The organism is Sphaerotilus sp., assembly GCF_034519685.1.
Taxonomy (GTDB): domain Bacteria; phylum Pseudomonadota; class Gammaproteobacteria; order Burkholderiales; family Burkholderiaceae_C; genus Sphaerotilus.
Window position 1 is genome coordinate 1 of sequence record NZ_JAXHOF010000003.1, and the last position, 55,758, is coordinate 55,758.

Sequence of the window (55,758 nt, forward strand, 5' to 3'; positions counted from 1 at the left end):
ACACCTCAGCTGTCACACCAGGAAGCAGCCCAGAGAGTGGGCATTCCGAAGGGCTCGCTGAGCAACTGGGTGGCGAGCAGCCAGCGCCGGGGAGCGCAGGCGCTGAAGGAGGCCGAGCCTTCGGTGGCGGAACTGAAGGCCGAGGTCAGCCGGCTGCGCCGGGAACTGGCGCGGGTGGAGATGGAGCGCGAAATCGTAAAAAAAGCGGCCGCGTACTTTGCGAGGGAGTCGCTGCAAGGTACGCGGTCATGAAGGAGCTGCAGGCTCGACACGACTATCCGGTGGCGGTGCTGTGCTCGGCGCTGGGGGTCTCGCGCAGCGGGTACTACGCCTGGTGCGAGAGGCCAGCCTCGGCCCGTCAGCGCGACGACGAGCGGCTGAAGGTGGCCATCCGAGGGGTGCATGCGGCCAGCCGCCAGACCTACGGCACGCGCCGGGTGCTGGCGGAGTTGCGGGCGCAGGGCTTCGAGGCCGGGCGGGACCGTGTGGACCGACTGCGCCGCACGATGGCGCTGCGTTGCCGGCAGAAGCGCTGCTTTCGCGTCACCACGGACTCCGAGCACCTGCTGCCCGTGGCCGATAACCTGCTGCTGCAGGACTTCACCGCCAGCGCCCCTGATCGGATCTGGCTCACCGACATCACCTACATCCGCACCGACGAGGGCTGGCTCTACCTGGCCGGACTCAAGGACATGTGTACCCGAGAGATCGTCGGCTATGCGATGGACGAGCGCATGACCCAGCAGCTCTGCCTGCGCGCGCTGGGCCACGCCCATGCCCGGCGCCGACCCCCGCCCGGGCTGATCCACCACTCCGATCGGGGCAGCCAGTATTGCGCTCGCGACTACCGTCACGCACTCGATGCACTGGGCATGCGAGCGTCGATGTCACGTCGCGGCAACTGCTATGACAACGCCCCGATGGAGAGCTTCTGGGGCAGCTTGAAGAACGAACTCGTCCACCACCGGCGCTTTGCCACCCGCGCTCAGGCCATTGCCGAAATCACCGAGTGGATCGAGGTCTTCTACAACCGCCAGCGTCGCCACAGCGCCATCGGCAACCTCCCGCCTGCCGTCTTTGCTCGGCAGTTCTATCAACAACTGCGCTCTGCGCATTAACTTCGACTGTCCACGGTTGACAGGACACCTCAGACACGTCCGACGATCACGGCGGGAATGAAGGAGTTGGGTGACGCCAGACGACTTGTGCCGATAGCGCCGAAGAATCGCGTTCGGCGCGTGGGCGCCGGAAGGCCACGGGCAACGGATAGTGACGCGGGGCTGCGCCCAGCATTGGAGCAACTGGTGGAACCGGCAACACGCGGTCATCCGATGTCGCCGTTGCGTTGGACTTGCAAGAGCGTGCGCACGTTGGCCACCGAGTTGACTCGGCAGGGCCACCCGGTCAGCCATCAGACTGTGAGCGAGGTACTGCAGCGTTCGGGCTACAACCTGCAGGTCAATCGCAAGACGCGCGAAGGGGCTGCACATCCGGACCGCAATGCGCAGTTCGAACACATTGCGCGGCGCGCCAATGAATTTCAACAGCGTGGTCAACCGGTGATCTCGGTGGACACCAAGAAGAAGGAATTGGTATGGGACTTTAAGAATGCGGGGCAAGAGTGGCATCCCTGCGGCCAACCGCCCGCAGTTCGAGTGCACGACTTCAAGGATGACGAACTGGGCAAGGCCATTCCGTATGGCGTCTACGACCTCGGCGCCAATGCCGGGTGGGTCAGTGTCGGGACCGATCACGACACACCTGAGTTTGCGGTCGAATCGATCTATTGCTGGTGGCGCCAGATGGGGCGCAAAACCTATCCCGAAGCCAGCGAGTTGCTCATCACCGCGGATGGCGGGGGCAGCAACGGTTCGCGCACTCGACTGTGGAAACTGGCTCTGCAGCGCCTAGCCGATACCACGGGGCTGAAGATCGTTGTGTGCCACTTCCCGCCCGGCACCAGCAAATGGAACAAGATCGAGCATCGAATGTTTTGCCACATCACCCGCAACTGGCGTGGGCGGCCACTGGAGAGCCTGGAGGTGGTGGTCAACTTGATTGCAAGCACCACCACAACGAAGGGCCTGCGCATACGTGCGGCACTCGATACCGATGCGTACCCGACCGGCATCAAAGTCGACGACGCGGCAATGGCCAACCTGCACCTGACTGCGGACAAATTCCATGGCGATTGGAACTACGCGATCGCGCCCGCCGACCCAGGAGTGATGAGAACTCGGCCTCGCAGGATGCCTAGCAAGTTGACAAAGTAATTTCTTGACGGCTCCTTACTGGCATCCCTTTCAAGGTGAGTCCCCCCAGAGTCGGTAAGCTGCAGGAAGGAAAGGCCAACAGGAGACTGAGATCTGGGAAGCGGTGATTGAGCGGTTCGAGCAGCAGACGCCGGCGAGCGTGATGGCGCGCATGGTTCTGGAGGAGGCGCTGCCGGCGCAGTGGATCGACGAGGTGTTCGAGGCGCACCGCGGGCAGCAGTACGCCAGGACGCTGATGTTCTCGACGGTGGTGGAGTTGATGACACTGGTGACGCTGGGGCTGAGGCCGTCGCTGCACGCGGCGGCCATGCAGAGCCGAAGTTTGCCGGTGTCGCTGGCGGCGCTGTACGGGAAGGTCAGCGGGACGAGGCCGGAGTTGCTCAGGGCGCTGGTGCAGGGCAGCGCGCAGCGGCTGGGGCCGGTGATGGGCAGCCTGGACAGGCCGAGGAGTTTGCCGGGGTGGAGGCTGAGGGTGGTGGACGGCAACCACCTGGGGCGCAGCGAGAAGAGGCTGGGGGTGTTGCGTGGTCGGCGTGGCGCGGCGCTGCCGGGGCACGCGCTGGTGGTGTACGACCCGGACGAGGCGCTGGTGCGGGATCTGGTGGCGTGCGAAGACGCGTACGAGAGCGAGCGGGTGGGGGTGATGCCGCTGGTGGCGGGGGCCGAGCCCGGGGATCTGTGGGTGGCCGACAGCCACTTCTGCACGCGCGCACTGCTGCAGGGCTGGCAGGACGCGGCGGCGAGCTTCATCGTGCGTGAGCATGGGCGCCACCCGAGGGTGGGCGAACGCGGGGCGTGGAGCGAGGCGGTGCGCATGGACACGGGCTGTGTGCGGGAGTGCGCCATCACGCTGCGGGCCGTGCGCGGGCAGGCACAGCCCTGCACGCCGTGGCGCTGCATCGAGATCGAGCTGGACGAGCCCACCGAGTCGGGCCGCACGACACTGAGGCTGTGGAGCAATCTGCCCGCGACGGTGGAGGCGACCACGATCGCTGCGCTGTACCGCAAGCGCTGGCGCATCGAGGGCCTGTTCGGGCGGCTGGAGTCGGTGCTCGACAGCGAGATCAAGACCCTGGGGCACCCGCGCGCGGCGCTGCTCGGGTTCACCGTGGCGGTGCTGGCCTACAACGTCCTGGCGCTGCTGCAGGCGGTGATCGAGCAGGCGCACCGGCCCGCCCTGCCCGAGCTGGAGGTCTCCACCTTCCATCTGGCGCAGCACGTCAAGCAGGGCTTCGAGGGCCTGCTCGTGGCGGTGCCGGCCCAGTGCTGGTCCGATCGGGCCGAGCCTTCGCCCGAACGCCTGGCGCGGCGCCTGCTGGAGCTGGCCATGCACCTGCCGGCCAAGAAGCTCGCCACGGCCAAGCGCGGGCCCAAGGTGGCCGCCTCCAAGGGTTGGGTCGATGGCCGAACTGCCCGATCTCATTTCTCCACCGCTCGACTTCTCAAGGCTTCCGGGCGATCACCTTGAAAGGGATGGGTGTGAGGGCCTGGTCGAGTCGTGTGCATTGAAAGTACAGCGGGCGCGCCTTGCCGGTGATGGCTGCCTCGGCCCGCAGCGCGGACTCACGGCGCACATCGCCACTGGTGTCAAGGTAGTCGCGAACTTCGAGACGTGCGATCTCCAACGGCCGGGCGCCGGTTGAAAACAACACGTAGAACAGCGACAGGTCGTGCCACGGCCGCTGGCTCCGACCCTTGATACGCAGGGCGGCCTGGGCGATTTCTTCGCCCGACACCACCCGCGTTTCACGTGGCCCGAATGGCGCCGGTGGCTCGAATCCTGCCAGCGCCGTGAGGATGGCGTCTCGGTGTTGCCGCAGGCGGCGCACAAAGGCTGCACCTCCCTCGTTCAGGCCCTTGATGCTGCCCGCCTTGCTCAAGTGGATGGCCAGCGTCTTGATCCGCCGCTCGACGGCTGTGCGCGTGACACCGAACTGGGCGGCGACCGTTTCGTAGGTGGCGCCGTCGATGACCGCCTTGAGCATCTCCACGGAATGCGCCGCAGAGTCGGTGCCATGCTCTGGTTCTGGTTCCTCTGCCATGACGCAGTTCCCCTTCCGCAGCGAAGACCGTGGTACGCCTCTATGGTCAAGCTCCCGGCCTCAAGTCGCCAGGCAAAACCGGAGGCAAAGGCGCGGGGTTTCGGCATTGGCCTGACAGCCCACTGGGGCGGTACGCATCGCAGTGCCGGCAACCTGCCATGGGCACCGAAGGCGCGCCCGGGCATCTCATCGGTCGATCCCCTCTGGGTTGCACCAGCAGCACCCATCGGGGAACGTCACGACCGATTCATGCGCGCAGTCCGTTGGGGGCCGGCATTCCCAGTCCCGGGTGGCTGGCGCCACCCCAAGACTCTTGCTGCCGACTCACCGCGCAGGCTTGTGGCATTTCCGTCGTGCCTCGCAGTGTTCGAGGCCAGCCGGAACAGACCAAACCCGGACGCCGAATGCCGCATCGATGCCGGCACTCGTCAAAACCATATCTGTCTCGTCATTCTGGCGCGGCGGGAGCGGCGTCGACGTGACACCTCGTAAGCGTCTGCTTCATGGGCATCCGACGGGACCGTGCCGCACCCACGCACACAGCAGTCCCACCATCACGACGACAGCGTCTGTCGTGCGATCCAGCTTCGGATGTCCTCGGCTCTCCAAACGGTGACCCGCGCGGAAAGCTTCAGCGGCTGCGGGAAGGTCCGCGCCTCGATGCGTCGCCACAAGGTGGACTTCGAGAACGGCACGAATACGAGCACCTGTGGTTGTCGCAAGAAGCCGGTGTCAGGAAGTACAGGGGCCGGAAGTGATGGCGGACAGGCCGCCGCGGTGACGGCGAAAGTGGATGTCGATTTGGGCATGATCTGGCCTTGCGGCGGCTGGCGCCAGTGAAGGACATGACCTGCTCTTTCGCGGCTGCGTGGGTCAGGGAAACGCGGGCCGCCAGGAACGCCGAACAGAACAACACCACCGTGGGCGTTCCGGGCGCACGGTGTCAGGAGAGGCAAGCGGGTGGGCCAGACCGCAAGGCGGCTTTAGTCCACATCCGGGGATCAAAGGGAAGTGTTCAGCTCCAGCCCGCAGATCAGCACAAGGGTGCGTGGTTGGCAGGGACGGGGCGATGCAAGGCAGGTATCGACTGCGACGCCGTCGCTGGGCGACAGGCTTGCGTGCGGGGCGCACAGATCGCAAGCCATGCGACCCGCTGATACCTTACCGGGCGGCCTGGGCTCTCTCAAGTCCTTCTGAACAGATCGCGTCAAAAGCACCCGGCGCCGTATGCTGTTGTTGGTGGCATCCACCGAGGTGCGGTCCGAGCGAGTTCGCGCGTGCCGCGCAGCCGACTCTTGGTTCGCCTTCGACACGAGTCCCTGTCCTAGTCCTAGTCCTCGGGGGGTGAGTCACCAGACTCGCAAAGCGGCAATACGGTCATCGCGGCGGGCCTTGTGAGCCACGTCTCCTCGGCCGCGACGCGACCATGCTTAGAGCGGCTAACAAAACCAAACACCCGTCACGTCAGATCCGAGCGATGCTGAGGGGATGAAACAGCAAGAAATCAGTGCGGAGTTGTGGGAACACATCCGCCCGCTGCTGCCAGAGCCCAAGCCCGCCAGTCCTCGCGGAGGGCGCCCCCGTATTGCCGACGAACTCGCGCTCAACGGCATCGTGTACGTCCTGCGAACGGGCATCCCATGGGAAGAGCTGCCTCAAGCGCTGGGCTGGGGCAGCGGCATGACGTGCTGGCGACGACTCCAGCAGTGGCACGAGGCGGGTGTGTGGCACGGGCTGCACATGCTGCTGCTGGAGCATCTCAGGCGCAACGACGCGCTCGACTACAGCCGCATGTGCATCGATGGCTCCAGCGTGGCCAGCCCCCGGGGGGCCGCACACTGGGCCGAACCCGACCGACAGGGGCAAACTCGGCTCCAAGCGCCATGTGCTGACTGACGCCAACGGCACGCCGGTGATGTTCTGCGTCACGGGCGCGAACCGGCATGACTCGGTGGTGTTCGAGGAGATGATCGATGCGCTGCCAGCGATCAAGGGCAAGCCCGGCAGGCCCCGGCGCTGGCCCGACAAGCTCCATGCGGACAAGGCCTACGACTGCAAACGCTGTCGCCAGCATCTCAGGCGGCGGGGCATCCGGGTGCGCATCGCCCGCAAGGGCATCGAGAGCAAGGAGCGTCTGGGCCGTCACCGCTGGGTGGTCGAGCGCACGCATGCGTGGCTGGCGGCCTTCGGCAAGCTCCGGGTGCGCTTCGAGCGCAGCATCACCACCCATGTGGCTCTTTTGTCCCTGGCCTGTTCCATCATCTGTCTGCGGACTCTGCGCAGGTTGTGTTAGCCGCTCTTAGTGTTCAGCGTCCAGGCCCAGACGCCGGGGTGAAGACGGCGGTAGGCGTAGAAGTGCTTGCGCGAGAGCTTGCCGGTGCCGTTGTCCTGACCCCAACGGTGGCCGGTGATGTAGCGTTCGGTCAAGGCTTCGCGCAGGTCGCGGTAGTTGCCGCCGGGCGGTATGCCGAGCAGCCGTAGCTTGGTATCAGGATTGAGGCGCGGCACCTGCACGTTGGCGAGGGCGTTGCCCGCTCCCTCTCGCATGAGGCGCTGATACGCGCTCTTCGCGGCAGGAAGGTCAGCATAGGCAATCACGTCGTCGCGGTTGCCGACCGGCAACTCAAGCAGGTCGCCAAGGGCGTCCGCCGCAGTGACAACCGATGCATCGTCGGCATTGGCGAGGGCCTCGCCGGTGCGCAGGCTGCGAATATGCTCCTGGACCACAATCTGATAACGCGGCCGGCGAGGCCCTTTGAAGCGAGCGAGCGTGACGGCCTGGGTCGCATCGGTGCCCAAGAGTTCGAAGGGGCGCAGGCCGCTGTTGCGGCGGACACCGATGAACAGAAGCCGCTTGCGCGTCTGCGGTACGCCGAAATCGGCGGCATCCGCTACCTGCGGCAGCACGTCGTATTCGCCGTCGAGGGAGAGGTCGGCAGCGATCTGCTCGCGAACGCCCATCTGATCCATGCCCGTCACGTTCTCGACTACGAAAGCCGGAGGCAGGGTCTGCCTGAGAACATCCAGGAATTCGCGGTAGAGCGCGTTTCGCGGGTCTTCGGCCAAGCGCGTGTGGTTGCGGACCTGCGAGAAGGCCTGGCATGGCGGACCGCCTATCAGCACGCTGGCGCTGCGCGAGCATTCGAGAATCCGCTCCTTGATGGCCGGGGAGCGGATGTCGCCGGTGATGGCCTTCGCGCCAGGGAAGTTGGTGGCATAGGTCGCCATGGCGTCGGGATCGTTGTCGGAGCCCGCCGCGATGACAAAGCCCGCCTGACGGAACCCCTCCGACAGGCCGCCCGCACCGCAAAAGAGATCGACCACGGTCAGAGGCGTAGACGCAATGGCTTTAAGCTTGGATGTCCTCCTGGTCGTGCCTTTGCCGGTCTGGGTATCCAGCAGCTCTCTTCTTTGTGCCATGTCGGCCCCTCAGGTCGGCGACGCGTGAAGGCCGGTCGGTGGACGGGCTTCTTCCTCGCGGCGCTCTGAAAACAAGTCACCTTGGCCGCCCTGATACCGGGCGACATAGGCCTGCATGAAGTCACGCAGCACGTCGGAAGCCTGCTTGTTCTCCGCCTGACATGCGGCAGCAAACGCAGAGCGCAGGTTTTTTTCGACACGTATGCGGATGCCAGCGTCCTTCACAGCAGGGAGTGTACCCCGTGGATACACGCCGTGTATCCACGCACGCCGTGCATCGACGACTTTGCCTGCGACCTACGCCGGTATGGCAGGGGCGCGAAGTGCGAAGTGCCTGCTGCGCAGTGTCGTGCGCAGGTAGCTCGCCAGGTGAGCTAGCTACTTTGCGGCGCAGAATTCACTGGACGAGTTGAGCGGCTAACGCACGACGCGCGGGTCAAAATCGCGTCGCGTCGCGAGGATCACGTCGGGCGCCTTGCTCAGTTTGCGGCGGTCATTTCCGCGTCGGCGGTGTTCATGGCCTGCCCGATGTTGATCAGGTTGTCGGCGATCACCCCCAGCCCGACCCAGCGCCTCATGCCGTCCTCGCCCTTGTATCGACAGCGGTTGAGCCCGTGCCGACGCTTGAGCAGGCTGATCCGTCCTTCGCAACCGGTGCGCCAGCGCTGAGCTTCGCGGAACCACCGTTTGCGCTCGAGCAGTCGACGCTGCGGACTCTTGCTGCTGCGGTTGGGCATCGAGATGCGCTTGACGCCGAGTTCGCGTGCAGCTGCCTCGTTGGCGGCCGAGAAGAAACCCGCGTCGGTCGTTATCAGCTTGGGCGCGTAGCCGAACTGCTGCTTGTGAAGCTCGAGCGCCGGGACCACCAGATCGGAGTCGGCCGGACGCCGGTCGTAAACCTCGTAGTGGGTCACGATCTGCTGCTCGACCTCCTGGATCTTGACCATCTTGCCGAACTCGGTGGGCTTGCCGGCTTTGCCTTTGCGGATGATCTCGGTATGCGGCTCGAACAGGCTGACGATCTTGCCCGGCGAGTGGGTGTTGCCGTGGTTGATGCGCAGGCGCGTCTGGCGCATCACCTGCTGCACCAGCGGCAGCATCGTCTCGATGTAGGCGCGATGACCCTCCAGCGTCATCTGTTGCAGCAGATCGACCGAGCGCTTACAGCCCGAGGCCACTTCCTGGGAGAAGCGCTTGGCTTGTCCGGCGACTCGGCCGCTGATTGCCAATAGCCTGCGGTAGCACTGCTGCAGACGCTGCTTGCCCTGGTCGCTGCGACTGCGTGCGGCCCGTCCGATCTGGATCAGGCATCGCTGGGTGCTGCGCGAGCGGTCGCGCAGCACGGCGCCCACGGCGCCGGCGAGTTTGGTGATCTTCTTCATCGTGCGCGTCAACACGCGCACGCCGTCGCCCAGCAACGAAGCATCGGTCGGGTAGTGGATGTTGGTCTCGACCACGGTCGTGTCGACTCTCATGCGACGGCCCTCCACGATCCCGCACTCGCGGCTGATGGTCACCACCCGTTGGTGCAGCCGCTCGACCACCGCTGGCCCCAGTGCCAGGCCGATCCTGCCCAGCGTCTTTGCATCGGGCACCTTGCCGGCGCCCACGTGCGTGAACTGCCGATAGACCAGGTTGGCACGCACCTCGCGCTCGAGCGCGCCGTAACTCCAGTTGCGCACATGCTTGAGCACCAGCAGCCGCAGCACCACATCAGCAGGTGTGCCGCGCCGCCCGCGGGTGCGACTGTGCGTCCAGCGTCGCGCCAGCGCATCGAACACCAACTCGACAAGCTGCTCGTCGGCCAGCAGTTCATCGACATGCCGCATCCAGCCTTCCCAGAGCGCGGCGACATCTTCGGCGATCGGGCCGCCACCCGATGGGAAGGGGCAGCGGCTGCGTTCGATCACCGGGTGCTCTTGGCTCGCGCTTTGGCGCGGCGAGCCTTGGCCCGCTGCTTATCGCGGTCGAGCGAACGCAGGAAGCGCTCGCGGTTGGCACTGGCCAACTCGGTGCCGATCTGCTGGAAGCGCACCCACGCCTGATGCAAATCGCGCAGCGCCGGTGCGTGATCGGGCGGGACGTAGACCGAATGCGCCTTGCCTTCGGCGCTGAACTTCAGGTACAGGTGTGGACCGTGGCGGCGCTGCGGATCCCAGGCACAGGCGCAGCTCGGGTCGCCGCACTGGCGCGTGACCTCCGACAGCGAGCCCTGGATCATCGTCAGCGCTGCCTCCCCAAGCTCGGCAAGTAATTCATCCTTACCCATTGCAAAGGTTAAGGTACTCCTGTGCCATCGGATTGTCAAGTGGATCAGCTACAAGATGGGAGGCAAACGAAGAGTCGTGGCCGGGGTCACGAGCCGGTACGTTCGCGCAGCAAACCGCTCAGCGCGAGGAGCCCCGCGAGGCGAGGATCGCCGATTTTTGCGCCGTAAAGTAGCTAGGCGATCACTCGGCGACGTTCAAAAGGTTTTCACACGGCCTCGGCCGTCAGGAGGTCGCCACGGCCGTCCGCTGTCCGGCGAACCGATGTAGTTGCAACTGGCGGCGACGCATCTAGCAACCAGTGGCCGCGGCTGAAGCCGTGAGTGATTCGGAAAACACGATCACCGCAGGGGTTCTTTAAGAGCGGCTAACACAACCTGCGCAGAGTCCGCAGACAGATGATGGAACAGGCCAGGGACAAAAGAGCCACATGGGTGGTGATGCTGCGCTCGAAGCGCACCCGGAGCTTGCCGAAGGCCGCCAGCCACGCATGCGTGCGCTCGACCACCCAGCGGTGACGGCCCAGACGCTCCTTGCTCTCGATGCCCTTGCGGGCGATGCGCACCCGGATGCCCCGCCGCCTGAGATGCTGGCGACAGCGTTTGCAGTCGTAGGCCTTGTCCGCATGGAGCTTGTCGGGCCAGCGCCGGGGCCTGCCGGGCTTGCCCTTGATCGCTGGCAGCGCATCGATCATCTCCTCGAACACCACCGAGTCATGCCGGTTCGCGCCCGTGACGCAGAACATCACCGGCGTGCCGTTGGCGTCAGTCAGCACATGGCGCTTGGAGCCGAGTTTGCCCCTGTCGGTCGGGTTCGGCCCAGTGTGCGGCCCCCCCGGGGGCTGGCCACGCTGGAGCCATCGATGCACATGCGGCTGTAGTCGAGCGCGTCGTTGCGCCTGAGATGCTCCAGCAGCAGCATGTGCAGCCCGTGCCACACACCCGCCTCGTGCCACTGCTGGAGTCGTCGCCAGCACGTCATGCCGCTGCCCCAGCCCAGCGCTTGAGGCAGCTCTTCCCATGGGATGCCCGTTCGCAGGACGTACACGATGCCGTTGAGCGCGAGTTCGTCGGCAATACGGGGGCGCCCTCCGCGAGGACTGGCGGGCTTGGGCTCTGGCAGCAGCGGGCGGATGTGTTCCCACAACTCCGCACTGATTTCTTGCTGTTTCATCCCCTCAGCATCGCTCGGATCTGACGTGACGGGTGTTTGGTTTTGTTAGCCGCTCTAAAGCCGATTCCGTCTACCACTACGCCGTGCCGCGCGCCCTGTCGGTCCGCGAATTTGCCCGGCTGCAATCGTTCCCCGACCGCTTCGTTTTCACGACGGACCCAACACGGGGAATGATCGATGGTCGCCACGATGGAGGCCCTGCGCATTCGCGCTACCGCCAAGTCGGCAATGCCGTTCCCCCTCTGCTCGCTCGAGCCCTGGCCATCGATTTGATGGCGCAGTTGCGCGCCGTCCGGCAAGCCCAAGAACAGCGCTACGCTTGAGGATCGGCGAAGGGCGACGAGTGACCGTAGAAAAGACCACCAACGACGAAGCGGCTGCAGTCAAATCGGCCTTCGGGGCGGAAAACCGGGCCCAGCTCATCGACGAGTATTTCACGCAGCAGAACGAAGACGAGATCGTTCCTCCGCGCGCATGGGCGCATGTCTACCGCCTCCTGCTTTGGGCCGATCAGACGACGGGCCTCGGCCATTGCTACGAGAGCGACAAGAGCCAGCCCGGCAAACGCTGGTATGCCCGTTCCCTGGCCTTCCATGACTGGCTATCGACTGCGCTCGGCACCACACCCGCCGATCTCGCAAAGCACATCGACTGGCTGTTCTTGCGCGCCGCTGAAGACCTGGCGGCCTATGTTCTGCGCCAGGCCAAGCAGGTCGCGGCCAAGGCCGAAGCGCAGCGCGGCCCCTACGCTGGACGCGGCTTCCCCCGGCCCGGTGAAGATCCCGAACTCGTTGCCATCTTCAAGGACGAATTGAGCCCGCATCTCGGCTCGGAACCCTCGCAGGAAGGATGGGACCGTCTTGTGCAGCGCGTTCGGCAATACCTCGCCCTCGACAACAAGCGCAAAAACCTCGTCGGCGAAGGCTTCGAGGATGTCATCGCGCAGGTGCTGAAACGCACTTGCCGCCGCGATGACATCCAAATCCATACGCGCCGGGCGCTTCATGATCTGCCCGGCTTCAACCGTGCGCGGGCCGGCGACAAGCCCAACAAGGTCGATGTCGCCGTCATCCGGCCCGAAGCGCGCACCCTCGTCACCGCGAAGTGGAGCGTCCGGGCCGATCGCGAAAAGCAGTTCATTACCGACTTCACCGACTACGTCAACGCCGAGTCAGATCGCAAGCCGTTCGAGTACGTCTTCGTGACGAACGAATTTGACCCGGCACGGCTCATGCGCGCCTGCGAACAACTGGTCGGCAACGGCCTGATGTTCAAGCACGTCGTTCACATCAGCACGGACGCCATCAAGGCGACCTACGCCCGCGCAGCGGACGGAAAGGACGATTCCGCATCGATCCGCCGCGTCTTGCAGCATATCGACGAAGGCCGGCTGATCGGCATCGACAAGTGGATCGCCGGCATCAGCGCAAGCGCGTAGGCAGCCGTCGTAGCTATCGGAAAACCCAGCACACTACCTCCTGCGTTTATTGATCGCGTCGATCCAGCCTTCGAGTTGCTCGATGTCCGCTTTCAGCACGTCCGGCCTAGGCACCGGCGCTCTCGCCGCCGCTGCCTCGTCGTGCCCCGGCAGCCAGCGCGAGCACTTGGTCATCGCTGAGTCGAGCGTCCGACAATCCTCTTCCGCAATATCCGCGAGCATCAGCACTTGCTGCGTCTGAACGCCGGGCCGGTAGCGCTCGACAACCTTTCCAAGCAGCACCTCTTCCAGCGCCCGCTCCCAGCCTTCCCGCAGCAAGCCGTACAGGTATTGCGCATCTTTTTCGTAGAGAGTCTGGTGGCCCTCACGGTGCAGCTTGTCGGCGGATTGCCACTGGCTTTTCAGATACCCAAGCTTCTTTTTGACCGGCATCGCGACCCAGGGCAGTTCCTCGGCAATCACGCCGGCACCGGCCCCAAGCTGTCGGACGTGCTGATCCAGAGGCTCAAGCTGCGCGTCCTTGGCGTATTGCTTGAGCAGCAGCAGAAACACGACGTCATGCGTGAAGACGATGACCTGCCGCTGCTTCGCTTCTTCCACGAGCCGGCGCGCAACGCTCTCGCGCCACTTGTAGTCGAGTGACGAAACCGGATCGTCGAACACGATGCCGGATCGCTCGTCGGCCGTGCTGAGTTCCGCAAAAAAAGCGGCGATCGACAAACAACGCTGCTCGCCTTCGCTGACGACCTTCGGCAGGTCCACGCCGGGGGGGCGCGCGAGGACGAGCTTGTGATACAGGATGCCCTCGGCGCCGCCGACTTCTTTCAGCTCCACCTCGACATGGCGAAACTCAAGCGCTCGGAGTTCCTCCTGGAAGCTGGCCTTCAGCCGCTGCGTAACAACCGCCTTCGTGACGGCGCTGCTCTTCTGCGTAATCGCCGTCGTCTTCGTGTCGTTCAGACAAAGCTCATACGCCGCGACCCGCTTCTTGCGCTCAATTTCCTTGAGCACCTGCGCCTGCTTCGCCGCGAGGAGTTTTCGCGCGCGCAACTCCTGCGCTTCCGCAAGTAACGTCTTCTTCTTTTCCCCGCCCGTATCGCCGGAGAGCGTCTTGTGTCGTGGTCCAATTTAAACGGACACCTCGATAGGGGATTTTTGACCCGAAGAGGAAAACATGACAGACATGAGCAAACAACCGCGAAGAAAGTTCGACCCGGCCTTCAAGCTGCAGGTGGTGCGGATGATTCGAGAACAGAACGTGAGCCTGAGCCAGGTGTGCCGGGACATGGACCTGGTGGACAGCGCGGTGCGACGCTGGGTAGAACAGTACGACGCGGAGCAGGCGGGTGGGCCAGGGCAGGGCAAGCCGTTGACGTGCGACCAGCAGCGCATACGCGAGTTGGAGGCCGAGAACCGTCGCCTCAAGGAGGACGTCACGCTGTTAAAAAAAGCGTCTGCCTTCTTTGCCCGGGAACTGCGGTGACCTACGAGGTGATCAAGCAGGCGGCGAAGAAGGCCGAGGTGAGCAGGCTGTGCGCACTGCTGGAGGTCAGCCGCTCGGGGTTCTACGCCTGGCGGGTGCGTACCGGTCGAGCCGAGGCCGTGTGCGCCACCGGTGTGCGGCTGAAGGCGGCGTTCGAGGCCAGCGGGCGCTGCTATGGCAGCCGCCGGCTCACGGCCGCGCTGCGTTCGCAGGGTGTCGAGGTCGGCCGCCACCGGGTGCGCACGCTCATGAGGCGCCACGCCCTGCAGGCCCGCTGGCGGCGCAAGTTCGTCCACACCACTGACAGTCGGCACGATCTGGCCGTGGCCGACAACGTGCTCGACCGGCAGTTCCAGCCCACCGCCCCCGACCGGGCCTGGGTGTGCGACATCACCTACATCCGCACCCGCAGCGGCTGGCTTTACCTGGCCGCCGTGCTCGACCTGTACTCGCGCAAGATCGTCGGCTGGGCCTGCGCGCCGAGCATGCCTGCCGAGTTGGTCTGCTCGGCCCTGCACATGGCCCTGAGCGTGCGCCGGCCTCCGCCCGGGCTCATCGTCCACTCTGACCGCGGCAGCCAGTACGCCAGCCTCGTCCACCGGGCCATGCTCCAGCAACACGGCATCGTTTGCAGCATGAGTCGCCGGGCAAACTGCTGGGACAACGCCGTCATGGAGCGCTTCTTCCTCAGCCTCAAGACCGAACGTGTCTGGCAGCGTGACTATGCCAACCACGCCGAGGCGGCCTCCGACATCGCCGACTACATCGTGCGCTTCTACAACCCTGTGCGCCTGCACTCCACCCTGGGCTATCTCTCCCCGGCTGACTTCGAGCGCCAGTCCGCCTGAACCCGCTTTTTACCTATCGGACTGTCCGAAAAAACTTGACCACGACATTGATCCGTTCGTCCATCTGGACTGCCGCTGCCGTCACCTGCGCCTGGATCGTCACGAAGGCTTGTAAATCGCCCGGCAAGGGCGCTCCCCGCTCCAGCGCAGCGGCGATTGCCTTACGTCGCGCCTCCAGAGACACGGTTGCGGCATCCACCGCCCCCGCCAGGTCGTCGTGCTCGATCCGCAACTCCTTGATGAATTCCGTTGTTGCGTCGGTGATCACCTGAAGCTCTAGAAGCTCACGGCGCTTGCCATCAAACACCGACGAACGTTCGGCCAGTTCCTTTTCCGTCGTCGACACGACAAACGCCTCGAACTGAGTCAGGCGATGGCCAGCGTCGTGGTCGATGCCCTGCTGACACAACAGGCAGCGCGCTCCCTCGTCCACCGCAGGGAACGGCTGACCCGGATAGGCCTGTCCCTCCGAGAGCGTGCGGGCAGCGCGCCACATCGCCTTCCATGCGTCCGATCCGGTGCCCGCAAGCAAGGTGTCGGGAATCGTTGCGCCGCGCAGGCGTTCCGCTTCCTCTTGCTTGCGCAGCCATTCCGTTCTGGCGGCGAAGACTTCATCCACCCCCACATCGGACAGCAATGCTTCGACGCTGCCCAGGTGCTGCGCCAGTGATCGCGTTCGAGTGGCCTGCAGCCGCAACTGGCGCAGCAGCTTCTCGGGATCGTTTGCTTGCAGATCAAGCAGAGACCTCTCTACCAGCTCGAGCCGGGCGCCTTCCTCCTCGGAAAGCGTCGCCAACTTGCTGACCGACTCGTGCTTGGTGAGCGATGTCAGTCCCTTGAGTAGCCGGGCGACCGCCGTCGTCTCCGGCACCTCTTGGGGCAGGGTGCCAAGCAGGCTTGCAGCAAGCGCGCGCTGCTCGGCTTCCAGTCGTACGCGAATCGACTTGCTGGCCTGCACGAGTTTGTCGAACAGGTCGAGGCCGAACGGTCGGAAGGCAACGTCCGTCTTCTCCGTCAGGTAGACCGACGCGCTCTGCGTATCGAACACGCTGACGCGCGCGATGAAATCGTCATCTCCCTCCCCGGCCCATTCGCGTACGTCCGCGACCGATTCAACCTTGTACTTGATCGCCACTGCAGGCTTTAGCGGCGCCGATCCCGCGATAACGTTACCGAGAATGCGCTCCTGGCCGCGAGCGCGGCATGCACTTTTCAGAATCATCCCTTTCAAGGTGAGTCCCCCCAGAGTCGGTAAGCTGCAGGAAGGAAAGGCCAACAGGAGACTGAGATCTGGGAAGCGGTGATTGAGCGGTTCGAGCAGCAGACGCCGGCGAGCGTGATGGCGCGCATGGTTCTGGAGGAGGCGCTGCCGGCGCAGTGGATCGACGAGGTGTTCGAGGCGCACCGCGGGCAGCAGTACGCCAGGACGCTGATGTTCTCGACGGTGGTGGAGTTGATGACACTGGTGACGCTGGGGCTGAGGCCGTCGCTGCACGCGGCGGCCATGCAGAGCCGAAGTTTGCCGGTGTCGCTGGCGGCGCTGTACGGGAAGGTCAGCGGGACGAGGCCGGAGTTGCTCAGGGCGCTGGTGCAGGGCAGCGCGCAGCGGCTGGGGCCGGTGATGGGCAGCCTGGACAGGCCGAGGAGTTTGCCGGGGTGGAGGCTGAGGGTGGTGGACGGCAACCACCTGGGGCGCAGCGAGAAGAGGCTGGGGGTGTTGCGTGGTCGGCGTGGCGCGGCGCTGCCGGGGCACGCGCTGGTGGTGTACGACCCGGACGAGGCGCTGGTGCGGGATCTGGTGGCGTGCGAAGACGCGTACGAGAGCGAGCGGGTGGGGGTGATGCCGCTGGTGGCGGGGGCCGAGCCCGGGGATCTGTGGGTGGCCGACAGCCACTTCTGCACGCGCGCACTGCTGCAGGGCTGGCAGGACGCGGCGGCGAGCTTCATCGTGCGTGAGCATGGGCGCCACCCGAGGGTGGGCGAACGCGGGGCGTGGAGCGAGGCGGTGCGCATGGACACGGGCTGTGTGCGGGAGTGCGCCATCACGCTGCGGGCCGTGCGCGGGCAGGCACAGCCCTGCACGCCGTGGCGCTGCATCGAGATCGAGCTGGACGAGCCCACCGAGTCGGGCCGCACGACACTGAGGCTGTGGAGCAATCTGCCCGCGACGGTGGAGGCGACCACGATCGCTGCGCTGTACCGCAAGCGCTGGCGCATCGAGGGCCTGTTCGGGCGGCTGGAGTCGGTGCTCGACAGCGAGATCAAGACCCTGGGGCACCCGCGCGCGGCGCTGCTCGGGTTCACCGTGGCGGTGCTGGCCTACAACGTCCTGGCGCTGCTGCAGGCGGTGATCGAGCAGGCGCACCGGCCCGCCCTGCCCGAGCTGGAGGTCTCCACCTTCCATCTGGCGCAGCACGTCAAGCAGGGCTTCGAGGGCCTGCTCGTGGCGGTGCCGGCCCAGTGCTGGTCCGATCGGGCCGAGCCTTCGCCCGAACGCCTGGCGCGGCGCCTGCTGGAGCTGGCCATGCACCTGCCGGCCAAGAAGCTCGCCACGGCCAAGCGCGGGCCCAAGGTGGCCGCCTCCAAGGGTTGGGTCGATGGCCGAACTGCCCGATCTCATTTCTCCACCGCTCGACTTCTCAAGGCTTCCGGGCGATCACCTTGAAAGGGATGCTTTTCAGAATGCGTATGTAGCCGGTCTTGCCGGCGCCGTTGTCTCCGTAGACAAGGGTCAGCTTCGGCCCGAACTTGAGCGACTGCGACTCGGCCAGCGCGTTCACGCCCCGGTGATGAAAGATGGATTCGAGTGCGACCGCGCCTTGTGCCGTGCCGGCGGTTGGCAAGTGGCCCTCCTCCAGCGGCGCGCTGTCTCGCGGCTCGGCGAGGCCCTGCGCGCTCTTGCAGATTTCGGTGAGTTCGGCGATGTCGTCTGTCGTCAGCTCCCCCTGAATCACCAGCCGTCGCAGCGCGTCCCGCTGCCAAGCAGGCCGGTCCTTCGACCATCCGAGAATTTCCTGAAGCACCGTCACATTCACCGCCTTCGCTTTCGTCGTGCCCAGCAGTATCCGTCCGCTGGCTTCAGTACAACTTCTAGGGACGATTCCCACAGGGTAGGACCGTCATTGACCGGCAGGGCGGACTGCTGTTACTCCTCAGAGCAACTTCAGCAGCTCTCGGAGGGCGAGTTACGTTTAACCGCAGACGACAACGCCAATGGCGACACACTGCGATCTCGAAATCCCCCTCACAAACCGCGCATTCCCAAGCGACGCACGTCGGGCAGCGCCCTACCCTTCGGTCACACGCTCAGAAGAGCAGCCAACAGCACCGAACCGAGGTCAACGCCATGCTCGTCGCAACGCCTTCGACTCTCCAGCACGCACCGACATCGGCACTGCCCGAGGCCGACCTGCCCGATACCATCGAAACCCGTCTCTGGCTTCAGGAACACGACTGGCTCTACGACTTGCTCAAGTCGGATCGCAACGTCGCACCGAGCTTCCGTTTCCCTGACCTCATCAGTGCCTGTGTCTCGGTTGTCTTCGCCAGCGACGACGCCTCGCCGCGCATCTTCGCGTTCCTCGGCACGGAACTGGTGTTCAGGCCATCGACCACCGCGCGCCGCCGCGAGTCCATGTGGCGTTCGCAGTACGAATTGCTGCTCGCGCTACAGCGCTCACCCGCGAACCGTCATCCCAATCCCAAGTTCCAACTCGACCAGTTGACGACGGCATGCGTGGCACTGAGCCGCCATGCTGACGCGTCAGGTGACGCGGTTCTTCGGCAAGCCCGGATGAACATGGCGCAAAGGGCCATGCACCGGAGAGCCGTCCCGTCGAACTGATCTGGTAACTCAAGCCGACTTTTCGCCCGATCTGCCTACCCACCCGCTCTTACCCCGCCATGGCCGTGCGGCCAAGGCTCACCCGAACCCGACCTCGTCCAGCTTTGCTGGTCCGTACTTCGTCGCGCCGCTTCGCATCACGCCTGGCGCGCGCATCGGTCAACTTCGAGGTGAGTCATGCGGCTGGGTTTCCTTCTTGGATGGATCGTTCTGCTGGTGGTGCCGACACGCGCTTTCGCGTGTTGGGAAGAAGCAGGCCAGCGCTACGGCGTGTCGCCGCAGATCCTCTACGCCATCGGCCGCGTCGAATCGAGGCTCAATCCGCAGGCGGTCAACCTCACGCACCGCCAGCGCACCGGCACCTACGACATCGGGTTGATGCAGATCAACAGCTCGAACCTGCCAGCGCTGGCGCGCCACGGCATCACCGAGCGCGATCTCTACAACCCGTGCACCAACATCCATGTCGGTGCCTGGCTGCTGGCACAGACCTTCGCCCGCAACGGTGTGACTTGGGACGGGGTCGGCGCCTACAACGCAGCCTGCACGCAACTCAAGGGCTCCGCTTGCCAGAGCGCTCGGAGCCGGTATGCATGGCAGGTGTATCGGCAACTGCCGGCATCGCCGGCGCGTTCCAGCACGTCGTCAACATCGGCGCTCGTCGCGACGCCGCGCAACGGTGAAGCGCAGCCATTCATCCTCGCCGCGCGGGTGTCGCCATGAGGTCCTTGCGCTCGCTCAGGACGTTCTGGGTGACGACGTTGCCTTGCCTGCTGGGCGTGACCGCCTGCAGCCTGTTTGATGCGCGGCCCATTGAGCCGACAGCGCAACCGATGTCCGCAGTACGTATTCAGCCCCCCGGCATTGACAACATCGTCAAGCCGGTGAAGTCCGGGTAGCGCGCGGAGCGAGCGAGGCGGAGAGTGCTGGGATGGACCAACCCGAAGCCCCTGGCCGTGAGGCCACCGCAGTGCCGAACAAGCCCGAGACGCTGGAGCAATGCCACGCGGTGATCGAGCAGATGGGGCAGGAGCTGGCGAAGCTGCGCGAGCAGGTCAGTGCGCTGCTGGACAAGAAGCTGAACTCACGCAACTCGTCGAAGCCGCCATCGTCGGACGGGCCGGGGGACAGCGGCAACCGGGCACAACGCCGGACCAGCGGCCGGGTGCGGGGCGCGCAGCCTGGGCACAAGGGCACGTACCGGGCGCTGCTGGCGGAGTCCGAGGTGGACGTGATCCACGACTGCCCGCCGCCTGCGGCATGCGAGTGTGGCGGTCCGGTGGCGGCGGGGCGGCCGATACGGCACCAGGTGTTCGACGTGCCGGCACAGGTGAAGGCCGAGGTGCAGGAGTACCGGCTGTACCACGGGGTGTGCGGGCACTGCCGCAAGACACACGCATCGGTGTTGCCGGCGGGGGTGCCGCGCGGACAGATCGGGCCGAGGGCGCTGGCCCTGGTGGGGCTGCTGGGCACGGCGTACCACCTGACGCAGCCCAAGATCCGGGATCTGCTGGCGCAGGTGCTGGGGGTGCGGTTCAGCGTGGGGGCGATCTCGCAGGCGCACGGGCTGGTGGCGCAGGCGTTGAAGGAGCCGGTGCAGGCGGCGGTGAAGACGCTGGCCGCAGCGCCGGTGGTGCATGTGGACGAGACCAGCTACGCGCGAGAAGGCGCGGGGCGGCACTGGGTGTGGACGGTGACGCAGCCCAAGCTGGTGGTGTACCAGCTCTGGTCTTCGCGGGCGCGCTACGTGGCCAAGGAGATGCTGGGCGAGAGCCCGAAGGCCAAGCTGGTCACGGACCGCTATGCGGTGTACGACTGGGTGGACGCCGCGCAGCGGCAGGTGTGCTGGGCGCACCTGCTGCGGGACTTCACGCGCATCAGTCAACGTGCGGGGCAGGCCGGACGGATCGGGCGCCGACTGCTGGGGCTGGGCTATGTGCTGTTCCGGCGCTGGCACCGCAAGGACCAGCAGGTCGCCGCGCAGATGGCGCAGGTGCAGCACCACGTGCGCCGGGCGCTGGAGCGCGGCATCGCCGGCGCCTGCCAGCGCACCGCACTGACCTGCGCCAACGTGCTCAAGCTCTGGCCGGCGCTGTGGACGTTCGTGAGCGACGCGGCCGTGCCGCCGACCAACAACGCCGCCGAGCAGGCGCTGCGCACCATCGTGCTCAAGCGCAAGATCTCGGGGCTGACGAGATCACGCCGGGGCGAGGAGTTCATCGCCCGGGGCTACACGGTGGTGGAGAGCTGCAAGCGCCAGGGCCGTGATGCGCTGGCGTATCTGCGTCAGGCGATGCAGGCGCACTTCACCGGTGGTCTGGCGCCCTCGCTGGTGCCCTCGGGCTGAGTGCGTGGCCGCAGGCTCGGTCCTGCGGTCCTTCAGGTCATCTTCGAACTCGCGCTGCGTCCTTCTCGACGCGGCGTGCCCAGGGCTTTGCGGGTGTCAATACCGGGGGGCTGAATACGTACTGTCCGCAGGGGCGACGCCGACTCGACACATCACCCAGCTGGATTTCGGCAGCGGCGCGCGCTACGCCAGTTGCACCGAGCCGGCATGCCCTTCAACCACGCCAAAGACCTTGGCAATCGTTTCGGTCGCCGCCTTGCCAGTGGCTGTAGCCGCGCAGGCGCCGGCGCCTGCGCCCGTGATGACTTCGGTGGCGGAGCGGGCGCCAGTCACGGCGGTCGCCGGCTCGGTCCGCAAACCAACGGTGCTCGCCCTGACTTTCGCGAGCGACAGCGCCACTCTGACGCCGTCCCACAAGGCACAGCTTGCATCCCTCCTGCCGGCCATCAGCCATTCCGAGCGCGTGCTCATCCTCGGTCGCACCGATGACGTTGGCACTGGTGGCGCCAACGAGGCGATAGCGCTCGCCCGCGCCACTGCCGTTCGCGATCACCTGCGCCGCATCGCCCGGACGCTGCCCCAAGACATACGCATCGATGCGCGTGGCCTGTGCTGCTACGCAGCGCCCAACAACACCCCCGAAGGCCGAGCGCAAAACCGCCGCGTCGAAGTCGTGTTGACCTCTCCCAACGAGGTGAGGCCATGACGCACCTTTTTCTCGCCCGGCACGTCGGTCTCGCGCCCTGCACCGATGTCCAGCGACGGGCGACTGCCCCCGGTCGCCCGATGCCGACTTGTTTTCCCCGCCTGCGTCAGGCCATGACGTTCCTTTCGACCCTGGAGACTTCGATGACCACTGCCACCCTTCGCCCTCTCACCGTCAACCGCAAGCCGTTTGCAGCCTTCTCGCTGCTGATGCTGCTTGTCGCCGGCCTGGGCCTGGCCCTGCCGGGCTATGCACTCGACCTCGTGGCCTTCACCGGCATCACCGGGCCAATGACCTCGGCGCTCACCCAGATCTCCGCGCTGGGGCCGGGCATCAAGGCCCTCGTTGGCTTCGTCGGGTTTGTGGTCGCGTTGATCTCACTGTCCGCGCTGCGCAACTTCGGACCGGTGCTCTTCTACGTCGGCCTCGCGATCTTCGCAGCGGTGGGCCTGGTGATCGCCGGCGCGATCATGGGCGCGGTCGTCTGACGCGGCCCGCGCAGGCAGGGAGCACGGCATGCAAGCCGACACCTACATCCCGCGTCGCCTCGACGACACCTGGAAGATCGGCTTCTGGGACATCGACGTCGCAGCGCCCGTGCTTTTCTGCTTCTTCGTCGGCTACATGTCCGGCACCAAGCTGGCCTTCGCCGTCTGCGCTGCCATCGGCATCTCGCTGTCGCGCTGGATCGCGCGCATCAAGGCCGACAAGCACCCGGCTTTCGCGATGCACTGGCTGTACTGGCACCTGCCGCCCAGCCCGCTGACAGCGATGCGTGCCACGCCGCCCTCGTATATCCGCCGCATGGTCGGCTGAACGCAGACCGAACCTGTACACCCGGAGCACTACCCATGGACTTCGAACGGCTCAACAGCGACATCAAGGAGATGCGGCGGCGCAACCGCAGCCTGGGGCTCACGGTGGGTGCCCTGGCCGTCGGCCATGTCGTGGCCCTGATCGTGATCCTCAACCTGATCGGCACCGTGCGCACCGTGATCGTGCCGCCCTCGATCGACAAGTCCTTCTGGGTCAGCCGAGACAAGGCGAGCAGCGAGTACCTGGAACAGATGGGCAGCTTCATCGCCTGGCTGGTGCTGGATGTGACGCCCTCGTCGATCGACTGGAAGAAGGGTGTGCTGCTGGGCTATGTCGAACCGGGCCAGTACGGCGCGCTGAAGACAAGGCAGGAAGTCGAAGCGGAGCGACTGAAGCGCATCAATGCCAGCACGCTCTTCATGCCTCAGCAGTTGGTGCCGAGCGAAGACGCGCAGACCGTCGTCGTGCGCGGGCGGCTGCGCACGCTGGTCAACGGTTTCGAGACCGGCAACGACCTGAAGGCCTACCTGGTCGAGTTCAGCTTCAACGGCGCGCGCATGCACCTCAAGACCTTCAAGGAGCTTCCCAATGCGAACTGAAGTCGAAGCGTGCGGCCTTGCAGGTGTGCTGCATCCGGCTGCGGCGCTGGCAGCCGCGCTGCTCTTCACAGCCGGCCCGGCGCACGCGCTGCAAGTCATCGATGCGCGCGACGGCGTGTCGGTCGAAGCGATCCTGTCGATCAAGGAGCCGACGCGCATCCGCATCGAGGGCGCGCCGATCACGGACGTGTTCGGCAACATCTATTCGAGCAATTGCGGCAACGCGGTGGCTGCGGCTCCGATGGCCAACGGCATGAGCCCCAGCCCAGCTAACCCGGCCAGCCCCGCGATCAACCCCGCGGGCGAGGTCGTTCTCGAATGCGACCGCGACAAGGGCGAGGTCTACATCCGTCCTGTCGGCACGTCGGCCAAGCCGGTCAACCTGTTCGTGTCCTCGGCGCAGGCGACCTACACGCTGTTGCTGCGCCGCTCCGACACACCCGCAGACACCATCGTCATCCGCGACTCGTCGGCCCGTCAGATCAGGCCGGAGTCCTCGCCCCAGGGACCACTCGGTACGTCGGCAAACCATGTGCGTGCGATGAAAGCGATGCTGGTCGCAATGGCCTCCGACCGGGTGCCTCCCGACGTCCGCGTCGATGAGGTCAACCGCCCCGTGCCTCTATGGGCCGAGGCGAAGTTCTCTCTGATGCGCCGCTACGAAGGCCGCGGTTTCCTCGGCGAGAAGTACCTCCTGCAAAACATCAGCCCGACCGTGATGGTGCTCTCCGAGCAGGAGTTCGACCGCGAGGACGGCAACGTCACCGGCGTGGCCATCGAGAACCACAACCTGCGGCCCGGCGAAACGACCAACGTCTTCGTCATTCGGCGAGGGAGTGCGCGATGAACAACCCCTTCGCCTGGCGCACAGGCGGCAGTGCTGCCGGCAGCAGCAACGCCAACGGTGCTGTCAATGGCCGCGTGCGTGGCCTGCTCGAACGCCTGTCGCCTAGGCAGCGTCAGTACGCCACGCTCGTTGCGATCCTCGTCTGCGGCGTCGGACTGCTGTGGTTGATCTTCGCGCTCACCGACACGCGGTCGCGAGCCGCGGATGCGAAGGCCGCCGGCAACGGCACGCCGAGCGCTGTCACCAACATCGGCGTGATGCCGCCGGGCCAGCAAGTGAACCCGGTGGATCAGTGGGTCGGCACGGCCGGCCGCAAGCTGGCGCAGTACGAAAGCGAGCGCGATGAGCAGACGCGGCTCAACAAGGATCGGCAGGCCTTCGAGGCTCAGACCATGAAGCGCTTCGCCGAGTTGGAGCAGAGGCTCACGTCAGCCAGTCAGACGCATCCCTTTCAAGGTGAGTCCCCCCAGAGTCGGTAAGCTGCAGGAAGGAAAGGCCAACAGGAGACTGAGATCTGGGAAGCGGTGATTGAGCGGTTCGAGCAGCAGACGCCGGCGAGCGTGATGGCGCGCATGGTTCTGGAGGAGGCGCTGCCGGCGCAGTGGATCGACGAGGTGTTCGAGGCGCACCGCGGGCAGCAGTACGCCAGGACGCTGATGTTCTCGACGGTGGTGGAGTTGATGACACTGGTGACGCTGGGGCTGAGGCCGTCGCTGCACGCGGCGGCCATGCAGAGCCGAAGTTTGCCGGTGTCGCTGGCGGCGCTGTACGGGAAGGTCAGCGGGACGAGGCCGGAGTTGCTCAGGGCGCTGGTGCAGGGCAGCGCGCAGCGGCTGGGGCCGGTGATGGGCAGCCTGGACAGGCCGAGGAGTTTGCCGGGGTGGAGGCTGAGGGTGGTGGACGGCAACCACCTGGGGCGCAGCGAGAAGAGGCTGGGGGTGTTGCGTGGTCGGCGTGGCGCGGCGCTGCCGGGGCACGCGCTGGTGGTGTACGACCCGGACGAGGCGCTGGTGCGGGATCTGGTGGCGTGCGAAGACGCGTACGAGAGCGAGCGGGTGGGGGTGATGCCGCTGGTGGCGGGGGCCGAGCCCGGGGATCTGTGGGTGGCCGACAGCCACTTCTGCACGCGCGCACTGCTGCAGGGCTGGCAGGACGCGGCGGCGAGCTTCATCGTGCGTGAGCATGGGCGCCACCCGAGGGTGGGCGAACGCGGGGCGTGGAGCGAGGCGGTGCGCATGGACACGGGCTGTGTGCGGGAGTGCGCCATCACGCTGCGGGCCGTGCGCGGGCAGGCACAGCCCTGCACGCCGTGGCGCTGCATCGAGATCGAGCTGGACGAGCCCACCGAGTCGGGCCGCACGACACTGAGGCTGTGGAGCAATCTGCCCGCGACGGTGGAGGCGACCACGATCGCTGCGCTGTACCGCAAGCGCTGGCGCATCGAGGGCCTGTTCGGGCGGCTGGAGTCGGTGCTCGACAGCGAGATCAAGACCCTGGGGCACCCGCGCGCGGCGCTGCTCGGGTTCACCGTGGCGGTGCTGGCCTACAACGTCCTGGCGCTGCTGCAGGCGGTGATCGAGCAGGCGCACCGGCCCGCCCTGCCCGAGCTGGAGGTCTCCACCTTCCATCTGGCGCAGCACGTCAAGCAGGGCTTCGAGGGCCTGCTCGTGGCGGTGCCGGCCCAGTGCTGGTCCGATCGGGCCGAGCCTTCGCCCGAACGCCTGGCGCGGCGCCTGCTGGAGCTGGCCATGCACCTGCCGGCCAAGAAGCTCGCCACGGCCAAGCGCGGGCCCAAGGTGGCCGCCTCCAAGGGTTGGGTCGATGGCCGAACTGCCCGATCTCATTTCTCCACCGCTCGACTTCTCAAGGCTTCCGGGCGATCACCTTGAAAGGGATGCCAGTCAGACGGCGAACGCCCAGCCGGTACCCGCCCCTCCTCCGGTGCAGGCTCCTGCCGCCCCGGCGATGCCGCCGGCAGCAAGCCTCCCGCCACCGCCACCCCCGAGGACATCACCCGTCGGCGGCATGCCACCAGGTGACCCCGGGATGGGCTTGCCTGCCCCGCAGCTACTCAGTTCGGCACCGACGTTGACTCGTATCACCCTGGTCGATCGCGCCAAGCCATCGAGCGCTGCTGCGCCGGGAACGACCGCCTCGCCAGATGCTTCGCGAGAAGCGCGCACAGTTTCGACCTTCCTGCCGGTGAGCTTCACCCGAGGCACCCTGCTCGGCGGCCTGGACGCGCCGACGGGTGGACAGTCTCAGTCCAACCCACACCCTGTGCTGATCCGGCTGTCCGACAACTCGGTGCTGCCCAACCGCTTCCGCGGCGAGTACCGCGACTGCTTCGTAATTGCCGCCGGCTACGGCGACATCAGCTCCGAGCGCGCTTATCTGCGCACCGAAAACCTGTCTTGCGTGCGAGCCGACGGCGCCACGCTGGAGGTCAAGATCCAGGGCAGCGTGTACGGCGAAGACGGCAAGGTCGGCATGCGCGGCCGGCTTGTCACCAAGCAAGGCCAGATGCTCGCCAACGCACTGCTGGCCGGTGTGGTCAGCGGCATCGGCCAGGGCCTGGCCACCTCGTCCACGACTTACAGCACCTCGGCGCTCGGGACCATCGCGAGCGCCTCCGGCGGCGACGCCTACAAGGCAGGCCTCGGCACCGGCGTCGGCAAGGCACTGGACCGCCTCGCCCAGTACTACATCAAGCTGGCCGAGAACACCTTCCCGGTGATCGAGGTCGATGCCGGCCGCGAAATCGACGTGGTCATCACCAAGGGTGTGCGCATCGACGTGCCGATGTCGGCGGACGCCCAGCGCTCGACCACCACCGCACCCTCTCCCGACGACCGCTACACAAAGGTGTCCGACGATGAAACCTATTGAACTCACCTGCCCGTTGCGGCGTCATGCGATGGCCGCCGCGTTGGTCATAGTGGTCGTTGCCGCCGCGATGCCCGCCGCGGCTGCCACCAGGGACGAAGCACGCCTGCTGGCCGCGTTGCGGAGGGCCAACCCGGGCACGCAGTTCACGCAGGTGTTGCGTTCGCCGGTCGATGGCCTCTACGAAGTCTGGATGAACGGCAACGTCGCCTACGTCTCGGCCAGGCAGCCGCGCTACTTCGTCTTCGGCCGCGTGTTTGACACGCAGACCATGAAAGACCTGACCGGACCCAAGCTGGCGATGATGGCCCGGTCGTCGCCAACCGCGGCCATGGCGGTTGCGACGGCGCCGGCGAACGTGTTCTTCGACGAGTTGCCGCTGGCCGACGCGATCAAGACCGTGCGCGGCAGCGGGCAACGCAAGGTTGTGGTGTTCAGCGACCCGGCCTGCGGCTACTGCAAACAGCTCGAACCCGAACTCGCCAAGCTCGACAACGTCACGGTCTACACCTTCCTCGTGCCCTTCCAAGGCGAGGCCAAACCGATTGCCATCTGGTGTGCGGCCGACCGGGAGCAAGCGTGGCACCGGTACATGCTGCAGGGCGACGCGGCGGCACTGAACGGCCCCGCAGCTTGCGATCACCCGATCGAGCGCAACTTCGCGCTCGCGCGCCGCCTCGGTGTGCAGGGAACGCCCACCCTGGTCTGGGCCGATGGGAGCCGCACCGAAGGCTACGTCGATCACAGCGTCATCGAGGCCCGGCTGACTCAGGCCGGTGCGGGAGCGCAGCCGTGAGCGCCGACCTTCGCACGCGGCCGCGCCGCGTTTGCTCAGCGCTAAAGGGCTTGTGCATCGCGCTTCCCTTCACGCTCATCGGCTGCACCAGCCTGTCGGGCCTGAGCGGGAGTTCCGACTACGCCTGCAAGGCGCCCGAAGGCGTCACCTGCGATTCGGTCTCCGGCACCTACGCCAACGCGATCCAAAACAATCTGCCGAGCCAACGCGCACGGCGTCCGGCCGGTGCCGGTCCAGGTGATGGTCCTGCCCCGATGCGCGGCTCTGCCCCGGCCCCAGCATCTGCAGCGTCGGCCGCGACGATGACGACACCCGTATCGCTCGCATCCCCGCTGCGCTCGTCGGCTCGCATCCTGCGCCTGTGGTTCAAACCCTGGGAGGACGCTGACCGCGACCTTTACGACCAGGGCTACGTCTACGTACAGATCGACGCCGGCCGGTGGCTTGTCGACCACGCGCAGCGCCAGATTCGCGACGCCTACGCACCGCTGCGCCCGCCTCCGAAGAACGTCAAATCTTCGACCGTGGAGGGCAAGGACGCAACGCCGGCGCAGATGTCGCAGCGACCAGTACCGCCGCAACGGCCGACGACCGAGTTCGACTCCTTGCTGCCGCCGCTCCCTGCCCCCGCCGAGAGCACCGACTGAGAGCACCCCCATGCGCACCCTCGACACAGCGGCAACGATGCCGCCACGCCCCACGCTGGCCCGTCCCAGCCTCTTCGAAACCCTGGGCCTCGGCGCCACGCCCGACACACCCGCCGAGCAGTTCGCTGCCTGGCTCCCCTACTCCGCCTACCTCGCCACCGAGAAGCTCTTCGTCAATCGGGACAGTCTGGGTTTCATGCTGGAGGTGATGCCGCAGTCGGGTGCTGACGAACGCATGGCCGAGGTGCTGATCTCGCTGTACTCGAACTGCCCGGCCGCCACCGGCATCCAGTTCCACCTGTTCGCCTCGCCGCATATCCGCGACCAGTTGCGTCAATACGCCAACCTGCGTGTCGAAGACGAGGATCAAGCGGAGAAGGCCAAACGCTGGGGCCGGCCTGCGCGCAACGAGAACCTGTTCCGCACACTGGCACGGCAACGTACCGGCCACTTGTTGCAGGGCGCGCAGTCCTCGCTGACGTCGGGCTTCCACTACACGCTGCGCGACTTCCGGCTGATGATGAGCGTCACGCTGCCTGGCGACGCGGAAGACCTGAACCGGCGCGATGAGCTGTTGGCGATGCGCGAATCGATGTCGTCCACGCTGCGATCGGCGTCGCTTCCCAATCGCGTCTGCGATGCGGCGGACCTGATCAACTGGTGCGCGCTGTTCACCAACCCGGACCGCATCTCGCAGACCGACGCACCGGACCTGCACTACGACGATGGCCGCGAGCTGCGCGACCAGATCGTCGACTTCGACACCATCCAGGACCCCACGCCCAGCGGCCTGCGCTTGTGGAAGGAGAGCGGTGACGACGTGCTGGAGGCGCGCTTCTATTCGATCAAGTCCTTCCCCGAACGCTTCTCGCTTTGGCAGATGGGCTCGCTGATCGGCGACCTGATGCAGCCGGCGCTGCAGTACAGCGCACCCTTCCTGCTGACGATGGGCGTGCATGTGCTCGACCCGAACGCCACCAAGGCCACCATCACCGCGAACCACGTTCGCGCCACGCAGAACGCCAAAAGCAAGATGGCCGACGTGATGCCCGACGTGGGCAAGAAGCTGCAGGACTGGACGGCCGCGGCCCATGCGATCGACACCGGCGGCAGCCTGGTGAGCCTGTACCACCAGCTCGCGATCTTCTCGCCGCCGGGGAAGGCGGTGTCCGCCCACGAAACCGCCAACGCGATCTGGCGCGGCCGGGGCTTCCAGCTCAACGCCGACGTCTACATGCACCGTCAGGCACTGTTGGCCAGCCTGCCGATGACGCTGTCGGAGAGGTTCCACCGCGACCTGGCCAAGATGCGCCGCGTCTCGCGCAAGACCATGGCCAATGCCATCCACCTGGCGCCGTTGATCGCCGAGTGGCGCGGCACACGCACGCCGGCGCTGGTCTTCGGCGGCCGCCGTGGCCAGCTGATGACGCTGGACATCTTCGACAACGACCTGGGCAACTACAACTTTGCGATCATCGGCGCGCCGGGCTCGGGCAAGTCGGTGTTGATGAACGAGATGGCCTGGTCCTACCGCGCCATCAACGCCAAAGTCTGGATGCTGGACCTGGGCCGCAGTTTCGAGAAGCTGTGCCGCAAGGCCAAGGGCACCTACATCGAGTTCAAGCCCGATGTGGACATCTGCCTGAACCCGTTCTCCAACATCGTCGACATCAACGAAGACATCGACATGCTGGTGCCGGCGATCTCGAAGATGTGCTCGATGCAGCGCGCCCTCGACGAGGTTCAGTACAAGGCGATCTCGGCGATGGTGCTCAAGCTGTTCCGCCAGCACGGCAACGACCTGACCATCACCGGCCTGCGTGACGCCTTCAAGGGCGGGACGATCGAAGAGCTGGGCGTCCTCAACGACCCGCGCATCAAGGACCTGGCGATCATGCTGAACCCCTATGCGAAGGGGGGCCAGTACGAGCGCTTTTTCGATGGCCGCAGCAATGTCGACTTCAGCAATGACTTCATCGTCATCGAGAACGAGGAACTGAAACGCCGGCCCGACCTGCATGCGGTCGTCAACATCCTGCTGCTGCATCAGATCACCGGCGAGATGTACCTGACGCGCAATCGGCGCAAGGTGCTGTTCATCGACGAACTCAAGCAGCAACTCGGTGACATCGGCGCGGACGATCCGGTCAAAGCTGCAGTCGTCGAGGAAGCAGCGCGACGTGCCCGCAAGTACGGCGGTTCGCTCGGCACGGCAACGCAAAGCGCCGACGACTACTACGGCTCGGCGCAGATGGAGGCGGCGTTCAACTGCTCGGACTGGGTGTTTCTGCTGCGGCAGAAGCCCGAGTCCATCGAGATGCTCGACCGCAAAGGCCGGCTCACGATGGACGAGCCAAAGAAGCGCTTGCTGAATTCGCTGCGCACCGAGGCCGGTGCGTACTCCGAGCTGTACATCTCGTCGCCGGTCGGTGAAGGCGTGGCCCGCAACATTCTCGATCCGGCAACCCACCTGCTGTTCTCCAACAAGATGGAGGACAACGCACCGATCGACGAGCTGCGCGCGCAGGGCCTGAGCATCGACGAAGCCATCACCGAGCTGCTTCGACGCCGAGGGCACACGGTATGAAGCCGCCTGTCGTTCAGTTTCTGGCGCACACGATGTTCACGCTGTTCATCGTCGCCGGTTCGATGTTGTTCTACGACCGCGCCGTGGTGCGGCCGGCCCAGCGCGTCGGCATGGTCGATGTGGCCGAGGTCTACCGGCAGAAGGAAGCCGAGTTCACCTTGCTGCTCACGAAGACCAGCTCCGAGGACGATCGGCAGAAGGCCTTGCTGATGGCGCGCGCCTTTGCGCAACGTCTGCCCGCCGCGCTTGAAGAACTGCCGCGTGACTGCGACTGCCTGGTGGTGCTCAAGAGCGCTGTCGCCGGGCCGACACCGCATACCGTGGACCTTACCGCCCAACTGCGCAGGAAGGTGGACACGCCATGATCGCCGAGACTGTTCCCACCATTGACCCGTCGGTGCCCCTCGGTCGGCTGCAGCGCGCCGTTGCGTCGTTCAGCGACTTTCTGCGGCACATGCGTCGGCGCTGGTACCTGTACCTGCCGGTGTTCGCGATCTGGAGCCTGGCCTACGCGCGGCTTTTCGTCGATCCGACACCGCGCGTTCCGGTGGTCTTCAACTGGACGCCGAGCCTGCCATATCGGGTGGCACTGGTGCATGCCGTACCGGCGGCCTTGCATCGCGGCGACTACATTGTGTTTGCGTTCGCGGGCGACGCGCAGACCGACTACCCGGGCCTGCGCGGCCAGCCGTTCTTCAAGATCGTGCGTGGCCTGCCGGGCGACGCGGTCACGGTGGCTGACCGTGTCGTTGCCGTCAACGGCGAGCCGGTCGGGCTGGCGAAGGCCCGAGCCTACGACCACCGTGCGCTGGAGCCGATAAAGCCGACCGTCATTCCGCCGGGCCACTACTACGTGCAGGGCACGAGCCCGGACAGCTTTGACTCGCGCTACCGCAGCAGCGGGCTGGTTCGCGCCGAGCAGGTCATCGGCGTCGTGCAGCCCTTGTTCTGACGGTGTTCACCATGCGCAGCGCTCCGATCGTCGCCGCCCTTGCCCTCGCCGCTGGCCTCGTGGTCAGCGGATCGAGTGCCCAGACCGCCAGCGGCGCCACTCCCACGGCGGCGGACGACGTCCCGATGGACGATTACCTTGGCCTGCTGGCCCAGATCTCGCCGGCTGCGCGCGAGGGCGCGGAGGGCTATCTGCAGGCCTTCCAGCGGCGCTGTGGCCGTGCGCTCACGACGCAGGAGCTGCGGCGCGCCGTGTCGGACGGCGATGGCGATCCGGTCCTGATGGGCATGATTCGCGCGAACCACCCGAGCCAACAGGCCGAGCGCGACGTCACGCTGCAACAGCTCGCGCAGCGCGTTCGCTGTGACCAACGGAGCGGTCGATGAAGCCGCTTCGGTCGTTCGTCTTCGGTGCCGCGGTGCTCATCGAGATGTGGGGCCACGCAGCGCACGCCGAAGACCTCGGAACCATCGGCCCGACCTATGCGATCAGCGAGCCGAATCTGCTGGCCTTCATCGAGCAGCGCCTGCGTGAGAAGGAGCGCAGCGGCGAACTGACCCGACTCGAAGCGCAAGCCCGGGCGCGTGGCACCGAGGCCGTCACGCAGCCCAAACCGGTCACTGGGGTGCGCGCCACCGAGACCGCACGCAGCTTCTACTTCGACCCGAGTTTCACGCTGGACCGCAACATCCTTGACGCGCAGGGCCATCTGCTGTTCGCGGCCGGGCTGCGAAAAAACCCGCTCGAGGTCGTCTCGCTGTCCAAGCACCTGCTGTTCTTCGATGCACGGGATCGTCGCCAGGTGGCCCGCGCCCGCGAGCTGATCGCCAGCTATCAGGGCAAGGTGAAGCCGATCCTCACGGCAGGCTCCTACCTGGACCTGATGAAGTCGTGGCGCACGCCCGTCTACTACGACCAGCAAGGCGTCCTGGTTCGCCGCTTCGGCATCACGCAAGTGCCTGCGCTCGTGTCGCAGGAAGGCATGCGCCTGCGCATCGACGAGTTGGAGGTCGCGAAGTGAACTGCGTCCTGATCCTGCTGCGCCGGCTGGTCGCGTGGTCGGTCGCGCTGCTGGTCGCGCTGCACGCCTTGTCGAGCAACGCCGCCGACAGCATCACCTGCACCGGCGCCTTCCCCAACCCCATCACCGACATCTGCTGGAGCTGCATCCTGCCGATCAGCATCGGCAGCGCCCGCATCGCCAACGTCGGCGACCAGGAGGACATCGACAACCCGAGCAGCCCCGTGTGCAGTTGCGGCGTCAACCCGACCATTGGCATATCGGTCGGCTTCTGGGAACCGGCGCGCCACGTCGAGGTGGTGCGCAAGCCCTTCTGTCTCGTCTCGCTGGGCGGCGTCGATCTCGATCCAGGGATCGCTGCGCCCGCTGCCGCGCGCTACACACGGGCCGAGGGGGACGGGGACGGTGGCAGCTTCTATCAGGCGCACTTCTACGTGAACCCCGTCCTTTACTGGCTCGACGTCGTGGCGGATTTTCCGTGCCTGGAGCGCGGCTCGTTCGACCTGGCCTACCTGACCGAAGTCGACCCGTTGTGGAACGACGATGAGCTGACGTTGATCCTGAACCCGGATGCCGTGCTGTTCGCCAACCCGGTGGCGGTCGCCGCGTGCGCGGCCGACTGTGTGGCAGCGTCACTCGGCTTCGGCATCAAGGAGATGTTCTGGTGCGCCGGCTGCCAGGGTGGCATTTATCCGCTCGACGGCCAGGTGCCGTATCACATGGGTGGCGTGCGCACCGCCGCGCTGGTGGCCCAGCGCCTGACCGCCAAGATGCACCGCGAGTTGCTCGCCTGGGGCTGGCACGGCACGCCGGGGCTGTGCGGGCCGTACTTCGCGCCGGTGATGGACAAGACCGCCTACAAAACCCAGCTCACCTACCCGGTCCCGAGCACTGGCAAGGAAGGCGGCAAGTGCTGCCAGCCCTTCGGGCGCACCACCGTCACCTGGGGTGCGGGCAAGGAGTACCCGGTACGAGGTGAGGACTTCGCGTTCATGTTGTTCAGGAAGAGGAACTGCTGTGTGGGCTACTAACTTCCTCTGCCGCCACGGCGCGTTGTTGGCCAGCGCGGCTGTGCTGCTCTGTAGCGCCGGCGCTCGCTCGCAACCAGCACCCACGGTGACCGAAGGTGACATCGAACGTGCCCGGCGCGCGCAACCGACGATCACCGAGAAGGACATGGAGCGGGCGCGGAAGACCAATCGCATGCCAACCGATGCGGAGCTGGGCCGTGTGCCGATATCGGGAAGCCCGAAGATCGACGCCCTGCCGCAACCCCGGTTCTCTGCACCGATCGACCTGGAAGCGCTCGCCAAGGGCTACGCCTCCCAGAGCGATGCGATGTCGCAGGCGCAAGGCCTCGTGTCGGGCCCGGGCTTGCTGGTCTTCGTCAGCCTGTCAATGCCCGAAGCCACGCTGCAGCGCCTCGTCGATCAGGCCGCACGTGCCAAGGCCTCGGTCGTGATCCGGGGTTTGGTCAACGGGTCAATCCGCGACACGGCTTCGCGGGTGCAGGGCTTGATCGGCCAACGCCAGGTTGCCGTACAAATCGACCCACAGGCCTTCGACCGCTACACCATCGACCGGGTGCCGAGCTTTGTACTGGTGCGTGACGGCACGCGCGCCACGGCGTGCGCAACTGGCCTGTGCGTGCCGTCCGATGGATTCGTGCGTGCAGCAGGCGACGTGAGTCTGGGCTACGCGCTGGAACACATGCAGCGTGCTGCGCCGCGCTTCGCGAAGGATGCCAATGGCTTCCTGAAGCGGCTCAAGGGATAGAGGAGAGCCCCGCATGTTCTGCTCCAACGGCAGCCGCCTCATCGTCTGGTTCACGCTCTTCTGCTTCGTCACGACGCAGACGGCCGCCATCGCCGGTCCGCATGACGAGGGTACTGCCGCCGGGCAAGCCGCCAATCCGGTCATTCGCGGCACGGTCAACACACCGAGCGCCACGGCCAACGTGCCGGGTTACACCACGACCCCGCCCGAGAGGGCGTACTACGGCCAGCCCGACCTGGCAGCGCAGGGCAACGCGCGATTGACGCTGTGCGCCACGATGCCGAACGACCCGGTGTGTCAGGCACAGCGCGGTGCGCTGAATTCGGCCAACACGCCGCGGCCGGCCATCGGCGCGAACGATCCTGCGGTGGCAGCCGCGCGTGGCATCACGCGCAGCCCTTCGAGTGTGCTGGACGATCTGGCCTCGTACTACAGCGGCTGCACCACGTCGACGACGAGCCTGCCCGCGACCACACAGGCACGCACCTGCCTGCGCTACCAGGGCGTCGGTAACTACAGCTGCTCGCGCACGCTGAGCGTGGCCATCGCGCGCTCGACCAACTGCACGCCAGGCGACTGGTTCGCCCATGCCGGTTCGGGCAGCGCGGGGCTGGACGCGCAATGCGTGCCGGACCGGCCCGATACGGCCCAGCATTTCCGGGTGACGCAGGGCGGCTCGCCGTTGAGCTTCTTCGACGTGGACATGACGACTCCCGTGGTCTTTCCAGAGATGGTGGCGGTACTGGGAACCAGCTACTCCGGCATGACCGGGCTGCCGATCCGCACCGGCGTATGGGTTGCCGACAAGTCCTGCGCCGGCACCACCTGCAGCCTGACGGCGATGATCGCGGCGGAGAGCCAGGAGACCTGCACGGGGAGCGGCGACTCCGGCTACACCTGCACCACGGTCGAGCCCTTCCTCAAGCGCTACGCCGCCTGTCGCGCCGGCACCCAAAGCGGCGACAACATCCAGGACTCGGTCTGCTCCGGCGACAGCGGCTGCACGACGACCGTGCTGGATGGCACCAAGTGCTACGCCCCGTCCGGTGGGCGGACACCCTACACCGGCATCGACATCACCGGCACAGTGCCGGGCAACTACTGGAACATCGACGCGGACCGCGCCGTGGTCGGCTGGGATGTGAACCCGGCGTTCGGCCCGATTCCGACCATGCGGCTCAGCTACCTGAAGGCGCTGACCAGCGTCGCTGCGACCGATCGATGGGATGACCAGTGCCCCGCCCTGGTCGCCGGCGGTCGCTGCACCGTCAACACCGCAGCCATCTGCGCCGACGGTCCCGGCGCCAAGGTTGTCGATGGCGTCACCGTCACCCGTGACTGCTGGCAGTACGACAGCACGATGTCCTGCAGCAGTGCGGCGCCGGCAGACCAGTGCGCACCATTGGCGGCGAGCGGCTGCACGCCGACGGCGTCGGCTTGCAAGCAGGCCAACGCCGTGAGCGGCCTGTGCGAAGTCTACGAGGACACCTACACCTGCGCGGTGCCGGCCCAGACCGTCACCAGCGGCAGCAACTGCCCCTCGAACGTGTTTTGCCTGCAGGGCAATTGCTTCGATATCAGCCATACGAACGACGCCGATTTCGCCCGCAGCATGTCGATGCTGGAGGCCGCGCGCGAGGCCGGGGTGTATCTCGACACCAACCGCATGCAGGTGTTCAAGGGCGAGGCCAACAGCTGCCGAGACCGGCTGCTGAAGAACTGCTGCTACTCCGACGGCGCCGGTGCGGGCATGACCAACCAGAGTCTGTTCGGCACCGGTTCGCGCCTGGTCTACGACGTGCTGATGAACTCGGAGAACCGGGAGTTCCTGTACCAGGGCATGTCGGCGCTGCTGACGAGCGGCGGCTTCAGTGGCTCCTTCACGAGCTACGGTGTCACCGTCGCGGTCAATGGCACGGCGCTTCCCGCAGGCTCGTCAGTGCTTTACGCGGGCGACAGCCTCGTCGTCGCATTCGACCCCTGGTCGCTGGTCATCGCGATCATCATCTACATCATTCTGTCGATGATGTCGTGCAACGAGGAAGAGGGAAAGCTCGCGATGAAGGAAGGTGCCGGCCTCTGTCACGGAGTTGGCACCTGGTGCTCATCGTGTTTCAGGGTCCTCGGCGTCTGCGTTTCATGTGTCGAACACAGAACCGGCAAGTGCTGCTTCAACAGCAAGCTGGCGCGCATCGTCAACGAGCAGGGCCGCGTGCAGGTCGGCAAGGGCTGGGGCAGCGGCGAGAACCCGGACTGCTCGGGCTTCACGATCGCGCAGTTGCAAAGCCTCAACTTCGCGGCGATGGACCTCACGGAGTTTTATGCGTCCATCGTGCCGACTCTACCGAACCTGGGCGCAATCCAGACAGGCAACAGCGGCAAGGTGCCGAACTGTTACTACGGACAGGGACGGTGCCAATGAAGTCGATCCTGGTCATCATGCTGGGCGCCGTCGCGCTGCAATGCGCCGCCCAGGCCTCCGAGCGCGCTCCAGTGACCGACGCACGACCGCTGATGCTGGCCGCGCTCCGATCTGCCAACGGGCAGGCGCACGGCCTGTTGACCGGCGACATCGCCGACGCGATCAGCAAGCGCTTCTCGGCGACCACGCCGATCTTCATCGACGTCACCACCGAGAAGCGCTACCGCCAGGCTGGATGCAGTCGCCTGAAGCTGAGTTTCTGGCAGGACGGTGTGCTGCTGCCCGGCGCCAAAGCACCGCGCAAGCAGACCATCGAGTTCGGCATCAACTACTGCCTTGACGGCATGCCGCCGAAGTCACTGAGCTGAAGGGCACAGCCATGCAACGCCATCTCTTCGCCCCCATCCTCGCCGCGGCCGTCACGATGTTGCTTTGCTGGCTCCCCTCCGAGACGCGCGCGCAGGATGTTGGACGCAGAGACGGTGCCAGCTCGCAGACCGCTCCGTATTGGTCTGACACCTGGCGTGGCTGGCACTTCTACGAAGAGCCAGACGCTGAGGAAATGCCGGCGGTGCCGCCGAAGGCATCGATACCGGCGCCGAAGCCAGCGCCAGCCAAGGCCCCGGAGCTGATCGAGTTCGAGCGCCTGCAGAAGGCCGTCGAGTCCTACCGCAACATTGCGATCATGCGGCCGACCGAGGCCAACGTGCGCCGCTACATGGAACTGGAATCTAAGGTGGTGGCGCGTGCGTCCTACTTCGCCGACGTTGCGCAGCGTGTGGCGTGGGCCACACCCGAACTGGACCCGACGCTTCAAGGCCGCCCGGTGAACGCCAAGGCGCTGGAGGTCTTCGACCGCGAGCAGATGTCCGGGCGCTCGCAGTCGATCAGCGCCCTCGGCAAGGACCATGTGCTGTTCTTTTTCTTCCGTGGCGACTGCCCGTACTGCCATGCCTTCGCGCCGACGCTCGGCGCGTTCGAGGCGCGGCACGGCATCAAGGTCGTGGCAATCAGCGTCGACGGCGGATCGATACCGGGCTTCGCGGATGCACGGCGCGACAACGGAATCGCGAGCACCTTGAAGGTGACGCAGGTTCCCGCCGTCTACCTGGCCCAGCCCTTCACGGGAAAGATCACACCGATCGGCTTTGGTGTGCTGTCAGAGGCCGAACTGGTCGAGCGCATCGCCACGGTCGCGACGCCGGCCGCCGAAGCCATGTTGCCCGCCGCGAGCCGGCACGTTTCTCTTCAGTAGGAGCAGGTCATGGTTCCACGTTTGCCAAATCAGCCTTTGAAGAAGGCCGGTGCCGTCCTGATGGCCGCACTGCTCGTGGTCTCACCGCTGCCGCTGCGCGCAGGAGACCTCAACGCCGAGGTGAACAACATGTTCAACAGCCTGGGTGCCATCGGCAACTACACCGCACCGGGTGCCTTCCGCGGACAGACCTTCAACACCTACACCGGCGGCAGCCTTTTCATGCGTTCGCCGAACAAGGTCTATCAGCTCGCCGCCATCCAGTTCCCAAGCGCCAAGGCGGGCTGTGGCGGCATCGACGTGTTCGGTGGCTCGTTCTCGCACATCTCGGCCACCGAGTTCAAGAACATGCTGAGAAACATCACAGCCGCGTTGCCGGGCATCGCCTTCCAGCTCGCATTGGAGGCGGTCTCGCCACTGCTGGGCGGCTTGACCAAGTGGGCCAAGGGTCTGGAGACCTGGATCAACAACGCGCGCATCAACTCTTGCGAAACGGCGAAGGCCATCGTCAGCACCGCGGCCGAGGCCACTGGCTACAGCTCGCAGGAAACCTGCGCCGACCTCGCCGTCGAAATGGGGTTGGAGAGCGACCGCGATGCGGCCCGCCGACGTTGCGCGACCGACCGGCCGAGCATCCTGGCCTCTGCGCGTTCCTCGGGCGACCCGAACGTGAAGAACAAGGCCCCCTTCGTCGGCAACCTGACCTGGAAGGCGTTGCAGTACACCGGCGTCGCACTCGACGATTCCGAGCGCGAGCTGGTCATGAGCATGGTCGGCACGATCATCTACCACCCCGAAGAGGACGGGCGCGACCCTGAACCCATCGCACCGACGCTCACGTCGATCAGTCAGCTGCTTTACGGGCAGGCCGCTGCGGCCGGGACCAATGTGACGCAGCACCTGCTCAAGTGCAACGACTACACGAACTGCGATGTCGTGACGCTGAACACGGCCTACACGCACACGCCGTTCACAGCGAAGGTCGAGACACTCATGCGCTCGATCGCCGACAAGATCGCCACGCGCACGGCGATCCCGAACAACTCGGCCGAGGTGGGGTTTGTGAACCAGACCACCGAACCGGTCTACAAGATGCTGTCGGTGGGCTCGACCATCCCTGGTTCCGGCCTGGCTGACAGCCTGATCGCGCAGTATCGCGACGTGATCGCCGCCGACTATGCCTACGTATTCCTGGAGCGCAACCTGCGCCTCGGCATGGCGGCGCTGGACAAGGATTTTCAGCTCCAGCAAACGCAGCGCGACCAGGCGCACCAGGTCCGCCAACGCGCGCAAGCAATGCTTCAGCAGATCTCGCAGGAGAAGAACCTGCTGTACCAGAAGGTGGGGTCGTACCGCGCCGTGTCCAGCCATCTGGAACAGCTCGAACGGCAGCTGCGGTCCAGCATGCCGCAGCATGTGATGGACATGCTCGGGCAGCAGGCCGCGCACATGACCCGCTGAGCGCCAGCAGCAGGACGCCACCGGGACAGCCGCCATGTGGGAGATCTACGCTTACCAGAACGCGGACAGCCTGTTCGGAATCTTCAATGCGGCCGCGGCCATCAACGCGTCAAGCGACTACCTGGCCGCCGTGGCGGCGGTGGCGTTCTGCGGCTTCGTCGCGGCCCTGATCGCCTATGCCTTCGCGCCTGAGAAGTTGCAAGGATGGAAGTGGCTCGCCACCGTGTTGCTGGTCTTCTCGGTGCTGATCGTTCCCAAGGTCACCGTCGGCATCGTCGACAAGACGGGCGGCGCTCCGGTCAAGGTGGTGAGCAACGTGCCCTTCGGCGTGGCGATGCTCGGCAGCGTGACCAGCACCATCGGCCACACGCTCACGGGCCTCTTCGAGACCGCGTTCCAGGTCATCCCAGGTGTTGGCGGATTGCCCAGCGAGCTGACCTACGAGAAGAACGGCCTGATGTTCGGCAACCGCCTGATTCGCGAGACCGGCAAGGTGGTGTTCCAGGACCCGAACTTCCGCACCGACCTGATCAACTTCATCAACAACTGCACGATGTACGACCTGATCGACGGCACGATCAGTCCGTCAGTCTTTTCCAGTTCTGGCGATGTCTGGCCCCTCATGGCGACGCCGAACCCGGCGCGGTTCAGCACGGTCACCAACGCCGGTGGCGTAGATGTGGACACTTGCCCGAACATCTACACCAGCCTGAACGGCCGGTTGCCGGCTCAGATCACGCGAATCCAGGGACAACTCGCGTTCCAGTTGAACCCGACGTTGCCGGGCGCGGTGGCGGCTGGCGTGATCGCGACCCAGATCCAGCAGGCTTACTTCAAGAACAGTATCGCCGATGCTTCTGCCACCGCTGCCGATCTGATCCGACAGAACGCGGTGCTCAACGCGATCAACGACACCAGCACGATCATCGGCCAGAAGGTCAACGATCCAGCGGCGATGGTGCTGGCCGTTGGTCGAGCGCAGGCGGTGGCTCAGCAGAACGCGGCATGGCTCAACTACGGCAAGGTTGCGGAGCAGGCACTGCCCGTGTTCCGCAACGTCATCGAAGCGTTGACGTATGCCCTCTTCCCGCTGCTGGTGCTGCTGCTCTTGCTGACCAGCGGACGCGAAACGATGATCGCCTTCAAAGGCTACGCGGCCATTCTGATCTGGATTCAACTGTGGCCGCCGCTGTATGCGGTACTGAACTACATGGCTTCGATCTACGCCGCCTACGACCTGGCCGCCGCGGCCGACCTGGGCACCGGGACCAAGGCCTTGTCGCTTCAGACCGCGTCGACGATCTACTCCGACGCGATCTCGGGCGAGGCCATCGTGGGCTACCTGGCCATCAGCATTCCGTTCATCGCCTGGGCGGCACTAAAGCGGATGGAGAACTTCGGCACGGCACTGGTGGGCGGGCTGTCGGGATTGCAGGGCACGCTGTCGGGCAGCACGGGTTCGGCCGCGACCGGCAACGTGAGCCTGGGCAACGTCGCGATGGACCAGATGCAGTTGGCGCCGAATCGGACGTCAGCGTTCATGAGGAGCATGCAGAACGATCTGAGCGGGAACACGTTTTCGTCGAACGCACTGACGGGGCGCACGGCGGTCAGCTTGTTGCGGAATCAGGGGTTCGCGTCGCGGGTGGTGTCGATGCGGGTGAGCGAGCAGGATGTGACGGAAGCGAGTCGGCAGGCCGATAGTGCGCGCAGCGAGGCGGTGTCAGCAGGCCAGCAGCGTTCTGCCGTGCTCACCGAGGCCTTCAATCGCGGGGTCGCCAAGATGCGCTCAGTGCGAAGTTCGTCCGGGTCAACTTCCAGCAGCTTCGAACAACTCGGCGAGACGATGAACAGGCTGGACCAGATCACGCGCGGAGTGTCCGACAGCACCGGGCTCTCACAGTCTCAAGTCGCCAGCATCGCCTTTGGGGCAGCCGCACATCTTGGCCTGGGCGCGCCGTCCATCGGCCCACTGTCAGCCGGTGCTTCCGTGAAGGCAGATTCGGGGAAGAGCTACCAGTCGGGCTTGTCTGCTGAGGAGCGCAAAGTCTTGGGTTCGATGACCAGCGATCAGATCGCGGAATTCAAGCAGTTCGGTGACCGCGTGTCGCGGGACGCTACTTTCAGCAACGCTGTCGGCAACGATTCACGCGAAGCTCGGGAGCTGGCTTCACGGCTCGCGACAACCGCCTCTCGTTCCGAACGAGCGGACGCCAGCTTCGCGGAGCGCACCGCGCTTGCCGAGCGTTTGTCGTCGGCTCGCGAACACGGTGAAGTCTTGTCGATTGACATCGCCCAGGATCCGCACAACCTGGAGATGTTCATGCGCTACGCCGAGCGGTACGGCGGCAACAGCGCAGCTGCGGCCGCCATGTTCGACGCCGAAATCGCTCGCCAGGGATTGCGACCCACCCGCGTCTTCTCGAACGGGTCGGCCTTGCCAAGCTCGTTTGAAAGCTTGCGTCGTCAACATACGGCCGAGGCCCGTGAGCCAGCCTTCAATCCCGATCTCGACGGGACTGGTCGCGAGCATCGACGCCAAGTTGCCCGCTTCGGCAACACGGCACCGATCGCCGAGAAACCTTCATCGGCCTCGCCGCTGCGCAACGAGGTCCAAACCAAGGCCGCCGAAATACGCCATCAAGCCGAAGTGTCCCGGGAGAGCTTTGATTCCAAAGCCGACGTCGTCCCAACTTCTGACGGAACTCTCGCATCGAAGAAATCGCTGCTGAAGCAGACTGCCAAGCAGGTCGGGAGCGATGCTGGCGCGTCAATCGACGTGGCCAAGGAGGCCGTCAAGGATCTGTTCAAGAAGAAACCCTGATCAGTCCTGCCGATCCGGATCGAACATGTGGTGATCAGGTTCCGCATTCGGTGGCTTCATGAACGGCGGATGGCCCTTGTCGCGCCAGTAGTTGCGATCTCGATCCTTCGCAGTCGTGCCCTGCCCATACGCATCGTCAGACTCAAACGTCTGCGGCGAGCGAGATCGTCTACCCGTGCTGGTCAACGCTCCACCCAGCACTGTGCCGACGACAGAGCCGATCGTCATCATCACTGCCTTGACGCCCCAGTTGTCATGCAGGGCAGTGAACAGCCCGACGGCCGCGCCGACCACGATGAAAGAGATGAAGATGAGCTTTCGCATTCGCGGGTCCCCTCCCGACAGCCTACAGGCCTATCCATCACTTGCAAGGCTCAATGTGTCACTGCGTGCATGACACGGCAACTCCACGGCGAAGGCACCCTGGTTCCGGCTGGTTTTGATGGAATCTGGTCCCCCGTTGGCGCGATCACAACCTGTCGTCCAAGGCGCGGGCCTGGCGTTCGAAGTCATCAGGCCGACGCTTCTGAAAAGTGTGCAGGTTGGCCAGCTTCCAGCGCAAGGCCGGCAACTCTGCTGCATGGGCACATTTCAGCAGGGCCCAATCGGGGTGCGCTCGCGCGAGTCCACTCAGAAATTTGCGGTGGTCGTTGGTCAGTCGTTGCTGCAACTCCGTGCGCAGGCGCGCACGCGTCGACAGCAAGGTGTCAAGGCTGACAGGCTCGGTCGTCATGCCCACGAAGTTGTTCTGATATTCGCCGGTGATGTCCTTCTCGCTACCGAACAGCACCTCATGGGTCGGACGGTTGTGCCCGGCCAGATAGGTCACGAAGCATTCGAGCACGGCATCAGAGAGCCCATCGCTATGGAACATCTGCCAGACATCGAACAGATCACGCGGATGCTGGCGGTCCATCGCCGCCACCAGTTTGCTGCCGTAGAGTTCGGCCGCGGCCAGCACGGGCAGTTCCATTTCTGCGCTGAACGTTTCGGCGGTCCTCGAGGTCAGCGCGCGTCGTTCGGTGGGCAGCACCGTGCCACGAAATACGGCGTTGACTTCGACTTTGACCTGGCACTGGGCGTTCTCGATCAGCAGCTTCGTGTCGCCAAGGTCTTTGGTGCTCACCTTGCGGGCGCTCAGACCAAGCTTGCCAAGACGTACCGCAACGGCATCCAGTTCATTGGCGATACCTGCCAGGGCCTGCTCGCGCGGCGTCTGCCATGGCATGTAGACCACGTCGATGTCCACCGACAGGCGCGGCATGTCACGCACGAAGAGATTGATGGCCGTCCCGCCCTTCATCGCAAAGACGTCGTTGGCGAACACGTCTGGCGCCACCTGCAACAGCAGGCGAACGGTGTCGGCGTAAACCTTATCCATGGGGCTTCAGCGTCAGCAGGGTGCCGTCTTTGAGACGCGTCATCCAGCGCTTGTCGCTGCCAACGGGGAGCGAGTAGCGTTGGCGAAATTCGTCCACGTCCACCAAGCTGGTCTCGCGCGCCCAGGTCAAGAACAGGCGCACGGTCTTCACGCTTGTGCAGCGGGTCAGTAGTTGTCCGAGCACGTCCTTGCGCAGGTTGCGCAGGCCATCAAACAGGTTGCGTGCCTCCTCCAGGCTTTGATGCGTACCCACCTCGTACAGCATTTCAAGGACCGCGCGTTCCGGCACGGAGACCTGCAGGCCATCCGGCAGTCCCGGCGGGACCGTCAGGCTCTTCGTGGCCAAGGCGTCGTCAGACCAGTCGAACAGTCGAGCCGACACGTAGCGGGCCGGAAAACGCGTGGTGAACCATGCCGGCACGTCAAAGCGTACCTCGCCCCACAACACCCACTGCTCGCGCGTAGCCAGGTTGTGCCGTACACCCTGCAGGGCCAATGCACTCTTGCCGCCGACGTGCAGGCCTGCCACGCGGCCTTGCAGGAGCTTGATGGCACCGTGCGCCTTCAACTCGTCTCCTGGGAAGGCATACACACCTTGCGCCAGCCGTATCAACCAGCCGCTGTCGGCATAGTGGGCGGCCAGCTTCGATGAGATCCCCAGGCGATCCAGTGCGCCCAGATCAAACGGCGCGCCGCGCGGCAGGTCGGACTGGAGCTTCTTGAGCAAGGAGTGCCTTGGATTTCCTGTCATGCTAGAAAAATATCACTTTTTCTAATCAATCGCAAGCAAGCCGATTAGATTTTTCGGCAGAACGGAGGTCCTTGTATGAATTGTTCGTCAATATCTAATCACTCATCTATACGAGCAGTCATCCCTCCGACCACGTGTCTCGCAACCGGCTCCTTGGCTGCGACAGTCTTGTCGCCGGCCTCGCAGTCCATCAGGAACTGGACCCAGGTCAGGAGGGCCTCGCAGCGTTCAGAGTAGTAGGTGTGCCGGTCGTAGATCCCCTCCACGCCTGTGAGCTTGTGGTTCAAGCACATCTCCGAGATGTCGCGCGGCACGCCGAGCGCGCGCATGTGTGACTTCATCGTGCTGCGCAGATCATGCGGCGTGAAGCGGCGCACCTTCGGCTGGTAGTGCGCGATCCAGTAGTCGATTGCCTCGCGCACGGTGTCCTTGCTCAGATGGGTGTCACCTCCGTTTCGCTCGGCGCGGCTGCGTGCCCTTGCCGGCAAGACGTAGTCCGACCGAGAGACGTAGGTTCGGAGCTCCTTGAACCAATCGATGAGCACTGCAGCGAGCGGCACGTCCATCGCGGGCCCTGTCTTGCTTGCGGGGATATGCCAAAAGGCCTCGTCGAGACGCACGTCTTTCCACCTGGCCGTGAAGAGCTCAGACCCGCGCACGCCCGTGCTCAGCAGAATGCGAATCGCCAGTGCGTTCGGCCGGCGCATCGGTGCGTTCAGCAGCAGGTGCAGTTCCTCGCGGGTCAGCATCAGACGCTTGCGGACCGGCGGTCTTGGCCCCAGCAACGCACTTATCAAAATCCCCACGCATGGGTTCGCGTTGATCAGCCGCTTGCCGCAGGCGTGGGTGAACAGGCACTTGGCCGTGATGTGCAGGAGGCTCGACTCGCCCCATGTGAGCTTGCAGTCCTCGATTAGGGCCACGATGTCACTGGATTCAACCTCGCGCACGCCGAGCGAACCGAACCTGTTTTCGATCCGCTTGAGGTGTCGCGAGTAGCAGACCCTCGTGCTCTTGGCCAGCGTGACGAGTACCTTCTCGCGGTAGTCCTTGATCAACTGACGGACCGTCCAATCCTTCGCGAGCGCGGCCTTCGCCTTGAGCCGCTCAGCGATCGGGTTCTTGCCTTGCGCAATTTCCGCCCGCTTGACCAGCGCCATCGTCCGGGCTTCGGACAGGCCGATGGCCGGATACGGACCCAAGGTCAACTCTGGGCGCCGCGTACCGTGTCGATACCGCAGTACCCACGCCGCATTGCCCGCCGCCGACAGCGTGAAGATCAGCCCGCCGCCGTCGGTCATCGACAGCGGCTTGCCCGCCTTGATCCATTGTTTGAGCTGCAGGTCAGAAAGCAGCCCACCTTTGCTAGCCATTTCGGATCTCCCGGTGCCGGAGGGGCAGCGGGCGAGTCGCCCGGCTGGTCACCCATCTGGTCACCCAATCTTGTTGCGACCGGGTGGCACTCCACGACACCAGAAGACAGCTCTCCTACCGAAAATCCCTTGTGCGACAGGCGTTTACGCGTGGCAACTGACACGGGGTGAGACCCCGTGGAATGTCACATCAAGACGATGTCGTACTGCTCCGGATTCACCGCGGCTTCCGCCTGCAGCGAGATCGGCTTGCCGATGAAGTCGCTCAGTCCGGCCAGGTGGGGACTTTCCTCGTCGAGCAGCATCTCGATCACCGAGGGCGCCGCGATGACGCGGAATTCCTTGGGATTGAACTGCCGCGCCTCGCGCAGGATCTCCCGCAGGATGTCGTAGCAGACCGAGCGCGGTGTCTTCACCTGCCCACGTCCGCCGCAGGTCGGGCACGGCTGGCAGAGCATGTGCGCCAGCGACTCGCGGGTGCGCTTGCGGGTCATCTCGATCAGACCGAGCTGGGTGAAGCCGCTGATCGTGATCTTGGTGCGGTCGCGGGCGAGCTGCTTGCGCAGCTCCATCAGCACCTGCTCCTGGTGGTCGACACGGGTCATGTCGATGAAGTCGAGGATGATGATCCCGCCCAGGTTGCGCAGCCGCAGCTGGCGCGCGATGGCCTGCGCCGCCTCCAGATTGGTCTTGAAGATCGTGTCGTCGAAGTTGCGCGCGCCGACGTAGCCACCCGTGTTGACGTCGATGGTGGTGAGTGCCTCGGTCTGGTCGATGACGAGGTAGCCGCCGGATTTCAGGTCGACCCGCCGCGCCAGCGCCTTCTCGATCTCCTGGTCGATGCCGAACAGGTCGAAGATGGGCCGCTCGCCCTTGTAGTGCTGCAGCCGGTTCACCGACGTCGGCGTGAACTGCTGGCCGAAGGCCCGCAGCGCGTCGAACTGCATGCGCGAGTCGATGCGGATCGTGGCCGTGCGCTCGTCCACCAGGTCGCGCAGCACGCGCTGGACCAGGTTCAGATCCTCGTGCAGCAGCGAGCCCGGCGGCGACTTCAGCGCCAGCGCACGGATCGTGACCCAGGTCTTGCGCAGGTAGGCGATGTCCTCGGCCAGTTCGTCATCGGTGGCATCCTCGGCATTGGTGCGCAGGATGAAGCCCCCGCCGCCGCCGGTTTCCCGGTTGCCCACCAGCGCGCCCATGCGCTGGCGCAGCTGCTCGCGCAGCTCGTGGGAGCCGATCTTCTGCGAGATGCCGATGTGGTCGTCCTGCGGCAGGTGGACCAGCAGCCGGCCCGCGACGCTGACCTGCGTCGACAGCCGTGCACCCTTGGTGCCGATGGGATCCTTGATGACCTGCACGACCAGCGTCTGGCCTTCGTAGACCAGTTTCTCGATCGGCGGCATCGGGCCGTTTTCGGCATGGTGGCCGCGCCCGGTCTGGCCGGCGACCTGCACATCGGCGACATGCAGGAACGCCGCGCGCTCCAGCCCGATGTCGATGAAGGCACTCTGCATGCCAGGCAGCACGCGGGCGACCTTGCCGGCGTAGATGTTGCCGACGAGGCCGCGCTCCAGCGTGCGCTCGACGTGCAGCTCCTGCACCGCGCCGTGTTCGACGATGGCCACGCGCGTCTCCTGCGGCGACCAGTTCACCAAGATGTCTTGCATGGGATGGGACGTTTCAGCTTTTCTTGTGGGTTCAGAGGGACCAGCCCGCATCCCGCAGCAGACAAGCTGTCTCGAACAGGGGCAGTCCCATGATGCCCGAATAACTGCCGCTGATCCGCTCGACCCAGGTGGCCGCGCCACTCTGGATGGCATAAGCCCCGGCCTTGCCCATCGGCTCGCCGCTGGCGACATAGGCGGCGATGCGGGCGGCGTCCACCGGAGCGAAGCGCACACGCGAGACGCTCAGGCCTTGCCGCACGCGCTCGCCATCGGCCAGCGCCACGGCGGTGAGGACACGGTGCTCCTGACCGGCCAGCGCGCCGAGCATCTCGCGGGCCTCGGCCGCGTCCGCCGGCTTGCCCAGGATGCGCCGGCCGAGCGCCACGGTCGTGTCAGCGCAAAGGATCGGCGCGTCGGGCAGGCCGGCGCGCTGCAGACGGGCCCGCGCGGCGTCCAGCTTGGCCAGCGTCACGCGCTGCACATAGGCGCGCGGCGCCTCGTTCGGGCGCACGGTTTCGAGCGCCTCGGCGTCCTCGTCCGGGCCGGGCAGCAGCAATTCATGCCGCACGCCGATCTGATCGAGCAACTGGCGGCGGCGCGGGCTTTGCGAGGCGAGGTAGAGCCAGGGAAAACAGGAGGTGGTCATTCGCGGTGGTAAGGGTGTCCGACCGTGACCGACCAGGCCCGGTACAGCGCCTCGGCCAGCATCACGCGCACGAAGGCGTGCGGCAGCGTCAGGTCGGACAGGCGCAGCAGCTCGTCCGCGCTGGCGCGCAGTTCGGGGTCGAGTCCGTCGGGGCCGCCGATGACCAGCGCCACGTCGCGGCCATCGTGCTGCCACGCCTTGAGCCGCTCGGCCAGCGCCACGGTGGTGACCCGCGTGCCGCGCTCGTCGAGCACGACACGGCGCACGCCCTTGGGCAGCGCCGCCTCGATGCGCGCACGCTCGGCGGCCATCAGCGCCTCGACCGGCTTGCCGCTGGTGCGGGGCTCGGTCTTGACGGCCTTGAGTTCAAGCCGGCAGTCCGGTGGGAAACGCTTGGCGTAGTCCGCGTAGGCGGTCTCCGCCCACTCCGGCATCTTCTGGCCGACCGCGACGAGGTGCAGCTTCAAGCTCAGGCGCTGCGCTTGGGCGCGGCGGCCTTCTTGCGGGCCGGGGCCTTGCGCTCGGGGGCGTTGATCACGATGGTCTTGACCTTCGGCGTGGCGCCGGCGGTCTTGCGGGTGGGCGCCTTCTTGGCTGCCGTCGCCGTGGTCGTGGCCGCTGCCTTGCGCGCCGGGGCCTTCTTCGCGGCTGGCTTCTTCACCGCGGCGGCGGCTTCGGATGCCGACGAGGCGCGCTTGCGGGGCGCGGCCTTGCGCGCGGGCGCGGCGGGCGTGTCGTCTTCGCCGTCCTCGTCGTCACGCGAGGCCTTCACCAGCCCCTGCGTGGCATTGCCGAGCTTCAGGCGCACCGGCTTGCCGCCCCAGATCTCTTCGAGGTGGTAGTACTGGCGGATGGCGGGTTGCATCACATGCACCACGGCCGCGCCGCAGTCCACGATGATCCATTCCCCGTTGTCCTCGCCCTCGACGCTCAGGATGTCGCCGCCGAGCGACTTGACCTTCTCGCGCACGCTGGCCGCCAGCGACTTGGTCTGGCGGTTGCTCGTGCCGGAGGCGATGACGACGCGCTCGAACATCGCCGAGAGGTGTTCGGTGTTGAAGACCACGATGTCTTGGGCCTTCACATCTTCGAGACCATCGACGATGGTGCGTTGCAGCTTGCGGATGTCCATTCAGCGCCGTTCTTGTTCCAGGGGATTCAGGATTGAAAATTCAGGGGGCGGTTCGGTACAGCCCGTGGCGGTCAATATAGCGCGCCACGGCCGGCGCCACCATCCGGGGCGCCAGGGAAACGGCCGGCTCGCCTGCAGCCAGCCGCTGTCTCAGTTCGGTCGAGGACACCGCCATCGCCGGCATGTCGAGTGCCTTGATGCGGTGCCCGGTGGCCAGCAGTTCGGCGGGCGCCTGTACCGGCACGCCCGCCCGACCCGCCACCGCCAGCGTGACCCGCTGCAGCAGCTCGGGCCAGCCGTGCCAGGTACAGAACCCGGCCAGCTGGTCCTGACCGATGACCAGGAACCAGTGCGCCGGGCCACTCTGGCGCTGCTGCAAGGCCTTCACGGTGTCCAGCGTGTAGCTCGGACCGGGCCGTTCGACCTCGCAGGTTTCGAGCACGAAAGCGGGATTGTCGCCGATTGCGAGCCGGACCATCTCGGCGCGGTGTTCGGCGGGGGCCAGACGGCGGGTTTTCTGCCACGGCTGACCCACGGGAATCCAGCGCAACTCGTGCAGCGCGAGCTGGGCCAGGGCCGTGTCGGCCAGCACGCGGTGTGCCTGGTGGACCGGGTCGAAGCTGCCGCCGTAGAGCCCGATGCGCCGGGGTTCAGCGGCCATCGGTACCGGTGTCGGTCAGCGCCAGCCAGTCGCGCGGGCGCAGGAAATCGCTGTAGAGCCGTGCCTCGGGTGTGCACGGCTCCGGCGCCCACTGGTAGCGCCACGTCACCTGCGGCGGCATCGACATCAGGATCGACTCGGTGCGCCCGCCCGACTGCAGCCCGAACAGCGTGCCGCGGTCCCAGACGAGGTTGAACTCGACATAGCGGCCACGCCGGTAGGCCTGGAAATCGCGCTCGCGCTCGCCATACGGCGTGTCGCGGCGGCGCTGCGCGATCGGCAGCCAGCCCTTCAGCAGCGCATCGCCCACGTCCTTCAGCATCGCGAAGCTGCCCTGCGCACCCAGCGCCGAGAAGTCGTCGAAGAAGATGCCGCCGATGCCGCGCGGCTCGTTGCGGTGCTTCAGGAAGAAGTACTCGTCGCACCACGCCTTGAAGCGCGGGTAGAGCGCCGGGTCGTGCGGCGCCAGCGCGTCGCGGCACGCTTGGTGGAAATGCACCGCGTCTTCCTCGAACCCGTAGTACGGCGTCAGGTCCATGCCGCCGCCGAACCAGCGCACGGTCTGGCCAGCAAGCGGGCCTTCGGTGGGCGTGGCCGACAGCATGCGCACGTTCATGTGCACGGTCGGCACGTAGGGGTTGCGCGGGTGGAAGACCAGCGACACGCCCATCGCCTCGAACGGCGCGCCGGCGAGTTCCGGCCGGTGCTGCGTCGCCGAGGGCGGCAGCGCCGTGCCGCGCACCTGCGAGAACGCGCAGCCGCCGCGCTCCAGCAGGCCGCCGTTCTCGATCAGCCGGGTGATGCCCGCGCCTTCGAGCTTGCCGCCGGGCGGGCGCTCCCAGGCGTCGGTCAGGAACGTCTGGCCGTCCTCGATGCCCACCGCGTCGCAGATCGACTGCTGCAGGCCCAGCAGGTAGGCGCGCACCTCGGCGTTGCTCAGTTCCATGCGGCTCACCCCTGCGACGTGCGCTTGATGGCGCGGTAGCCGATGTCGTGCCGGTACTGCATGCCGGCGTACTGGATGGGCTGCGCCGCGTCATAGGCCCGTTGCTGGGCATTGCGCACCGAGTCGCCCAGCGCGGTCACGCACAGCACCCGCCCGCCGCTGGTCACCACCCCGCCGTTCGGGCCGGTGGCGGTGCCAGCGTGGAACACCTTGCAGTCCTCGGTTTCGGCGGGCAGGCCACGGATCACGTCGCCCTTCTTCGGCTCCAGCGGATAGCCAGCCGATGCCATCACGACGCCCAGCGCCACGCGGCGGTCCCAGTCGAGCGTGACCTGGTCGAGCGTGCCGTCGGTGGCGTGCTGCAGCACCTGCAGGAAGTCGCTCTTCAGCCGCATCATGATCGGCTGGGTTTCCGGGTCGCCCATGCGGGTGTTGAACTCCAGCGTCTTCACGCCGCCCTTGGCGTCGATCATCAGGCCGGCGTAGAGGAAACCCGTGAAGGGGATGCCGTCGCGGCGCATGCCATCCACCGTCGGGCGGATGATGTCCTGGATCACCTTGGCGTGGATGTTCGGCGTGACCACCGGCGCGGGCGAGTAGGCGCCCATGCCGCCCGTGTTCGGGCCCAGGTCCGCGTCCAGCAGGCGTTTGTGGTCCTGGCTGGTGGCCAGCGCCAGGATGTTGCGGCCGTCCACCATCACGATGAAGCTGGCCTCCTCGCCGACGAGGAACTCCTCGATCACGACGCGGGCGCCGTCGGCGTTGTGCTGCACGCCGAGCTTGTTGTCGAGCAGCATCCAGTCCACCGCCTGGTGCGCCTCGTCCAGCGACATGGCCACGACCACGCCCTTGCCGGCGGCCAGCCCGTCGGCCTTGATGACGATGGGCGCACCCATGCGGTCGACATAGGCATGGGCCTGCGCCGCATCGCTGAAGGTCTCGTAGGCCGCGGTCGGGATCTTGTGGCGCTTCATGAAGTCCTTGGCAAACGCCTTGGAGCTTTCGAGCTGCGCGGCCGCCTGGGTCGGGCCGAAGATGCGCAGGCCGCGGGCGCGGAACTCGTCCACCACACCGGCCGCCAGCGACACCTCGGGGCCGACGACCGTCATGCCGATCTTCTCGGTCTGCGCAAAATCCGCCAGCGCGGCCACGTCGGAGATCGGCACGTTCGTCATGCGCGGATCCAGCGCGGTGCCGCCATTGCCCGGCGCCACGAACACCTTGTGCACGCGCGTGGATTGGGCCAGCTTCCAGGCCAGTGCATGTTCACGGCCACCGCCGCCAATCACGAGAACTTTCATAGGACTTTCTTCATCGTCTTGTCTGGAACCTGAACCCGGGCGCGCAGTGCGCCTGGTCCCCGCCTCGGAATCCTACCTTGCCGCTCGGCACGCTCGGATCGCCTGGCTCACTCGGCGAATTCGGCGTTGTGGAACACGTCCTGCACATCGTCGAGGTCTTCGATCACGTCGAGCAGCTTCTGCATGCGCAGCGCCTCGTCGCCGGCCAGCGGGATGTTGTTCTCTGCCCGCATCGTGACGCCCGCGATCTCGGCCACGAACCCGGCAGCCTCCAGCGCCGCCTTGACCGCTTCGAACTCCGGCGGCGCGGTCAGCACCTCGATGGCGCCGTCCTCGTCGGTGACCACGTCCTCGGCGCCGGCGTCCAGGGCGACTTCCATCACCTTGTCCTCGTCCGTGCCCGGGGCGAACACCAGCTGGCCGCAGTGCTTGAACTGGAAGGACACCGAGCCGTCGGTGCCCAGGTTGCCGCCGTACTTGCTGAAGGCGTGGCGCACTTCGGCCACCGTGCGCACCCGGTTGTCGGTCATCGTGTCGATGATGATGGCCGCACCACCGATGCCGTAGCCCTCGTAGCGGATTTCCTCGTAATTGACCCCTTCGAGGTTGCCGGAGGCCTTGTCGACGTTGTACTTGATGCGGTCCGCCGGCATGTTGGCCGCCTTGGCCTTCTCGATGGCCAGGCGCAGGCGCGGGTTGGTGCCGATGTCGGAGCCGCCCTGCCGCGCAGCGACCGTGATCTCACGGATGATGCGGGTCCAGATCTTGCCGCGCTTCTCGTCCTGGCGGCCTTTGCGATGCTGGATGTTGGCCCACTTGGAATGACCGGCCATGAATGCTCCTGAGTGCGCTTGCATGCGCTGAGTTCGTTAGACTGCCATTTTACTTTTGCCGCGCCGCGTGCCCGCCCCGGAGAACCAAATATGACTGAGCCGATCCTGCTCGCCCGCCACGGCGACATCGAATGTCACCTGCTGCCGGCACTGGCAAACCGCCACGGCCTCATCACCGGCGCGACCGGCACCGGCAAGACCATCACGCTGCAGAAGCTCGCCGAGAGCTTCTCGCGCATCGGCGTGCCGGTGTTCCTGGCCGACATCAAGGGCGACCTGACCGGCATCAGCCAGCCCGGCCAGCTCGGCGGCAAGCTGGCGCAGATCCTGAAGGAGCGCGGTCTGGACGAGCCCGCATGGAGCGCCTGCCCGACCACGCTGTGGGACGTGTTCGGCGAACAGGGCCACCCGGTGCGCGCCACCATCTCGGACATGGGCCCGCTGCTGCTGTCGCGCATGCTGAACCTGAACGACACGCAGCAGGGCGTGCTGCAGATCGTCTTCAAGATCGCTGACGACAACGGCTTGCTGCTGCTGGACCTGAAGGATCTGCGCGCGATGCTGCAGTACGTCGGCGACAACAGCAGCCAGTTCCAGACCGAATACGGCAACATCAGCGCGGCCTCGGTCGGCGCGATCCAGCGCGGGCTGATGCAGATCGAAGGCCAGGGCGGCGACCAGTTCTTCGGCGAGCCGATGCTGTCGATCGACGACTTCATGCAGACGGCGGACGGCCAGGGTGTCATCAACATCCTCGCCGCCGACAAGCTGATGAACGCGCCGCGCCTGTACGCGACCTTCCTGCTGTGGATGCTGTCGGAGCTGTTCGAGACGCTGCCTGAGGTGGGCGATCTGGAAAAGCCCAAGCTGGTCTTCTTCTTCGACGAGGCGCACCTGTTGTTCAAGGACGCGCCAGCGGCGCTGACCGAGCGGATCGAGCTGGTGGTGCGGCTCGTGCGCTCCAAGGGCGTGGGTGTGTATTTCGTGACGCAGAACCCGCTCGACATCCCCGAGACCGTGCTCGGCCAGCTCGGCAACCGCGTGCAGCACGCCCTGCGCGCCTTCACCCCGCGCGACCAGAAGGCCGTCAAGTCGGCCGCCGACACGATGCGCCCGAACCCGAAGGTGGACATCGCCGCGGCGATCACCGAGCTGGGCGTCGGGGAGGCGCTCATCAGCCTGCTCGACGCCAAGGGCCGCCCGAGTGTGACCGAGCGGGTCTACGTGCTGCCGCCGGGCAGCCAGATCGGCCCGATCAGCGCCGCCCAGCGCCAGCAACTGCGCGAGACCTCGCTGGTGGCCGGTGTCTACGAAAAGACCGTGGACCGCGAATCCGCCTACGAGAAGCTCAAGGGACGCGCGGCCACCTCGGCCGACGCGGGCGACACTCTGCGCAGCCAGGCGGGGCAGTCGATGGCCGACGGTGCGCGCGCGGCGACCGCAGAGGCCGGCGGCGAAGGGCTCGGCGGCATGCTTTCGGGCGCGCTGGGCGGGCTGCTGTTCGGCACGACAGGGCCGCGGGGCGCCAAGCGCGACGGGCTGGTGCAGACGATGGCCAAGACGGCGGTGCGACAGGTCGGCTCGTCGGTCGGACGCGAACTCGTGCGCGGCGTGCTGGGCTCTTTGCTCGGCGGTGGCAGCACCAGCCGTCGCCGCTGAACTCCAGCCCGGGTCGGACGCGGTACCGAAGGGTTTCTCTGCACACGCCATCACAGGGTGTGGCGCCAGAATGCACACGCGGCACGACGCCGCGTCTGCATGCCGGAGAGCGCCATGATGAAGACCTTGCTGATGGGGATCGCCGCGGCGCTCCTTGGCCTGCTGGGCTACGCCAGCACCCGCCCGGACAGTTTCAGCATCGAGCGCTCGACCACCGTCCAGGCCCCACCGGAGAAGATCTACCCCTTGCTCGCCGACTTTCGCCGGTGGAATGCCTGGTCACCCTGGGACAGGCAGGATCCCGCGATGAAGCGCCATTTCAGCGGCGCGCTCAGCGGCCAGGGCGCGGTCTATGCCTGGGAGGGCAACCAGCACGTCGGCAGTGGGCGCATGGAAATACGCTCTGCGCGGCCCGTGTCGAGCGTGGACATCCAGCTCGATCTGCTGGCGCCGTTCGAGGCCCGCAACATCGCCAGCTTCACGCTCGTGCCCGAGGCCGGCGCCACCGCCGTGACCTGGACCATGTCCGGACCGATGCCCTTCCTCTCGAAGGTGATGAGCCTCTTCGTCAGCATGGACAGGATGGTCGGCCCGGATTTCGAGACCGGGCTGGCCAACCTGAAGGCCGCTGCCGAACAGTAGCCGCGCGGCGGCCGTCGGGGTATGGTGCGGACTGCG

Annotated in this window: 57 protein-coding genes and 1 pseudogene; 36 read left to right on the forward strand and 22 right to left on the reverse strand. The window is 65.9% G+C overall.

The annotated features are described in order from the left end of the window. From U5O44_RS03635 to U5O44_RS03650, 4 genes and pseudogenes are all read left to right on the forward strand, one after another. A partial coding sequence (locus U5O44_RS03635; RefSeq protein WP_322587114.1) for a transposase occupies nucleotides 1-252 on the forward strand: 252 nt, incomplete at its 5' end. Continuing rightward, nucleotides 249-1,118: an IS3 family transposase gene (locus U5O44_RS03640; RefSeq protein WP_322587115.1), complete on the forward strand. Its 870-nt coding sequence runs from the start codon at nucleotides 249-251 to the stop codon at nucleotides 1,116-1,118. The genes U5O44_RS03635 and U5O44_RS03640, both read left to right, overlap by 4 nt. Nucleotides 1,119-1,142: 24 nt before the next feature. Then, nucleotides 1,143-2,273 (forward strand): annotated as a pseudogene (locus tag U5O44_RS03645) (ISAzo13 family transposase); the annotation flags it as partial. A 142-nt stretch (nucleotides 2,274-2,415) separates the two neighbouring features. Beyond that, on the forward strand, nucleotides 2,416-3,741 hold the full coding sequence (locus tag U5O44_RS03650) for an IS4 family transposase (RefSeq protein ID WP_322588457.1): 1,326 nt from the start codon (nucleotides 2,416-2,418) through the stop codon (nucleotides 3,739-3,741). On the opposite strand, the gene U5O44_RS03655 is transcribed toward U5O44_RS03650, so the two are convergent. After that, nucleotides 3,716-4,264 (reverse strand): hypothetical protein, encoded by a 549-nt coding sequence (locus tag U5O44_RS03655; protein WP_322587116.1) that lies wholly within the window; start codon nucleotides 4,262-4,264, stop codon nucleotides 3,716-3,718. The genes U5O44_RS03650 and U5O44_RS03655 overlap by 26 nt on opposite strands. Nucleotides 4,265-4,869: 605 nt before the next feature. Further along, nucleotides 4,870-5,124, reverse strand: coding sequence for a helix-turn-helix transcriptional regulator (locus U5O44_RS03660; RefSeq protein ID WP_322587117.1), 255 nt, complete (start codon nucleotides 5,122-5,124; stop codon nucleotides 4,870-4,872). Nucleotides 5,125-5,803: 679 nt separating this feature from the next. Between U5O44_RS03660 and U5O44_RS03665 the strand changes: the two genes are divergently transcribed. After that, nucleotides 5,804-6,608 (forward strand): IS5 family transposase gene (locus U5O44_RS03665; RefSeq protein ID WP_322587118.1). Its coding sequence is split into 2 segments (ribosomal slippage): nucleotides 5,804-6,138 and nucleotides 6,137-6,608, totalling 807 coding nucleotides; the frame shifts between segments, so codons are not numbered across the junction. Here U5O44_RS03665 and U5O44_RS03670 read toward each other — a convergent pair. The 5 genes from U5O44_RS03670 to U5O44_RS03690 form a co-directional block, all read right to left on the reverse strand. Further along, nucleotides 6,605-7,735, reverse strand: a complete 1,131-nt coding sequence (locus U5O44_RS03670; protein ID WP_322587119.1) for a DNA cytosine methyltransferase — start codon at nucleotides 7,733-7,735, stop codon at nucleotides 6,605-6,607. The genes U5O44_RS03665 and U5O44_RS03670 overlap by 4 nt on opposite strands. 9 nt (nucleotides 7,736-7,744) lie before the next feature. After that, nucleotides 7,745-7,960 carry a hypothetical protein gene (locus U5O44_RS03675; protein WP_322587120.1) on the reverse strand — a complete coding sequence of 72 codons (216 nt, stop codon included), beginning with the start codon at nucleotides 7,958-7,960 and terminating at the stop codon, nucleotides 7,745-7,747. Between the two features lie 254 nt (nucleotides 7,961-8,214). After that, nucleotides 8,215-9,642 (reverse strand): ISNCY family transposase, encoded by a 1,428-nt coding sequence (locus U5O44_RS03680; protein ID WP_322588458.1) that lies wholly within the window; start codon nucleotides 9,640-9,642, stop codon nucleotides 8,215-8,217. Further along, entirely contained in the window at nucleotides 9,642-10,004 is a 363-nt protein-coding gene (locus tag U5O44_RS03685) for a DUF6788 family protein (protein WP_322587121.1), read from the reverse strand. Before U5O44_RS03685 ends, U5O44_RS03680 begins: the two co-directional genes overlap by 1 nt. A 365-nt stretch (nucleotides 10,005-10,369) precedes the next feature. Further along, nucleotides 10,370-11,175, reverse strand: a protein-coding gene (locus tag U5O44_RS03690; protein WP_322587122.1) for an IS5 family transposase whose coding sequence is annotated in 2 segments (ribosomal slippage) — nucleotides 10,370-10,845 and nucleotides 10,845-11,175 — 807 coding nt in all. Because the reading frame shifts where the segments join, the coding sequence is not laid out codon by codon here. A gap of 32 nt (nucleotides 11,176-11,207) precedes the next feature. Here U5O44_RS03690 and U5O44_RS03695 point away from each other — a divergent pair. After that, entirely contained in the window at nucleotides 11,208-11,498 is a 291-nt protein-coding gene (locus tag U5O44_RS03695) for a DNA cytosine methyltransferase (protein WP_322587123.1), read from the forward strand. A gap of 20 nt (nucleotides 11,499-11,518) precedes the next feature. Beyond that, entirely contained in the window at nucleotides 11,519-12,613 is a 1,095-nt protein-coding gene (locus tag U5O44_RS03700; protein WP_322587124.1) for a hypothetical protein, read from the forward strand. A gap of 33 nt (nucleotides 12,614-12,646) precedes the next feature. On the opposite strand, the gene U5O44_RS03705 is transcribed toward U5O44_RS03700, so the two are convergent. Then, nucleotides 12,647-13,663, reverse strand: coding sequence for an AAA family ATPase (locus U5O44_RS03705; protein ID WP_322587125.1), 1,017 nt, complete (start codon nucleotides 13,661-13,663; stop codon nucleotides 12,647-12,649). A 124-nt stretch (nucleotides 13,664-13,787) separates the two neighbouring features. On the opposite strand from U5O44_RS03705, the gene U5O44_RS03710 reads away from it, so the two are divergent. Beyond that, nucleotides 13,788-14,944 (forward strand): IS3 family transposase gene (locus tag U5O44_RS03710; RefSeq protein ID WP_416222120.1). Its coding sequence is split into 2 segments (ribosomal slippage): nucleotides 13,788-14,070 and nucleotides 14,070-14,944, totalling 1,158 coding nucleotides; the frame shifts between segments, so codons are not numbered across the junction. A 13-nt stretch (nucleotides 14,945-14,957) separates the two neighbouring features. Here the strand turns inward: U5O44_RS03710 and U5O44_RS03715 are convergent. Continuing rightward, nucleotides 14,958-16,175 (reverse strand): hypothetical protein, encoded by a 1,218-nt coding sequence (locus U5O44_RS03715; RefSeq protein ID WP_322587127.1) that lies wholly within the window; start codon nucleotides 16,173-16,175, stop codon nucleotides 14,958-14,960. Between the two features lie 108 nt (nucleotides 16,176-16,283). Between U5O44_RS03715 and U5O44_RS03720 the strand changes: the two genes are divergently transcribed. Continuing rightward, nucleotides 16,284-17,609: an IS4 family transposase gene (locus tag U5O44_RS03720; RefSeq protein ID WP_322588457.1), complete on the forward strand. Its 1,326-nt coding sequence runs from the start codon at nucleotides 16,284-16,286 to the stop codon at nucleotides 17,607-17,609. On the opposite strand, the gene U5O44_RS03725 is transcribed toward U5O44_RS03720, so the two are convergent. Further along, nucleotides 17,584-17,979, reverse strand: a complete 396-nt coding sequence (locus U5O44_RS03725; protein WP_322587128.1) for an ATP-binding protein — start codon at nucleotides 17,977-17,979, stop codon at nucleotides 17,584-17,586. The genes U5O44_RS03720 and U5O44_RS03725 overlap by 26 nt on opposite strands. 311 nt (nucleotides 17,980-18,290) lie before the next feature. Between U5O44_RS03725 and U5O44_RS03730 the strand changes: the two genes are divergently transcribed. The 25 genes from U5O44_RS03730 to U5O44_RS03850 all read left to right on the forward strand — a co-directional run bounded on the left by U5O44_RS03730 (nucleotide 18,291) and on the right by U5O44_RS03850 (nucleotide 42,730). Continuing rightward, nucleotides 18,291-18,788, forward strand: a complete 498-nt coding sequence (locus U5O44_RS03730; RefSeq protein ID WP_322587129.1) for a hypothetical protein — start codon at nucleotides 18,291-18,293, stop codon at nucleotides 18,786-18,788. Nucleotides 18,789-18,965: 177 nt separating this feature from the next. Further along, entirely contained in the window at nucleotides 18,966-19,511 is a 546-nt protein-coding gene (locus U5O44_RS03735) for a lytic transglycosylase domain-containing protein (protein WP_322587130.1), read from the forward strand. Between the two features lie 208 nt (nucleotides 19,512-19,719). Then, nucleotides 19,720-21,135 (forward strand): IS66 family transposase, encoded by a 1,416-nt coding sequence (gene tnpC, locus U5O44_RS03740; RefSeq protein WP_322586439.1) that lies wholly within the window; start codon nucleotides 19,720-19,722, stop codon nucleotides 21,133-21,135. Nucleotides 21,136-21,367: 232 nt separating this feature from the next. After that, a complete protein-coding gene (locus U5O44_RS03745) occupies nucleotides 21,368-21,841 on the forward strand; it encodes an OmpA family protein (protein WP_322587131.1) in 474 nt (157 codons plus the stop codon). Nucleotides 21,842-21,984: 143 nt separating this feature from the next. Further along, nucleotides 21,985-22,329, forward strand: coding sequence for a hypothetical protein (locus U5O44_RS03750; RefSeq protein WP_322587132.1), 345 nt, complete (start codon nucleotides 21,985-21,987; stop codon nucleotides 22,327-22,329). Nucleotides 22,330-22,357: 28 nt separating this feature from the next. After that, nucleotides 22,358-22,657: a type IV conjugative transfer system protein TraL gene (gene traL / locus U5O44_RS03755; protein WP_322587133.1), complete on the forward strand. Its 300-nt coding sequence runs from the start codon at nucleotides 22,358-22,360 to the stop codon at nucleotides 22,655-22,657. A gap of 35 nt (nucleotides 22,658-22,692) precedes the next feature. Next, nucleotides 22,693-23,256, forward strand: coding sequence for a type IV conjugative transfer system protein TraE (gene traE / locus U5O44_RS03760; protein ID WP_322587134.1), 564 nt, complete (start codon nucleotides 22,693-22,695; stop codon nucleotides 23,254-23,256). Next, a complete protein-coding gene (locus U5O44_RS03765; protein WP_322587135.1) occupies nucleotides 23,246-24,103 on the forward strand; it encodes a type-F conjugative transfer system secretin TraK in 858 nt (285 codons plus the stop codon). Before traE ends, U5O44_RS03765 begins: the two co-directional genes overlap by 11 nt. Continuing rightward, the gene (locus U5O44_RS03770; RefSeq protein WP_322587136.1) at nucleotides 24,100-24,582 is read left to right on the forward strand and encodes a hypothetical protein; all 483 of its coding nucleotides are present in this window, start codon (nucleotides 24,100-24,102) and stop codon (nucleotides 24,580-24,582) included. The genes U5O44_RS03765 and U5O44_RS03770 overlap by 4 nt, the downstream gene beginning before the upstream one ends. Before the next feature lie 84 nt (nucleotides 24,583-24,666). After that, complete coding sequence (locus tag U5O44_RS03775; RefSeq protein WP_322588457.1) at nucleotides 24,667-25,992, forward strand: IS4 family transposase; 1,326 nt, start codon at nucleotides 24,667-24,669, stop codon at nucleotides 25,990-25,992. Between the two features lie 313 nt (nucleotides 25,993-26,305). Continuing rightward, entirely contained in the window at nucleotides 26,306-26,992 is a 687-nt protein-coding gene (locus tag U5O44_RS03780; RefSeq protein ID WP_322587137.1) for a TraB/VirB10 family protein, read from the forward strand. Further along, the gene (locus U5O44_RS03785) at nucleotides 26,979-27,785 is read left to right on the forward strand and encodes a DsbC family protein (RefSeq protein ID WP_322587138.1); all 807 of its coding nucleotides are present in this window, start codon (nucleotides 26,979-26,981) and stop codon (nucleotides 27,783-27,785) included. The genes U5O44_RS03780 and U5O44_RS03785 overlap by 14 nt, the downstream gene beginning before the upstream one ends. After that, nucleotides 27,782-28,432 (forward strand): TraV family lipoprotein, encoded by a 651-nt coding sequence (locus U5O44_RS03790; RefSeq protein ID WP_322587139.1) that lies wholly within the window; start codon nucleotides 27,782-27,784, stop codon nucleotides 28,430-28,432. Before U5O44_RS03785 ends, U5O44_RS03790 begins: the two co-directional genes overlap by 4 nt. Before the next feature lie 10 nt (nucleotides 28,433-28,442). Continuing rightward, on the forward strand, nucleotides 28,443-31,019 hold the full coding sequence (gene traC, locus U5O44_RS03795) for a type IV secretion system protein TraC (RefSeq protein WP_322587140.1): 2,577 nt from the start codon (nucleotides 28,443-28,445) through the stop codon (nucleotides 31,017-31,019). Nucleotides 31,020-31,051: 32 nt separating this feature from the next. Further along, entirely contained in the window at nucleotides 31,052-31,384 is a 333-nt protein-coding gene (locus U5O44_RS03800; protein ID WP_322587141.1) for a hypothetical protein, read from the forward strand. Then, nucleotides 31,381-31,971, forward strand: a complete 591-nt coding sequence (gene traF, locus U5O44_RS03805; protein ID WP_322587142.1) for a conjugative transfer signal peptidase TraF — start codon at nucleotides 31,381-31,383, stop codon at nucleotides 31,969-31,971. Before U5O44_RS03800 ends, traF (U5O44_RS03805) begins: the two co-directional genes overlap by 4 nt. Nucleotides 31,972-31,982: 11 nt before the next feature. Next, entirely contained in the window at nucleotides 31,983-32,357 is a 375-nt protein-coding gene (locus tag U5O44_RS03810) for a hypothetical protein (RefSeq protein WP_322587143.1), read from the forward strand. Then, nucleotides 32,354-32,992: a type-F conjugative transfer system protein TraW gene (gene traW, locus U5O44_RS03815; RefSeq protein WP_322587144.1), complete on the forward strand. Its 639-nt coding sequence runs from the start codon at nucleotides 32,354-32,356 to the stop codon at nucleotides 32,990-32,992. The genes U5O44_RS03810 and traW overlap by 4 nt, the downstream gene beginning before the upstream one ends. A 47-nt stretch (nucleotides 32,993-33,039) precedes the next feature. Continuing rightward, nucleotides 33,040-34,023: a conjugal transfer pilus assembly protein TraU gene (gene traU / locus U5O44_RS03820; RefSeq protein WP_416222153.1), complete on the forward strand. Its 984-nt coding sequence runs from the start codon at nucleotides 33,040-33,042 to the stop codon at nucleotides 34,021-34,023. Between the two features lie 85 nt (nucleotides 34,024-34,108). Then, the gene (gene trbC, locus U5O44_RS03825; protein WP_322587145.1) at nucleotides 34,109-34,768 is read left to right on the forward strand and encodes a type-F conjugative transfer system pilin assembly protein TrbC; all 660 of its coding nucleotides are present in this window, start codon (nucleotides 34,109-34,111) and stop codon (nucleotides 34,766-34,768) included. Nucleotides 34,769-34,781: 13 nt separating this feature from the next. After that, nucleotides 34,782-37,190: a type-F conjugative transfer system mating-pair stabilization protein TraN gene (gene traN, locus U5O44_RS03830; protein ID WP_322587146.1), complete on the forward strand. Its 2,409-nt coding sequence runs from the start codon at nucleotides 34,782-34,784 to the stop codon at nucleotides 37,188-37,190. Then, complete coding sequence (locus tag U5O44_RS03835; RefSeq protein ID WP_322587147.1) at nucleotides 37,187-37,558, forward strand: hypothetical protein; 372 nt, start codon at nucleotides 37,187-37,189, stop codon at nucleotides 37,556-37,558. The genes traN and U5O44_RS03835 overlap by 4 nt, the downstream gene beginning before the upstream one ends. An 11-nt stretch (nucleotides 37,559-37,569) precedes the next feature. Beyond that, entirely contained in the window at nucleotides 37,570-38,445 is an 876-nt protein-coding gene (traF, locus tag U5O44_RS03840) for a conjugal transfer protein TraF (RefSeq protein ID WP_322587148.1), read from the forward strand. 60 nt (nucleotides 38,446-38,505) lie between these two features. Beyond that, nucleotides 38,506-39,906 (forward strand): conjugal transfer protein TraH, encoded by a 1,401-nt coding sequence (locus U5O44_RS03845; protein ID WP_322587149.1) that lies wholly within the window; start codon nucleotides 38,506-38,508, stop codon nucleotides 39,904-39,906. Nucleotides 39,907-39,940: 34 nt separating this feature from the next. Beyond that, the gene (locus U5O44_RS03850) at nucleotides 39,941-42,730 is read left to right on the forward strand and encodes a conjugal transfer protein TraG N-terminal domain-containing protein (RefSeq protein ID WP_322587150.1); all 2,790 of its coding nucleotides are present in this window, start codon (nucleotides 39,941-39,943) and stop codon (nucleotides 42,728-42,730) included. Here U5O44_RS03850 and U5O44_RS03855 read toward each other — a convergent pair whose 3' ends face one another. The 12 genes from U5O44_RS03855 to U5O44_RS03910 form a co-directional block, all read right to left on the reverse strand. Then, complete coding sequence (locus tag U5O44_RS03855) at nucleotides 42,731-43,054, reverse strand: hypothetical protein (RefSeq protein WP_322587151.1); 324 nt, start codon at nucleotides 43,052-43,054, stop codon at nucleotides 42,731-42,733. 145 nt (nucleotides 43,055-43,199) lie between these two features. Continuing rightward, entirely contained in the window at nucleotides 43,200-44,111 is a 912-nt protein-coding gene (locus U5O44_RS03860; RefSeq protein ID WP_322587152.1) for a nucleotidyl transferase AbiEii/AbiGii toxin family protein, read from the reverse strand. Next, entirely contained in the window at nucleotides 44,104-44,862 is a 759-nt protein-coding gene (locus tag U5O44_RS03865) for a type IV toxin-antitoxin system AbiEi family antitoxin domain-containing protein (RefSeq protein ID WP_322587153.1), read from the reverse strand. The genes U5O44_RS03860 and U5O44_RS03865 overlap by 8 nt, the downstream gene beginning before the upstream one ends. A 98-nt stretch (nucleotides 44,863-44,960) precedes the next feature. After that, entirely contained in the window at nucleotides 44,961-46,235 is a 1,275-nt protein-coding gene (locus U5O44_RS03870; protein ID WP_322587154.1) for a tyrosine-type recombinase/integrase, read from the reverse strand. A gap of 185 nt (nucleotides 46,236-46,420) precedes the next feature. Next, nucleotides 46,421-47,902, reverse strand: coding sequence for a ribonuclease G (gene rng, locus U5O44_RS03875; protein ID WP_322587155.1), 1,482 nt, complete (start codon nucleotides 47,900-47,902; stop codon nucleotides 46,421-46,423). Between the two features lie 31 nt (nucleotides 47,903-47,933). Continuing rightward, entirely contained in the window at nucleotides 47,934-48,548 is a 615-nt protein-coding gene (locus U5O44_RS03880; RefSeq protein ID WP_322587156.1) for a Maf family protein, read from the reverse strand. Then, complete coding sequence (rlmH, locus tag U5O44_RS03885; RefSeq protein WP_322587157.1) at nucleotides 48,545-49,015, reverse strand: 23S rRNA (pseudouridine(1915)-N(3))-methyltransferase RlmH; 471 nt, start codon at nucleotides 49,013-49,015, stop codon at nucleotides 48,545-48,547. Before rlmH ends, U5O44_RS03880 begins: the two co-directional genes overlap by 4 nt. A 2-nt stretch (nucleotides 49,016-49,017) precedes the next feature. Continuing rightward, the gene (rsfS, locus tag U5O44_RS03890) at nucleotides 49,018-49,680 is read right to left on the reverse strand and encodes a ribosome silencing factor (RefSeq protein ID WP_322587158.1); all 663 of its coding nucleotides are present in this window, start codon (nucleotides 49,678-49,680) and stop codon (nucleotides 49,018-49,020) included. A gap of 40 nt (nucleotides 49,681-49,720) precedes the next feature. After that, nucleotides 49,721-50,341 (reverse strand): nicotinate-nucleotide adenylyltransferase, encoded by a 621-nt coding sequence (gene nadD / locus U5O44_RS03895; protein ID WP_322587159.1) that lies wholly within the window; start codon nucleotides 50,339-50,341, stop codon nucleotides 49,721-49,723. Beyond that, the gene (gene hemF / locus U5O44_RS03900; RefSeq protein ID WP_322587160.1) at nucleotides 50,331-51,287 is read right to left on the reverse strand and encodes an oxygen-dependent coproporphyrinogen oxidase; all 957 of its coding nucleotides are present in this window, start codon (nucleotides 51,285-51,287) and stop codon (nucleotides 50,331-50,333) included. The genes nadD and hemF overlap by 11 nt, the downstream gene beginning before the upstream one ends. Nucleotides 51,288-51,292: 5 nt before the next feature. After that, nucleotides 51,293-52,588: a phosphoribosylamine--glycine ligase gene (gene purD / locus U5O44_RS03905; protein WP_322587161.1), complete on the reverse strand. Its 1,296-nt coding sequence runs from the start codon at nucleotides 52,586-52,588 to the stop codon at nucleotides 51,293-51,295. 107 nt (nucleotides 52,589-52,695) lie between these two features. After that, nucleotides 52,696-53,421, reverse strand: coding sequence for a YebC/PmpR family DNA-binding transcriptional regulator (locus tag U5O44_RS03910; RefSeq protein WP_322587162.1), 726 nt, complete (start codon nucleotides 53,419-53,421; stop codon nucleotides 52,696-52,698). A 90-nt stretch (nucleotides 53,422-53,511) separates the two neighbouring features. On the opposite strand from U5O44_RS03910, the gene U5O44_RS03915 reads away from it, so the two are divergent. Beyond that, nucleotides 53,512-55,080, forward strand: a complete 1,569-nt coding sequence (locus tag U5O44_RS03915; RefSeq protein ID WP_322587163.1) for a helicase HerA-like domain-containing protein — start codon at nucleotides 53,512-53,514, stop codon at nucleotides 55,078-55,080. Between the two features lie 114 nt (nucleotides 55,081-55,194). Further along, on the forward strand, nucleotides 55,195-55,722 hold the full coding sequence (locus tag U5O44_RS03920; RefSeq protein ID WP_322587164.1) for an SRPBCC family protein: 528 nt from the start codon (nucleotides 55,195-55,197) through the stop codon (nucleotides 55,720-55,722). Nucleotides 55,723-55,758: the final 36 nt, after the last annotated feature.

What these genes read in the sequence shown, in the direction of transcription:
- U5O44_RS03640 (WP_322587115.1), top strand. Translation starts at nt 249, where the DNA reads ATGAAGGAGCTGCAGGCTCGACACGACTATCCGGTGGCGGTGCTGTGC.
- U5O44_RS03650 (WP_322588457.1), top strand. Translation starts at nt 2,416, where the DNA reads ATGGCGCGCATGGTTCTGGAGGAGGCGCTGCCGGCGCAGTGGATCGAC.
- U5O44_RS03660 (WP_322587117.1), bottom strand. Translation starts at nt 5,124, where the DNA reads ATGCCCAAATCGACATCCACTTTCGCCGTCACCGCGGCGGCCTGTCCG.
- U5O44_RS03670 (WP_322587119.1), bottom strand. Translation starts at nt 7,735, where the DNA reads ATGGCACAAAGAAGAGAGCTGCTGGATACCCAGACCGGCAAAGGCACG.
- U5O44_RS03685 (WP_322587121.1), bottom strand. Translation starts at nt 10,004, where the DNA reads ATGGGTAAGGATGAATTACTTGCCGAGCTTGGGGAGGCAGCGCTGACG.
- U5O44_RS03720 (WP_322588457.1), top strand. Translation starts at nt 16,284, where the DNA reads ATGGCGCGCATGGTTCTGGAGGAGGCGCTGCCGGCGCAGTGGATCGAC.
- U5O44_RS03730 (WP_322587129.1), top strand. Translation starts at nt 18,291, where the DNA reads ATGCTCGTCGCAACGCCTTCGACTCTCCAGCACGCACCGACATCGGCA.
- U5O44_RS03735 (WP_322587130.1), top strand. Translation starts at nt 18,966, where the DNA reads ATGCGGCTGGGTTTCCTTCTTGGATGGATCGTTCTGCTGGTGGTGCCG.
- tnpC (WP_322586439.1), top strand. Translation starts at nt 19,720, where the DNA reads ATGGACCAACCCGAAGCCCCTGGCCGTGAGGCCACCGCAGTGCCGAAC.
- U5O44_RS03750 (WP_322587132.1), top strand. Translation starts at nt 21,985, where the DNA reads ATGACCACTGCCACCCTTCGCCCTCTCACCGTCAACCGCAAGCCGTTT.
- traL (WP_322587133.1), top strand. Translation starts at nt 22,358, where the DNA reads ATGCAAGCCGACACCTACATCCCGCGTCGCCTCGACGACACCTGGAAG.
- traE (WP_322587134.1), top strand. Translation starts at nt 22,693, where the DNA reads ATGGACTTCGAACGGCTCAACAGCGACATCAAGGAGATGCGGCGGCGC.
- U5O44_RS03765 (WP_322587135.1), top strand. Translation starts at nt 23,246, where the DNA reads ATGCGAACTGAAGTCGAAGCGTGCGGCCTTGCAGGTGTGCTGCATCCG.
- U5O44_RS03770 (WP_322587136.1), top strand. Translation starts at nt 24,100, where the DNA reads ATGAACAACCCCTTCGCCTGGCGCACAGGCGGCAGTGCTGCCGGCAGC.
- U5O44_RS03775 (WP_322588457.1), top strand. Translation starts at nt 24,667, where the DNA reads ATGGCGCGCATGGTTCTGGAGGAGGCGCTGCCGGCGCAGTGGATCGAC.
- U5O44_RS03785 (WP_322587138.1), top strand. Translation starts at nt 26,979, where the DNA reads ATGAAACCTATTGAACTCACCTGCCCGTTGCGGCGTCATGCGATGGCC.
- traC (WP_322587140.1), top strand. Translation starts at nt 28,443, where the DNA reads ATGCGCACCCTCGACACAGCGGCAACGATGCCGCCACGCCCCACGCTG.
- U5O44_RS03800 (WP_322587141.1), top strand. Translation starts at nt 31,052, where the DNA reads ATGTTCACGCTGTTCATCGTCGCCGGTTCGATGTTGTTCTACGACCGC.
- traF (WP_322587142.1), top strand. Translation starts at nt 31,381, where the DNA reads ATGATCGCCGAGACTGTTCCCACCATTGACCCGTCGGTGCCCCTCGGT.
- U5O44_RS03810 (WP_322587143.1), top strand. Translation starts at nt 31,983, where the DNA reads ATGCGCAGCGCTCCGATCGTCGCCGCCCTTGCCCTCGCCGCTGGCCTC.
- traW (WP_322587144.1), top strand. Translation starts at nt 32,354, where the DNA reads ATGAAGCCGCTTCGGTCGTTCGTCTTCGGTGCCGCGGTGCTCATCGAG.
- traN (WP_322587146.1), top strand. Translation starts at nt 34,782, where the DNA reads ATGTTCTGCTCCAACGGCAGCCGCCTCATCGTCTGGTTCACGCTCTTC.
- U5O44_RS03835 (WP_322587147.1), top strand. Translation starts at nt 37,187, where the DNA reads ATGAAGTCGATCCTGGTCATCATGCTGGGCGCCGTCGCGCTGCAATGC.
- traF (WP_322587148.1), top strand. Translation starts at nt 37,570, where the DNA reads ATGCAACGCCATCTCTTCGCCCCCATCCTCGCCGCGGCCGTCACGATG.
- U5O44_RS03845 (WP_322587149.1), top strand. Translation starts at nt 38,506, where the DNA reads ATGGCCGCACTGCTCGTGGTCTCACCGCTGCCGCTGCGCGCAGGAGAC.
- U5O44_RS03850 (WP_322587150.1), top strand. Translation starts at nt 39,941, where the DNA reads ATGTGGGAGATCTACGCTTACCAGAACGCGGACAGCCTGTTCGGAATC.
- U5O44_RS03855 (WP_322587151.1), bottom strand. Translation starts at nt 43,054, where the DNA reads ATGCGAAAGCTCATCTTCATCTCTTTCATCGTGGTCGGCGCGGCCGTC.
- U5O44_RS03860 (WP_322587152.1), bottom strand. Translation starts at nt 44,111, where the DNA reads ATGGATAAGGTTTACGCCGACACCGTTCGCCTGCTGTTGCAGGTGGCG.
- U5O44_RS03865 (WP_322587153.1), bottom strand. Translation starts at nt 44,862, where the DNA reads ATGACAGGAAATCCAAGGCACTCCTTGCTCAAGAAGCTCCAGTCCGAC.
- U5O44_RS03870 (WP_322587154.1), bottom strand. Translation starts at nt 46,235, where the DNA reads ATGGCTAGCAAAGGTGGGCTGCTTTCTGACCTGCAGCTCAAACAATGG.
- rng (WP_322587155.1), bottom strand. Translation starts at nt 47,902, where the DNA reads ATGCAAGACATCTTGGTGAACTGGTCGCCGCAGGAGACGCGCGTGGCC.
- U5O44_RS03880 (WP_322587156.1), bottom strand. Translation starts at nt 48,548, where the DNA reads ATGACCACCTCCTGTTTTCCCTGGCTCTACCTCGCCTCGCAAAGCCCG.
- rsfS (WP_322587158.1), bottom strand. Translation starts at nt 49,680, where the DNA reads ATGGACATCCGCAAGCTGCAACGCACCATCGTCGATGGTCTCGAAGAT.
- nadD (WP_322587159.1), bottom strand. Translation starts at nt 50,341, where the DNA reads ATGGCCGCTGAACCCCGGCGCATCGGGCTCTACGGCGGCAGCTTCGAC.
- hemF (WP_322587160.1), bottom strand. Translation starts at nt 51,287, where the DNA reads ATGGAACTGAGCAACGCCGAGGTGCGCGCCTACCTGCTGGGCCTGCAG.
- purD (WP_322587161.1), bottom strand. Translation starts at nt 52,588, where the DNA reads ATGAAAGTTCTCGTGATTGGCGGCGGTGGCCGTGAACATGCACTGGCC.
- U5O44_RS03910 (WP_322587162.1), bottom strand. Translation starts at nt 53,421, where the DNA reads ATGGCCGGTCATTCCAAGTGGGCCAACATCCAGCATCGCAAAGGCCGC.
- U5O44_RS03915 (WP_322587163.1), top strand. Translation starts at nt 53,512, where the DNA reads ATGACTGAGCCGATCCTGCTCGCCCGCCACGGCGACATCGAATGTCAC.
- U5O44_RS03920 (WP_322587164.1), top strand. Translation starts at nt 55,195, where the DNA reads ATGATGAAGACCTTGCTGATGGGGATCGCCGCGGCGCTCCTTGGCCTG.